This is a genomic window from Exiguobacterium sp. UBA7533 (assembly GCF_002479335.1).
Lineage (GTDB): Bacteria > Bacillota > Bacilli > Exiguobacteriales > Exiguobacteriaceae > Exiguobacterium_A.
In genome coordinates, this window is record NZ_DLMP01000013.1 from 1 (window position 1) to 54,245 (window position 54,245).

A 54,245-nucleotide genomic window follows, 5' to 3' on the forward strand; every position below is an offset into this window, starting at 1 on the left:
TTCAGTTTTCAAAGTCCAATATGTCATTTGACGACTTTTAAATCTTACAGTAAAGTAATATGTGATGTCAATTACTTTTTTGAAGTTTTTTTCGTCTGTGACGCTCGCGTTTGGCGTGTGCCTCAGCGACATGTATTAATATATCAACTCTTGTTTTTTTCGTCAACTGTTTTTCTAAAAAAACTTTAGAAAAAAGATAGACCCGCTTGAACCGGTAAAACACTACCCGTTCGCGGGTCTTTTTCATTACGCTTGTTTTTGCGATCGTCCTTGAGAAGCGGGCTTTTCTTGCAAGCGATGCAGCATTAGAATCTGATACGCATTACAGATTAAAAGTGTCGCAAGCGCCGCCCATAACATCCGCTTATCTTGTGTTGCCTGCAAAGCAGGTACCCATTCGATCAACGTGATGACCGTCATGAGGAACAATGTCGGAATGAACGCTGTAAAGTTCGTTTCCCGTGCTTTCGTCCGCGCGACTAAGAATGCAATTAAAAGCAAGACGACCATCTCACCAATATAAAGGCTCGTCTTATCAAAGCCGTATGCTAATCCGCGTAGATAGACACCATCAAATAGTGCAAATGCGATCAAGACGATTTGGACACGGTTCCAAAGCTTTGCGCCGCGGAATAAATCGAGTCCGACGCGATGTAAGATCAAGTACGAGAAGAATCCCATCAAACTGATGGCAGTCCACGTACTACTGTAGGAGAGAGCCGTCACATATCCGCTAATCGATTGATTTCGGATATATCCAGGTTCCGCTACCAAGTTAAACACGAAGCCGGCGAGCGTTCCGATTAGGAGCGTCATCCAAAACAGCTTCAAAAATCCTTTAATCTTCATTTTTATCCCTCTACTTTTTCGATGACACGCGTGGCGAGTTCATTATAGTACGTCTCAAATGGATGTTCATCGCGATAGATCGATGGGGCGAAGTCCGCATCATTCGCATATGGTTGTCCAAGTGGAATCTTAGCTAGAATATCGGTTTTTAACGCTTCTGACAACCTCTCTCCGCCACCACTACCGAAGACATACTCTTTTTCGCCTGTCACTTTGCTTTCAAAGTATGCCATGTTCTCGACGATACCGAGTAGACGGTGGTTCGTTTTGATTGCCATTGCCCCTGCTCGTGCTGCAACGAAAGCGGCTGTTGCGTGAGGTGTCGTGACGATGACTTCTTGACAACTCGGGAGCATCGAATGAATATCGAGTGCAACATCTCCTGTACCCGGTGGAAGATCAAGCAACAAGTAATCGAGATCACCCCATTCGACGTCTGCGAAGAAGTTGTTGAGCATCTTCCCGAGCATTGGTCCCCGCCAGATGACTGGTGCATTATCTTCGACGAAGAAGCCCATTGAGATGACCTTGACGCCAAAGCGTTCTGGTGGAACGATTCGGTCGTTCACGACAGTCGGACGTGTTTCGATTCCCATCATGTCTGGAACACTAAAGCCGTAGATATCGGCATCAATCAAACCGACCTTCTTCCCTGCTCGTGCGAGGGCGACTGCTAAGTTAACGGAAACCGTCGATTTCCCGACGCCCCCTTTACCGGAGGCGATCGCGATGAACGTCGTACCGGATTCTGGTTTAAGGATCGACGGTGTCGTCGCTGCTTGGATCCCGTGATCACCGAGTGCCTCAAAACGGAGTCCCACCGTCTTGAATCCTTTTTCTTTCAGTTCCTTGACGATTTGCTGTTGGAGCACGAGTTGCTCCCCAGAACCGGATTGTGCTAAAGCGATTTTCAGACTGACATAATCACCTTTAATCCGGACGTCACGAATGCCGTTCGTATCTGCAAGCGGGCGGTCAATCGTCGGATCGACGAGCGTTCCGACTACCTCGCGAATTTCTTGTTCATTCAACATAGTGCCTTCCCCCTGAAAACGTTCGATTTAATCCTTATTAGTATAACAAAAATAAGAGAGCGCTTGCACATTTCGACACCGGAAAGGATGACTTTTCCATGTCCAGTGTCAGTTTTCATCATTTTACTCGATCATTCGCTCGTTTTAGAACATTCGGTTCCATGTACGAGGACCCACGACACCATCAACGTCAAGTCCTTGACGTGTTTGATAGGCACGCACCTTCTGAGCCGTCTCTGCATCAAAGCGCCGAGTCACGGTTGCTTTGACTGCACGCTGAATTCGTTCGATATCCCGTGGATTCATATTGGCTGCCCCTTGATACAACGGACGACCTGGATACGGAACGATCGCACGAGAGCGATTCGGCGTTTCTTCAGACACTCCTAGTAATTCAAAGTGTGGATAATCCTTAAAGCTCGTCCAGTCCCCACCCCAAGAAAAGCCACGTCGTTTCATCGCAGCAACAATCTTTTGAAAGCTTTGGTCATTTCGAAATAGCGCTTGTGTACCGTCTTGGGAATATTGAAAGAGGTCGACGGCAATTCCACGGTTATGATTCGATTGTCCCCCGCGTGCATTCGTTACGATTGGTCCCGGTAGTGTCCGTCCCTGTGCGTACAACCGATTCTGTTCTGCGATCGATCGGTACCCTTGGGCGACACCGACATAAATCCCTTGTGCATGCATCTCCCGGATGACCTCTTGCGTCCGTTTGGCGACTTCTCGTGACAGTCCCGAAGCATTCAACTTCCGATTCGCTCGCTCGAGTAACCAGCTGATCGATAATGCCATCTATGCTCACTCCCTTTGTCTCCTGTTCCCGAAAACAAAATCCGCTATACTTACGGAATGCAGAATGATTTTAACTCATATCAAAAGGAGCATCATATGAAAAAACGCATCATTTGGACACTTGGCGTCACCTGTCTCTTACATCTTAGCTTCGTCCTGTATCTGACGCTGCAACCGACCGTAGCTACCAAGACGGAGTTACCGGACAATGCAACCGTCTTGAGTGAAGAAACCTCTTTTACGGGACATGTCGGTCAAGCGACGACACATACACCTATCGCATTCATACAATCTGTCTTTGTTTGGAGCATCCCGCTGACGATCGTCATCCTCTATATTCTTCTGACGATATTGCACCGATTACGCTCCACTCCGTCGTCTTGACTTTAATCGCTGTTCTGACACTTCGTCAGGAGAGCGGTTTTTTAGTGCACAAAAAAAACCTCCCACCACAAGGGTGAGAGGGATTCGAAAAGAATTAACGTTTCGAGAATTGTGGTGCACGACGAGCTGCTTTAAGACCGTATTTTTTACGCTCTTTCATACGAGCATCACGAGTCAAGAAGCCTTTCGCTTTGAGTGCGCCGCGGAATTCTGGATCCGCTTGAAGAAGAGCACGTGAGATACCGTGACGGATAGCGCCTGCTTGACCAGTGAAGCCGCCGCCTTTGACCGTTACGATTACATCGTACTTGCCTTCTGTTTCTGTGATTACGAGTGGTTCTTTTGCAGTCATGATCAATGTCTCATAACCGAAGTATTCGCTGATATCGCGACCGTTAACTGTGACTTTACCGTCTCCAGCAACGAGGAAAACGCGCGCTGCCGCGTGTTTCCGGCGACCAGTGCCGTAGTAACGTACATCTGCCATCGTGTAGTTCCTCCTAAATTCGTATTAACCGCGAAGTTCGTAAACTTCTGGTTGTTGTGCTTCGTGCTTGTGTGCAGCTCCAGCGTAGACGTGGAGTTTGTTGAACATTTGACGACCGAGGCTACCTTTTGGAAGCATCCCTTTGATCGCGAGTTCAAGCATGCGCTCAGGTTTGTTAGCAAGCATATCGCGTGCAACAGTCTGCTTTAAGCCGCCTGGATGACCAGAGTGACGGTAGTAGACTTTTTTGTCGAGTTTGTTACCAGTTAAAACGATTTTCTCAACGTTGATGAGGATAACGTTATCCCCACAGTCAACGTGTGGTGTGAACGTAGGCTTGTGCTTACCACGGAGAAGTGATGAAACTTCGCTCGCAAGGCGACCGAGTGTTTTACCTTCAGCGTCGATAAGGAGCCATTTGCGTTCTACATCAGTAGCTTTCGCCATGAAAGTTGTGCGCATGTAAAATACCTCCTAAGGAATTAAAAGTTCTGTTTTTGATTTTTCATTTATTCACTAGGTGAATCTATCATAATCTTAGGTGTACGGGGCTAAGATTGTGGTTTCATAATAAATGAAATGCCAATAAACATTGTATGTTTTTTAATAGCCAATGTCAATTGCCTTTTTTCACTCCGGATAGAAAACTTCCCATAGATAGAGTCCATGAGGAGGCGCCGTCACGCCTGCAACGTTCCGGTCCTTTGCCAGCAACATTTTTTTAATGTCCTCTGGTGCAAAACGACCGCGTCCGACGTCAAGTAACGTCCCGACCATGATCCGGATTTGATTATAGAGAAAACCACTGCCCTGGAACCGAAAGACGAGTTCGTCACCGATCGTCATCAACTCTGCCTCGTAAATCGTCCGGACCCGGTTATCCGTTTCCGTCTTCGCGACACAGAACGAACTGAAGTCGTGCGTCCCGACGAGATGCGCCATCCCTTGGCGTATCCGCTCAAGATCAATCGGATACGGAACATGAACCGACAGATTCCGACGAAACGCATTTTCTTCTCTACGGACGAAATAGCGGTATTCCTTCCCTACGACATCGTAACGTGCTTCAAAGGTCGATTCGACCTCTTCACAGCTCCGGACACGAATATCCGCTGGTAAGAGCGTATTAAGTGCCTTAACGACGTTCTCCGGGGGAATCGCTAGTTCCGTATCAAAGTGAATGACTTGTCCGTAGGCATGGACTCTCGCATCCGTCCGTCCCGAGCCGATGATCTTGACGGGATGTTTGTGCATCCGCGCAAGCGTCGTTTCAATCACTTCTTGAATCGTCAATCCGTTTGGTTGCACCTGATACCCGGCGTAGCCGGTTCCATCATATTGAATCGTACATTTTAAACGACGCATTACCCGATCCCTCGCAATCCTACTAAACTGATCGTCAGGAGGACGAGCAAGATCATCAGACCCGTATCCCGCATCGTCCACTTGGACTCCCGTAGACGTGTCCGTCCCTCTCCTCCACGGTACCCCCGCGCTTCCATCGCTGTCGCAAGATCCTCTGCCCGCTTAAAGGCGGAGATGAACAAGGGAATCAATAACGGAATGATCGCCCGTAAACGTTCCTTAATCGGTCCTGCTGACAAATCGACACCACGTGCTTGCTGTGCCTTCATGATTTTCTCCGTCTCTTCCGCTAAGGTTGGTAAGAACCGAAGCGAGATCGACAACATTAAGGCAATCTCATGCGTCGGGACACGGACGACCTTGAACGGTTTCAATAACAATTCAATCGCATCCGTCAATTCGATCGGTGAAGTCGTCAACGTGACGAGTGTCGTGATCGAGACGAGATAGAAGAAACGTAATGAGACGATGATCGCGAGTCGCAGTCCTTCTTCATAGATTCGAAGCCAGCCAAACTCAAAGAGGACAGCCCCTTCGCGCGTAAAGAACAGTTGGATGACGAACGTAAAGACGATCAGGAATAGAATCGGTCGCAGTCCCTTTAGAACATAACGAAGCGGTAAGCGACTACTCATGAGTGCTAAGAACGTAAAAATGAGTAAAAAGATGTTCGTTGCTGCATTGTTCGCGAGAAAGACGAGCGGAATGAAGCAGAAAGCAAAGATGATCTTAGCGAGTGCTGACGAGCGATGCAAGTACGACTGACCGGGAATATGTTGTCCAACGATCATTCGCTCACCCCCTTCGTCATCAACCAGTCGATCAATTCGGTTTCCGTCCGGATGTCCGGACGTTCCAGCCCACGCTGATCGGCGACTTGCCAGGCAAGCGATAAGACGTGCGGGAGATCGAGATGGAATTGCTCGAGCAAAGTCTCTTCTTTAAACAGATCAAGCGGTAGTCCGTCAAACGCCACCTGTGCATCTTCCATGACGATCACGCGCTCGGCATACTCAAGCACCTGATCCATGTCGTGCGTGATTAGGAGCAACGTCATACCGGTTTCTGCATGGAGCCGGGCAAACAGACTCAGCATATGCTTGCGTCCTTGCGGATCGAGTCCTGCCGTCGGCTCATCGACGATCAACACGTCTGGTTGACTAGCGAGTACGCCGGCAATTGCAACACGCCTCATTTGCCCACCAGACAGGTCAAACGGCGAACGACTCCAAAAGACTTCATCGAGTCCGACAGTCCGTAATGCCTCTTTTGCTAATTGCTCAGCCGTCGCACCATCATGACCGAAGTTCATCGGACCGAACATGACATCTTTTAAAACCGTCTCTTCGAACAATTGATATTCCGGATATTGAAAAACAAGCCCGACGCGACGTCTTAATGGCTTGAGGTCCTGTTTTTTCTTCGGTTCGACGATGATGTCATCGACTTGTACCTTCCCCGCTGTCGGCTTGAGCAATCCATTGATGTGCTGCACGAGCGTCGATTTTCCGGATCCGGTGTGCCCTACAAACGCAACAAGCGCCCCTGACGGAATCTCAAGATTCACATCACGTAGCGCGACTCGTTCGAACGGACTATTGAGTTGATACGTATAATTTAATTCCTGGATTAAGATTGGCATAAACGGTTCACCAATTCTCTTTCATCTAGTATCGTCTCCTCGAGTGAGAGACCTTGCGCCCGTAAACGTTCTTGTACCCGAACAACGAATGGAACATCGAGTCCGATGTCTTCTAAGAACGATGCATGACGAAAGACTTCCTGAGGGGATCCTTCTAATACGATTTTCCCGGCATCCATAACGATGACACGACTAGCTCGTAATACTTCGTCTAATTCGTGTGTAATCGCGATGACCGCCATTGGGTGAGTCGCATGGAGTTCTTGAACGGTCGACATGACCTCTTGTCGTGCTAATGGATCAAGCATCGATGTAGCTTCATCGAGCACGAGAACATCAGGGCGCATCGCAAGCGCCGAAGCGATTGCGACACGCTGCTTCTGTCCGCCGGATAATTGATGGGGTTCCCGATCAACAAAATCCGTAAGGCCAACGCGCGCTAGACTGTCGTCGATACGACGAACCATTTCCTCGCGTGGCACACCCCAGTTTTCTAGAGCAAATGCCACGTCGTCGCGCACGGTCGTGCCAACGAATTGATTATCTGGATTTTGGAAGACGATGCCGATCGCTCGGCGCATCTCCCACAGTTGCTCCGGATTTGCACTTGAAAAGCGCTCAGCAACCGTAACGGTCCCTGTCTCCGGTAACAACAATCCATTAAACAATTTCGTCAGCGTTGATTTTCCAGAGCCGTTGTGACCAACGATAGCAACCCATTCACCTGAACGAATCGTCAGAGAGACCTCGTGTAAGGCTGCTTGTTCCTGTTCCGGATACCGATAGGTGACCTGTTCCAGTTCAATCAGCTTGTCCATGATCTCTCCTCCTTCATCAAATCAATACTTTCATTTTGTAGCAAAAGGGCAGAAGCGGGATACGCACTGCCCTTTTATGGCGAATCATTTAATGAGGATTAAACGAGTTCGATGATGACCATTTCTGCGCCGTCACCACGACGTGGTCCCATTTTCATGATGCGTGTGTAACCACCTTGACGCTCAGCAAAACGTGGAGCCACATCAGCGAATAATTTTTGGATCGCGTCTTGTGCTTTGCCCTCTGCGTTTTGACCAGCAGCTTCACGGCGAACGAACGATGCAACTTGACGACGAGCGTGGAGATCACCGCGTTTACCTAAAGTGATGAGTTTCTCTACGACTGGACGAAGTTCCTTCGCTTTTTGTTCTGTAGTTTGGATACGCTCATTGATGATGAGATCAGTCGCAAGGTCACGCAAAAGTGCCTTACGTTGTGAGCTTGTACGGCCTAATTTCGAGTATGCCATGGATGGATTCCCTCCTTCGTGCAATTAATAGTATTAGTCTTCTTTGCGCAAGCCTAGTCCGAGTTCGTCGAGTTTCGCTTGAACTTCCTCGAGTGATTTACGTCCGAGGTTACGGACTTTCATCATCTCGTCTTCGCTCTTGTTCGCGAGTTCTTGAACCGTGTTGATACCAGCGCGTTTCAAACAGTTGTACGAACGAACTGAGAGATCGAGTTCTTCGATCGTCATTTCGAGTACTTTTTCTTTTTGATCTTCTTCCTTTTCGACCATGATTTCAGCATGGAGCGCTTCGTCTGTAAGACCAACAAAGATGTTTAAGTGTTCTGTCATGATTTTCGCACCGAGTGACACTGCTTCTTCAGGGCGGATTGAACCGTCCGTCCAAACATCAAGCGTCAATTTATCGAAGCTCGCATCTTGACCAACACGTGTTTTTTCAACTTGATAATTTACACGTTGAATTGGCGTGTAAATTGAGTCGATTGGGATGACACCAATTGGCATATCGTCCCGTTTGTTATCTTCAGCCTGAACATACCCACGACCACGGCGTGCTGTAAGACGCATATGAAGTGATGCACCTTCTGCAAGCGTTGCGATGTGAAGTTCTGGGTTGAGGATTTCGACGTCGCTGTCATGCGTAATGTTCGCAGCAGTGACAACACCAGCGCCTTGAATATCGATCTCAAGCGTTTTCTCTTCTTCCGAGTACACTTTGAGGGCGAGTTTCTTAAGGTTCAAGATGATTTGGGTAACGTCTTCTACAACGCCATCAATCGTCGAGAACTCATGAAGAACGCCATCGATTTGGACTGCAGTGACTGCAGCACCCGGAAGTGAAGACAATAGGATACGACGCAATGAGTTACCAAGCGTTGTACCGAATCCACGTTCAAGCGGCTCAACTACGAATTTACCAAACGTAGCGTTCTCGCTTAACTCGATCGTTTCAATCTTCGGTTTTTCGATTTCGATCATCTGAACCCCTCCTTGAATATCGTCATGTTGGCCATCGCGTTCAATCGCCAACCGCCTTGTGTACGTTTCTACTGCCTTGCTTGGTCAAACGATCAACAAAAGTCTACTCGAATCCCCGCTCTGCAGTACAAGACGGGTTACACGCGACGACGTTTTGGAGGGCGGCAACCGTTGTGTGGTACTGGAGTAACGTCACGGATTGCAGTGACTTCGAGACCGATTGCTTGAAGAGCACGGATAGCTGCTTCACGACCTGCACCAGGACCTTTAACGTTAACTTCTACAGTACGCATACCGTTATCCATTGCTGTTTTAGCAGCTGTTTCAGATGCCATTTGTGCAGCGAAAGGAGTCGATTTACGTGAGCCTTTGAAGCCCATGTTACCTGCAGTTGCCCAAGAGATTGCATTCCCTTGCATATCAGTGATCGTAACGATCGTGTTGTTGAATGTTGAACGGATATGCACGATACCAGATTCAATATTCTTTTTGACTTTACGTTTACTACGAACGTTCTGTTTGCGTTTTGCCATCTTAGTTTACCCTCCCTTACTTCTTCTTGTTCGCTACTGTACGGCGTGGGCCTTTACGAGTACGCGAGTTGTTTTTAGTGTTTTGACCACGAACTGGAAGACCACGACGGTGACGAACACCACGGTAGCAACCGATTTCGATCAAACGTTTGATGTTGAGTGAGATTTCACGACGAAGGTCACCCTCAACTTTGATTTTGTCTAAACCATCACGAAGTTGGTTCAATTGTTCCTCAGTCAAGTCGCGAGTACGAGTATCTTCAGAGATACCAGTTTCTTTCAAGACTTTTTGAGCAGTCGTTTTACCAACACCATAGATGTAAGTGAGTGAGATGACGATGCGTTTCTCACGTGGAATATCTACACCAGCAATACGTGCCATGTGTGCACCTCCTTGTTTAATTACCCTTGTTTTTGTTTATGCTTAGGGTTTTCGCAAATAACCATTACTTTGCCTTTACGGCGGATAACTTTACATTTTTCACAGATCGGTTTAACCGAAGGTCTTACTTTCATTGTGAATACCTCCTCCTGAAAAAATCGGAGTTTTTATTTGAAACGGTATGTGATCCGTCCGCGAGTCAAGTCGTATGGTGACAACTCAACCGTTACTTTATCTCCTGGCAAGATCCGAATGAAGTGCATCCGAATTTTTCCTGAGACGTGCGCGAGGACCGTGTGGCCGTTTTCTAACTCCACCTTAAACATCGCGTTTGGAAGCGGCTCGATAACCGTACCTTCCACTTCGATTACATCTTGTTTCGCCATCAATTATACCCCTTTCTCTATAAAGTTGATTGGGAGCCCAGACGATTTGTAGCGCTAGGGGCTTTCTACAAGAGCCATTGAGAGATCATCGGTCACAAACACGAGTGGATACTGGCTTATAGAAAGGTGACACCAATAACGCGCACAGCTCACTCTGCATCGACCGTTAAGATCTCGTAGCCGTCGTCTGTGATGGCGATGGTGTGCTCAAAGTGGGCGCACATGCTACCGTCCACCGTCACTACCGTCCAATTGTCGGATAGTGTGCGAACATAGCGTTTCCCGACGTTGACCATTGGCTCAATTGCCAGTGTCATGCCGGTTTTCAGGCGCGGCCCTTTCCCCGGTGGTCCATAATGTGGAATTTGCGGATCTTCATGCAAATTTTGTCCCACGCCGTGGCCCACATATTCGCGGACTACAGAAAAATTCGCTGCTTCAACATGTGACTGAATCGCATGCGAAATATCTGTCAGGTGCACGCCAGCTTTGGCGCGCTCCAATCCTTTATACAGAGATTCTTCAGTTACGTCAAGTAACCGCTTCGTCTCTTCAGAGATTGTACCTACCGGATATGTCCAGGCTGAATCTCCGTGATACCCATTGTACTCTGCTCCGATGTCAATCGAGATGATGTCACCGTCCTGAAGTACACGATCTCCCGGAATACCATGGACAAGCTCTTCGTTCACGGAAGCACAGATGCTACCCGTGAAACCATTATACCCTTTAAACGATGGTGTTGCCCCTTGACTTCGAATATAGCGTTCAGCGATCGCGTCGAGTTGCCCCGTCGTGATACCTGGGCGAATATGAGCTTGAAGCTCCTTATGCGTCCGGGCGACGATTTGTCCTGCTTTACGCATGATGTCGATTTCACGCGGCGCTTTCGTGATGATCATTACTGATCACCAAGGAGTGCCTGAACATCGGAATATACATCGTTGATTGGACGATCACCGTCCAAATTACGAAGATACCCTTTTTCTGCGTAAAAGTCAATCAAAGGTTGCGCTTGAGCGACGTTGACTTCCAAGCGACGACGTACTGTCTCCTCTTGGTCATCTTCACGTTGTACAAGTGCTGATCCGTCGATATCACAGATCCCCTCCACTTTTGGTGGGTTGTAGAGAACATGATACGTTGCTCCGCAAGTTGGGCAAATCCGGCGACCTGTCAAACGAGGGACAAGTTTCTCCGGGTCTACACCGATGTGGATGACGTGATCAATTTGTTTGCCCAGATCTTCAAGTAATGCTTCAAGAGCATCTGCTTGTTTCACTGTGCGTGGGAAACCGTCAAGGAGAAAACCATTTGCACAGTCTTCTTTGGCGAGACGCTCACGTACGATGCCGATTGTGACTTCGTCCGGAACGAGTTCCCCTTTATCCATGTATGATTTCGCTTCTTGTCCGAGTGGCGTTGAATCTTTGATCGCCGCGCGGAACATGTCGCCTGTCGAGATGTGGGGGATCGCATAGTCTTCGATGATTTTCGCAGCCTGCGTTCCTTTACCAGCACCCGGCAAACCCATCAATACTAGATTCATGTCGGTAGCCTCCACTTCTATAGCTCTATAGACACAACAGAAAGGAAAGGGATGGTCCCCTTCCTCCCGCCTTATCGGATAAAGCCTTTGTAGTGTCGTTTAACCAATTGACTTTCAATCTGTTTCATCGTCTCTAGTCCTACACCGATGACGATCAACAAGCTCGTTCCACCAATCTGCACCGAGTTCGGTAAGCCAGCAAACTTAATGAAGAATGTCGGCGTCACCGCGATGACAGCGAGGAAGAGTGAACCGAAGAATGTCAGACGGTATAGAATCTTCGTGATGTACTGCTCCGTTTGCTTACCAGGACGAATACCAGGAATGTATCCGCCTTGTTTTTGAAGGTTCTCTGCCATTTGTTCCGGGTTAACCTGAACGAATGTGTAGAAGTACGAGAACGCGATGATCAGTGCCACATAGATCGACATACCGATTGGACTCGTATAGTCGAAGATGTCACGGATCTTCGTTGCCGTCTCCGGACTTGCAAAGAAACTCGCAATCGTTGGTGGCGTCACCATGAACGACACCGCGAAGATGACTGGAATAACACCGGCAGCGTTCAATTTGATCGGCAAGTGTGCCGATTGACCGCCAACTGGTGTCCGGTTCACCGTACGCTTAGCGTACTGAATCGGAATCTTACGTGCAGCTTGCTGGACGTAGATGACTCCGACGATGACCGCGATGATGATTAAAAGCAAGAGTACGATATAAAGCACGTTTACAAACAAAGCATCCCCTGCATTTTGGAGCTTCGTTTCGTAAATCTGGCGGAATGCATTCGGGAAGCCCGCGACGATCCCAGCGAAGATGATCATTGATATCCCGTTACCAATGCCCTTCTCCGTGATGAGTTCACCGATGAACATCAAGAATGCTGTTCCCGCTGTCAATACGAGTGCAATCATAACGTATGTCCAGGTGCCGAACTGTTCGTCGACAAGACCTGGGTAGATACGGTTAAATCCAAGCGCGATTCCAAACGCTTGGACTAAGCCGAGTACGATCGTTCCATAGCGCGTTACCGTTGCTAACTTCTTACGGCCCGCCTCTCCTTGTTTTGCCCATTCGGCAAACTTTGGAACAACGTCCATCTGTAAGAGTTGGACAACGATCGAGGCCGTGATATACGGCATGATTCCCATCGCAAAGAGTGAGAAATTCTGCAAAGCATTCCCACCGAACGAGTTCAAGAAACCAAGAATACCATTCTGGTCGATCTTGAACACTTCCGTGTTTACCATCGGCACCGGGATATGTGCTCCGATACGGAACACGATGACCAAGGCCAAGGTAAAGAGAATGCGCCGACGAATGTCAGCTACGCGCCACATATTGGAGATCGCTTGAAACATTAGATCACCTCAACCGTACCGCCGGCAGCTTCGATTGCTTGCTTCGCAGCGTCGGAGAACTTATGAGCTTTAACTGTTAGTTTCTTTTCGATCTTACCGTTAGAAAGAATTTTCACGCCGTCTTTCATGCCTTTGACTGCACGAGTCTCGACAAGAAGTTCTGGAGTGACTTCAGTTCCTTCTTCAAAACGGTTGAGTGTGTCAAGGTTAATGACCGCGAACTCTTTACGAGTTGGGTTGTTGAAGCCGCGTTTTGGTAAACGACGGTAAAGTGGGTTTTGTCCACCTTCGAAACCTGGACGAACACCACCGCCTGAACGAGCTTTTTGACCTTTGTGACCACGGCCAGAAGTCTTACCGTTACCAGAAGACATACCGCGACCTACACGGTTGCGTTCTGAACGTGAACCAGCAGCTGGTTTCAATTCATGGAGTTTCATAGTGGGGCACCTCCTCATAAAATTATATCGAACTATTACTCTTGAATTTCTTTTACTGTCACTAAGTGTGACACGTGGTTAATCATCCCACGCATAGCAGCGTTGTCAGGTACGACAACAGTCTGGTGCATCTTACGGAGACCAAGCGTACGAGTAGTAACGCGTTGGTTCTCCGGACGACCGATCATGCTGCGTGTGAGGGTAACTGCGAGTTTCGCCATCTGTTTTCCCTCCCTTTCTTAACCGCGAAGTTCTTCGACGGTTTTACCGCGGAGTTTCGCAACTTCTTCAGCACGTTTGAGTGATGTGAGACCTTCGACAGTCGCACGAACCATGTTGATTGGAGTGCTTGATCCAAGTGATTTTGAAAGAATGTCGTTGATTCCCGCTAATTCGAGAACCGCACGAACTGGACCACCAGCGATGACTCCAGTACCTTCAGAAGCAGGCTTCAAGAAGACGTGACCTGCACCGAATACACCGTTGACTTCGTGTGGAATTGTTGTGTTAACGATTGGAACGTTAACCATGTTTTTCTTAGCATCTTCGATTGCTTTACGGATCGCTTCAGGCACTTCCTGAGCTTTACCCGTACCGAAACCTACGTGACCATTCTTGTCACCAACGACGACGAGGGCAGCAAAACGGAAGCGACGGCCACCTTTTACTACTTTCGCGACGCGGTTTACGGTAACAACGCGTTCTTCGAGTTGATCCATGTTAATTTCTAACTGGCGCATGTAGAGGTTCCCTCCTTTTCTATTAGAATTTGAGACCAGCTTCACGAGCTGCTTCAGCTACAGCTTTGATACGTCCATGATAGAGATATCCTCCACGGTCGAAAACGACTGTTTCGATACCTTTTTCAAGAGCGCGCTCAGCTGCGAGCTTACCAACTGCTGCCGCAGCGTCAGTCGTGTTGCCTTTTTCAAGGTCGAGTGATGATGCAGATGCGAGTGTTGCATGTGTTGCATCGTCAATGACTTGTACGTAAATGTTCTTGTTCGAACGGAATACGTTCATACGTGGACGTGTTGCAGTCCCGATGATTGTACGACGGACACGACCATGACGTTTTTTACGCGTAGCGTTTTTATCTGCCTTTGAGATCATTTATGCCACTCCTTTCCGGTCAATTCGCATGTGCGAATTACTTACCTGTTTTACCTTCTTTACGACGAACGACTTCATCACTGTAACGAATACCTTTACCTTTGTACGGCTCAGGTTGACGGTACGAACGGATCAATGCAGCGACGTGACCAACACGTTCTTTGCTGATTCCGCGAACGATGAGTTGCGTATTCGTAGGAACTTCGACTTCGATGCCTTGTTCCGGAGTGTACTCGATTGGGTGTGAGTAACCGAGGTTGAGTACGATTTTGTTACCTTGCTTTTGTGCACGGTAACCAACACCTTGGATATCGAGTGTCTTAGCGAAACCGTTGCTTACACCTTCGACCATGTTCGCGATAAGCGCACGAGTCGTTCCGTGGATCGTACGGCTTGCTTTCTCGTCGTTCGGACGAGTGACAGTCAATTCATTACCTTCTACGTTGATCGCCATAGCTGGGCTGAACTCGCGTGAGAGTTCCCCTTTAGGACCTTTTACCGTAACCGTGTTGTTTTCAACTGTTACTGTAACGCCTGCTGGGATGACGACTGGCTTTTTACCAATACGTGACATTTAAGACACCTCCGTTCTTTTTATACGTGTATTACCAGATGTATGCGATCACTTCGCCGCCGACTTTTTGTTGGCGAGCTTCTTTGTCAGTCATTACACCTTTAGATGTTGAAACGATAGCGATTCCGAGACCACCGAGTACTTTCGGGATTTCATCAGCTTTCGCGTAAACGCGAAGACCTGGTTTCGAGATACGTTTGAGTCCAGTGATAACGCGCTCGTTGCTTGCGCCGTATTTAAGGAATACGCGGAGCGTACCTTGTTTGCTGTCCTCGAGATATTCAACATCGCGGATGAAACCTTCACGTTTGAGGATTTCAGCGACTTCACGTTTGATTGTAGAAGCTGGCATTTCCAACTTCTCATGGCGAACCATGTTTGCATTACGAATGCGTGTAAGCATATCTGCAATCGGATCTGTCATAACCATGCGATGTACCTCCTTTCACAACTTTAATGAATTACCAGCTTGCTTTTTTAACACCAGGGATTTGACCTTTATGAGCAAGATCACGGAACTTAATACGGCTGATACCGAATTTACCAATGTAACCGTGTGGACGGCCAGTGATACTACAACGGTTGTGTAAACGAACCGCTGAAGAGTTACGTGGGAGTTTGCTCAAGCCGATGTAGTCGCCTTGTGCTTTCAATTCTGCGCGTTTTTCAGCGTAGCGCTCAACGAGTGCTTGACGTTTTACTTCACGTGCGATCATTGATTTCTTAGCCATGTTGTCGACCTCCCTTATTTTTGGAATGGCATGCCGAGTGCTGTGAGAAGCTCACGTGACTCTTCATCCGTGTTAGCAGTAGTTACGATAACGATGTCCATACCACGGACTTTCGATACGCGATCGTAGTCGATCTCTGGGAAGATCAATTGTTCCTTCACGCCTAGCGTGTAGTTACCACGGCCATCGAAAGATTTTTTCGATACGCCACGGAAGTCACGTACACGTGGAAGTGACACGTTGATCAACTTGTCGAGGAATTCGTACATGCGCTCGCCACGAAGTGTAACCTTCGCACCGATTGGCATACCTTCACGAAGTTTGAAACCAGCGATTGATTTCTTAGCTTTCGTGATGAGTGGCTTCTGACCAGTGAGGAGCTGAAGCTCTTCGACTGCCATGTCAAGTGCCTTAGAGTTCGTAACAGCGTCACCAACACCCATGTTGATTACGATTTTATCGACTTTCGGCGCTTGCATTACAGAACTGTAGTTGAATTTCTCCATCATTACTTTGACGATTTCGTCTTGGTATTTCGCTTTTAAACGGTTCATCAGAAAGTGGACCTCCTTTCTTTAAATCTTCTTATTTATCTAAAGCTTCGCCCGATTTTTTAGCGATACGTACTTTCTTGCCGTCAACCACAGTGAAACCAACGCGTGTTGGGTTACCTGTCTTAGGGTCGATGAGCATAACGTTCGATACGTGAATCGGTGCTTCTTTCTCGACAATTCCGCCTTGCGGGTTGAGTTGAGAAGGCTTTGAGTGTTTTTTGATCATGTTAACGCCTTCGACGATTACGCGATCTTTTTTAGGCATAGCTGTAAGGACAACGCCTTGTTTGCCTTTGTCTTTACCAGTCATAACCTGAACTTTATCACCTTTTTTGACATGCATCGTTAGAGCACCTCCTTGTAGGAATTCTTTGGAATTAAAGTACTTCCGGTGCCAACGAGACGATCTTCATGAAGTCTTTTTCACGAAGTTCGCGTGCGACTGGTCCGAAGATACGTGTGCCACGTGGGCTTTTGTCATCTTTGATGATGACTGCTGCGTTTTCGTCAAAACGGATGTACGAACCGTCTTTACGACGAACGCCACGTTTAGTACGAACGACTACTGCGCGTACAACTTCACCTTTTTTGACAACGCCACCTGGTGTTGCTTGTTTTACTGTACAAACAATAACGTCACCGATGTTAGCAGTTTTACGACCAGAACCACCGAGGACTTTGATCGTCAAGACTTCACGAGCTCCTGAGTTGTCTGCTACTTTTAAGCGAGATTCTTGTTGAATCATACGATTGTACCTCCCTCCGGATGTTTATTCACCCGAACTAATTAGAGTTTAGATGATTACTGCTTCTTCAATGACTTCTACGAGACGGAAACGTTTGTCCTTAGATAATGGACGTGTTTCTTGAATGCGTACAACATCACCGATTTTAGCTGTGTTGTTTTCATCATGCGCTTTGTACTTTTTAGAGTAGTTTACGCGTTTGCCGTAAAGCTTGTGCTTTACTTTTGTTTCAACTGTAACTACGATCGTTTTGTCCATTTTGTCAGAAACGACGCGTCCAGTTAACACTTTGCGGTTGTTAGTGCGTTCCATTGAGTGTTCCTCCTCTCAGAATCCGAGTGAATTATGCGTTGTTGATGCCGAGTTCGCGTTCACGAAGAACGGTTTTCGCGCGTGCAATCGACTTGCGCACTTCACGGATACGAGCAGGGTTCTCAAGCTGACCAGTCGCGAGTTGGAAACGAAGGTTGAACAACTCTTCTTTCCACGAACCGACTTTACCGTTAAGCTCTTCAGTTGTTTGCTGACGGAGATCAGTTGCTTTCATTCGTATCACCACCATTTTCTTCACGTTTTACGAACTTACATTTTACTGGAAGTTTGTGTGATGCAAGACGGAGAGCTTCGCGTGCGATCTCTTCCGATACTCCTGCGATTTCGAACATTACTTTACCCGGTTTGACGACTGCTACCCAGCCCTCCGGAGCACCTTTACCTGAACCCATTCGGACTTCAAGAGGTTTTTTAGTGTATGGCTTGTGTGGGAAGATCTTGATCCACACTTTACCACCACGTTTCATATAACGAGTCATCGCGATACGCGCTGATTCGATTTGACGGCTAGTGATCCAGCTAGCTTCTTGAGCTTGGATACCGAACTCGCCGAAGTGTACTGTAGTACCACGTTTCGCTTTACCACGCATGTTGCCGCGGTGAACACGACGATATTTTACACGTTTTGGTAACAACATGTTGTGTTGCCTCCTTCCCTAGACGGATGTGGATTATTCTTCGTTTGCTGCTGCTTTTTTCGTAGGAAGCACTTCACCGTGGTGGAGCCATACTTTTACGCCAATTTTGCCGTAAGTTGTATCAGCTTCTGCAGTACCGTAATCGATGTCTGCACGGAGTGTATGAAGTGGAACTGTTCCTTCCGAATACTTCTCAGAACGAGCGATATCAGCGCCACCAAGACGACCAGAAACTTCAGTCTTGATTCCTTTGATACCAGAACGCATTGAGCGTTGGATTGATTGCTTCATAGCACGACGGAACGATACGCGACCTTCAAGTTGGCGAGCGATGTTCTCAGCGACGAGCTTAGCAACTGCATCCGGGTTTTTCACTTCAACGACGTTAACGTGAACGCGTTTGCCTTTTGCAAGGTTAGTGATGTCTTTACGAAGTGTTTCGATTTCAGAACCGCCTTTACCGATAACCATACCAGGCTTAGCAGTGTGAAGTGAGATGTTCAAGCGGTTAGCTGCGCGCTCGATTTCTACTTTAGAGACACTAGCGTCTTTAAGACGTTTTTCGATATATTCACGAACTACGTAGTCTTCATGAAGGAGATCAGCATAGTCTTTATCTGCGAACCAACGTGATTCCCAGTCTTTGATGATACCTACGCGAAGACCAGTTGGGTTAATCTTCTGACCCACGGTAATCCCTCCTTATTTTTCAGATACCACGATGTGAACGTGGCTCGTACGTTTGTTGATGCGGCTTGCGCGACCCATTGCACGTGGGCGGAAACGTTTGAGCGTTGGACCTTCGTTTACGTAAGCCTCAGTGACTACGAGGTTTTCGATGTTCATGTCGAAGTTGTGCTCAGCGTTCGCGATTGCCGATTTCAATACTTTCTCAACGATTGGCGTTGCTGCCTTGTTCGTGTAAGCAAGAATCGAAAGTGCTTCGCCGATTTGCTTCCCGCGGATTAAGTCTACTACGAGACGTGCCTTACGAGGAGCAATGCGAACCATATTAGCCGATGCTTTTGATTGCATAATGAGTACCTCCCCTCAGATTAACGTTTCGTTTTCTTATCGTTTCCAGCATGTCCTTTGTAAGAACGTGTTGGAGCGAATTCACCAAGTTTGTGACCGACCATATCTTCTGTCACGTAAACCGGTACGTGTTTACGACCATCGTAGACAGCGATCGTGTGACCGATGAACTCTGGGAAGATTGTCGAGCGGCGTGACCAAGTTTTGATGACATGTTTGTCACCAGCTTCGTTGGCTTTATCAACCTTAGCGAGCAGATGGTGATCTGCGAATGGACCTTTTTTCAAGCTGCGACCCATAGTTGTACCTCCCTTTGGCATGATTCAGGAACGGTTCCTACGAACCGTCCAGAAATCATGTAATTATTTTTTAGAACGACGGACGATATATTTATCGCTCGCTTTGTTTTTCTTACGAGTTTTGTATCCGAGTGCCGGTTTACCCCAAGGAGTAAGTGGGCCCGAACGACCGATTGGAGCACGTCCTTCACCACCACCGTGTGGGTGATCGACTGGGTTCATGACAGAACCACGAACTGTAGGACGTTTTCCGAGCCAGCGTGAACGACCAGCTTTACCGATATTGACGAGCTCGTGCTCTTCATTACCGACAGCGCCGACTGTTGCACGGCAAGTAGCAAGGATCATACGAGTTTCGCCTGATTGAAGACGAACGATCGCGTATTTACCATCTTTACCGAGAAGCTGAGCAGAAGTACCAGCTGCGCGAACGAGCTGACCACCTTTACCTGGCTTAAGTTCGATGTTGTGGATCAACGTACCGACTGGGATGTTTGAAAGTGGAAGAGCATTACCGACTTTAATGTCAGCTTCTGGTCCAGCCATGACTTGCATGTCTACTTTCAAGCCTTTCGGTGCGAGGATATAGCGTTTTTCACCATCGATGTAGTGGATCAATGCGATGTTAGCAGAGCGGTTTGGATCGTACTCAATTGTAGCGACACGACCAGCGATGCCATCCTTGTTCCGTTTGAAGTCGATGATACGATATTTACGTTTGTGTCCGCCACCTTGGTGACGTACTGTCAAGCGACCTTGGTTGTTACGTCCGCCCTTTTTCGAAAGCTTTTCAGTTAACGATTTTTCAGGACGTGAAGCCGTAATCTCAGCAAAGTCAAGTGCAGTCATATTACGACGACCGTTAGTGGTCGGTTTAAACTTTTTAATTCCCATCGAGAGTTCCCTCCTTTTCTACAGAGTTCCGATTAACCGAGGTAATCGAGTTCTTTGCTATCTGCAGTAAGCGTGACGACCGCTTTTTTGCGGCGTGCTGTGTAACCAGCGTGACGACCTACGCGTTTTGCTTTTGGTTTTGAGATCAATGTGTTGACTTTGTCAACTTTCACTCCGAAGATCGCTTCAACTGCATCTTTGATTTGAGTCTTAGATGCCTTCACGTCTACTTCGAATGTGTACTTTTTCTCAGCCATTTGGTTTACTGAACGTTCAGTAATGACAGGACGTTTGATAATGTCGTGTGTGTGTGCCATTATGCAAGCACCTCCTCTACTCTCGCAACAGCGTCCTTCGTAATGATGACTTTGTCATGAGCGACAAGATCAAGGACGTTTACACCTGCAGCGTCAACGACTGTGACACCCGGGATGTTGCGTGTTGAAAGAACGACTGACTCGTTGTAATCAGCAGTAACGACGAGAACTTTACGTTCGATTGAAAGAGCAGCGAATACTGCGATCATGTCCTTAGTTTTAGGAGCATCGATTGTCAATCCTTCAAGAACGATGAACTCGTTGTTAGCGACTTTCGAAGAAAGTGCTGAACGAAGTGCGAGACGACGAACCTTTTTAGGAAGTTTGTAAGCGTACGAACGTGGTGTTGGACCGAAGACTGTTCCACCGCCAACCCATTGTGGCGAACGGATCGAACCTTGGCGTGCACGACCAGTACCTTTTTGTTTCCATGGTTTACGGCCGCCACCGCGAACTTCCGAGCGACCTTTTGTATCATGTGTACCTTGGCGACGTGAAGCTTGTTGCATGACGATTGCATCGTATACGACTGCTTCATTTGGCTCGATTCCGAAAACGGCATCTGCGAGCTCGATGTCTCCAACTTGTGTACCTGTTTGGTTAAGCAAAGCTACTTTAGGCATTCGTTATTCCTCCTTTCCTTGCAAACGGATTAGTTGCCTTTAACCGCAGTTTTGATGACAACTTGGCTCTTACGTGCGCCTGGGATAGCACCCTTGACGAGGAGTAAGCCGCGTTCTGCATCAACTTTTACGATTTCAAGGTTTTGAACAGTGATTTGCTCTCCACCCATGCGTCCAGGGAGCAATTTCCCTTTGAATACACGGTTAGGAGCAACAGGACCCATTGAACCTGGGCGACGGTGGTAACGCGAACCGTGAGCCATTGGACCACGTGATTGGTTGTGACGCTTGATTGCACCAGCGAAACCTTTACCTTTCGACGTACCTGTTACATCAACCATTTCGCCTGCAGCGAAAGTATCTGCTTTAATCTCTTGACCGATTTCGAAATCTGCTACTGATGTACGGATTTCTTTAATGAAGCGCTTAGGTGTCGCGTTTGCTTTCGCAGCGTGACCTTTTTGCGGTTTGTTTTGACGACCTTCTTTGATATCACCAAAGCCGAGTTGAACTGCTTCGTAACCGTCAACTTCCGTTGTTTTCAATTGAAGAACAACGTTACCTTCGACTGAAACGACAGTAACAGGGACGACTTCGCCTGACTCGTTGAAGATTTGTGTCATACCGAGTTTAGTTCCTAAGATTCCTTTAGCCATGAGATACACCTCCTAATATTGAATGATTTTGATCTTCTGGCTAGTATCAACTATCTATAGAAGAAAAATTAAAGTTTGATTTCGATGTCAACGCCCGATGGAAGTTCGAGACGCATAAGCGCATCAACAGTTTTCGGTGTTGGGTTAACGATGTCGATCAAACGTTTGTGTGTACGCATTTCGAACTGCTCACGAGCATCTTTGTACTTGTGAACGGCACGAAGTACTGTGTAGACCGCTTTCTCCGTTGGGAGTGGGATCGGACCAGATACAGTAGCACCTGAACGTTTTGCTGTGTCGACAATCTTCTCAGCCGATTGATCAAGCACGCGGTGATCGTATGCTTTCAAACGGATCCGAATTTTTTCATTTGCCATGTTATTTCCCTCCTTTTCGCCTATTTCGTAAATAGACATTCTCCGCGGAAATTTCCACACTAGCCATGGCAATGCCGCCTGGTGTGTCATAACCTCCCGCTTCATCGCGTTGTGTTTGTGACCAACATATTCTATCATACTGAATCACCAGCAAGAATGCAAGCACTAATAAAAATAGAATATGTATTCAAGTCTCTCACCACTCGCACAAACACTTTCCTCAGTATATAAGATGTCAGACCATGTTGCAAGACTGTTTTCAAAGAAATGAAAAAAGGTCTTCCGCCACGGGAGACGGAAGACCTTTGTCTTAAAAATTACTCAACGATTTCTGTAACTGATCCAGCGCCTACTGTACGGCCACCTTCACGGATTGAGAAACGAGTTTCTTTTTCAAGAGCGATTGGTGCGATGAGTTCAACAGTCATTTCGATGTTGTCCCCAGGCATAACCATTTCAGTACCTTCTGGAAGTTGAACCATACCAGTTACGTCAGTTGTACGGAAGTAGAACTGCGGGCGGTAGTTCGCGAAGAATGGCGTGTGACGGCCACCCTCTTCTTTAGAAAGAACGTAAACTTGCGCTTTGAACTTTTTGTGTGGTGTGATTGTGTTTGGTTTCGCGAGAACTTGTCCACGCTCGATGTCGTCACGTGATACACCACGGAGAAGAGCACCGATGTTGTCGCCAGCTTCAGCATAGTCAAGAAGCTTACGGAACATCTCTACACCAGTACATACTGATTTTTTAGTTTCTTCGTGAAGACCAACGATTTCGATCTCGTCGTTGACTTTAAGAACTCCACGCTCAACGCGGCCAGTAGCAACTGTACCACGACCAGTGATTGAGAAGACATCCTCAACTGGCATCATGAAGTCTTTTTCAGTGTCACGAGTTGGTTCTGGGATGTACTCATCGACAGCTGCCATGAGTTCCATGATTTTTTCTTCCCATTTAGCTTCGCCGTTAAGCGCGCCAAGAGCAGAACCTTGGATAACTGGGAGGTCATCACCTGGGAAGTCATACTCAGAAAGAAGTTCACGGATTTCCATTTCGACGAGCTCAAGAAGCTCTTCGTCGTCAACCATGTCAACTTTGTTCATGAATACTACGATGAAAGGAACACCTACTTGACGTGAAAGCAAGATGTGCTCACGTGTTTGTGGCATTGGACCATCTGTTGCAGAAACAACGAGGATCGCGCCGTCCATTTGTGCAGCACCAGTGATCATGTTTTTAACATAGTCAGCGTGACCTGGGCAGTCAACGTGTGCATAGTGGCGTTTTTCTGTTTCGTACTCGATGTGAGCTGTTGCGATTGTGATACCGCGCTCGCGCTCTTCTGGAGCACCATCGATTTGGTCAAACTTAGTTGCAGCTTTACCTTGTGATTTTGCAAGTACAGCTGAGATAGCTGCTGTCAAAGTTGTTTTACCGTGGTCGACGTGGCCGATTGTACCAACGTTAACGTGCGGTTTAGAACGGTCGAATTTTTCCTTACCCATTCTGAATTCCTCCTCTATGTGTCTAATAATTTTTTATAACTAGGAAGGTGAGTCGTAAGATAACGTACACCTTCCTTAGCTTACACTAATCATAAAAGCGTGACAACCTGTGAAGGATTAGCCGTTTGCTTTTTTGATGATTTCTTCTGCAACTGATTTCGGTACTTCTTCGTAGTGATCGAAGTGCATCGAGTACGTTCCGCGACCTTGTGTGCGTGAACGAAGACCAGTAGCGTATCCGAACATTTCAGAAAGTGGAATCATTGAACGGACAACTTGAGCGTTACCGCGTGCTTCCATACCTTCTACGCGACCACGGCGTGATGTAACATCACCCATGATGTCTCCCATGTATTCGTCTGGGATGACGATTTCAACTTTCATCATTGGCTCAAGGATAACAGCTCCGCTCTTATCTTTAAGTTGTTTGACTGCCATTGAAGCCGCAACTTTAAATGCCATCTCGTTTGAGTCGACATCGTGGTACGATCCGAAGACGAGTGAAGCTTTTACGTCAACGACCGGGTAACCAGCAAGGATACCGTTTTGAAGTGCTTCTTCGATTCCGTTCTCAACCGCTGGGATGTATTCACGTGGAACAACACCACCGACGATTTTGTTGTTGAACTCGAAGCCAGCGCCTTCTTCGTTCGGCTCGAATTCTACGACGACGTGACCATACTGACCACGACCACCAGATTGACGAGCGAACTTCGAATCGATCTTCGCCGCTTGGCGGATCGTTTCACGGTAAGCTACTTGTGGAGCACCAACGTTTGCTTCGACTTTGAACTCGCGACGCATACGGTCAACGATGATGTCGAGGTGAAGCTCACCCATACCTGAGATGATCGTTTGACCAGTCTCTGGGTTTGTTTCAGTGCGGAACGTTGGATCCTCTTCAGCAAGCTTAGCGAGGGCTTGACCCATTTTATCTTGGTCAGCTTTCGTTTTTGGTTCGATAGCGACCGAGATAACTGGTTCTGGGAATGTCATTGATTCGAGAACGACGTTGTCTTTCTCTGCACAAAGCGTATCTCCAGTAGTTGTATCTTTCAAACCTACAGCTGCAGCGATGTCACCCGCGTATACCATCGGGATCTCTTCACGGCTGTTTGCGTGCATTTGAAGGATACGTCCAAGACGCTCACGTTTGCCTTTTGTTGAGTTTTTAACGTACGATCCTGCCGAAGCTGTACCAGAGTACACACGGAAGAATGTCAATTTACCGACGTAAGGGTCAGTCATGACTTTGAACGCGAGTGCAGAGAATGGTGCTTCGTCCGAAGACTCACGCACGATTTCTTCATCCGTATCCATGTCGATACCTGAGATCGCTTTTACGTCGATTGGTGATGGGAGGTAATCGAGAACTGCGTCAAGCATAAGCTGAACACCTTTGTTCTTGAATGCCGAACCTACGAGTACAGGATAGAAGTCAACTGTCAGAGTTGCTTTACGGATAGCCGCTTTCAACTCGTCGATTGTGATTTCTTCACCCTCGAGGTATTTCATCATCAATTCTTCTTCGTAATCCGCAACTGCTTCGATCAATGATCCACGGAGTTCTTCAGCTTGATCAGCGAGATCAGCTGGGAAACCGTCAGTCACTTCGATGTCAGTTCCAAGATCGTTACCGTACATGTATGTTTTCTGTTCGACGAGGTCGATGATTCCTTTGAATTCATCTTCCGCACCGATTGGAATTTGGATCGCGTGTGCGTTCGCTTGGAGGCGTTCGCGAAGCGTTCCGACCGAGTACAAGAAGTCTGCACCGATTTTATCCATTTTGTTAACGAAAACGATACGTGGTACGCCGTAAGTTGTAGCTTGGCGCCATACTGTCTCAGTTTGTGGCTCAACACCAGACTGAGCGTCAAGTACTGCTACCGCACCATCAAGTACGCGAAGTGAACGTTCAACCTCAACTGTGAAGTCTACGTGTCCAGGTGTATCGATGATGTTTACGCGGTTACCTTTCCATTGAGCAGTTGTTGCTGCCGATGTAATCGTGATCCCACGCTCTTGCTCTTGCTCCATCCAGTCCATTTGTGAAGCACCTTCGTGCGTTTCACCAATCTTGTGGATACGACCCGTGTAATACAGGATACGCTCAGTCGTTGTTGTTTTACCAGCATCGATGTGAGCCATGATCCCGATGTTACGAGTGTTCTTAAGGGAGAATTCTCTTGCCATCTTTAAACATTCTCCTTTCGCATTTTAGTTTAGTGGTCGTGTGTTGCCACACGTCATGACTATACCCGAAAGCCACCTCATAATTCCATTAAAAATGGCATGCATGAGGTGGTGATTTTCGGAATTACCAGCGGTAGTGAGCAAACGCTTTGTTCGCTTCCGCCATTTTGTGCATATCTTCGCGCTTCTTAACAGAAGCACCAGTGTTGTTTGCAGCGTCCATGATTTCGTTAGCAAGGCGCGCATCCATAGTTTTTTCGTTACGGAGACGTGAGTAGTTCACGAGGTAACGAAGTGCGAGTGTCGTACGACGCTCTGGGCGAACTTCGACAGGAACTTGATAGTTAGCTCCACCTACACGGCGTGCTTTAACTTCAAGAACTGGCATGATGTTGTTCATCGCTTCTTCAAAGACTTCCATTGCATCGCGACCTGAACGTTCAGCGATAGTTTCGAAAGCTTTGTATAAGATTTGTTGAGCAGTACCTTTTTTACCATCTAACATAAGACGGTTGATAAGGCGGGTAACGAGTTTAGAGTTGTAGATCGGATCAGCCATTACATCACGACGTTCTGCTTGACCTTTACGTGGCATTCCGAGTCCCTCCTTTCATATAGTGAGGTGATATCTTAAGATATCTAGATTATTTTTTAACTTTAGGACGTTTAGTACCGTATTTCGAACGACCTTGCATACGGCCGTCAACACCAGCTGTATCAAGTGCACCACGAACGATGTGGTAACGTACCCCTGGTAAGTCTTTTACACGGCCGCCGCGGATAAGAACAACACTGTGCTCTTGAAGGTTGTGGCCGATACCTGGGATGTAAGCTGTTACTTCCATTGTGTTCGTCAAACGTACACGTGCGTATTTACGAAGAGCCGAGTTCGGTTTCTTCGGAGTCATTGTACCTACACGAGTACAAACACCACGTTTTTGTGGTGAGCTGATGTCAGTACGAGCTTTAATGAAGCTGTTGTACCCTTTGTTCAGCGCTGGCGAATCTGATTTCACAACTTTTGATTGACGTCCTTTACGGACTAATTGGTTGATAGTAGGCATCTTTGAGATCCTCCCTTCCTGAATTCATGACAAATTTCAAAACCACCGAGCCGGGTGGTTCATCGAAAGTCATAATGAAACGTTTTGCGTGGCTCAGGCATTCCATCGCCACACAAAACGCATTATCAAACTTTCTTAATGGCAACAGCTGTTGCTGCGACATCGATTCCACAAGCTTTTCCAAGCTCTTGCTTAGAAGGAACATTCACGACTGGAACGTTAGCTTGTTTCGCCGCATCGAGCAATGCTTGTTTTACGTGTTCATCTGCGTCATCCGCAATGATCACTTCCGACGCCTTGCCAGATCGCAATGCTTTGAGCGTTTGCTTTTGACCGACAAACTTCAAATCTGCGCCGACTACTTTTTTGTAAGACATGAAGATATCCTCCAAAATAACACAGCCGGTTGGCAACACTATATCATAGTAGCACCGCCATACCGGCGTGTCAAGGCGTTTTATTCTACCGGAGAATCGGCTTCTACAGGTGCTTCGCCAGCTACTTCGAGATCGATCTGACGGTAACGTGACATCCCAGTACCAGCTGGAACCAACTTACCGATGATGACGTTCTCTTTCAAGCCGCGAAGGTAGTCGCTCTTCCCTTTAATCGCTGCATCCGTAAGGACACGAGTCGTTTCTTGGAACGACGCAGCCGATAGGAATGAATCTGTTTCAAGTGACGCTTTCGTGATACCGAGAAGAACTGGTTTCGCCGAAGCGAGAGCTTTCCCGTTACGGAGCGCTTCTTTACAAGCTTCCTTGAACGTGCTGATATCGACGAGCGAACCTGGTAAGAGTGAAGTCTCACCAGACTCGATGACACGTACGCGACGGATCATTTGGCGAACCATGACCTCGACGTGTTTGTCACCGATCTCAACCCCTTGCATCCGGTATACTTTTTGAACTTCTTGAAGCAAGTAGTTCTGAACGCCGGATACACCTTTAACGTTCAAGAGTTCTTTCGGATCGATCGAACCTTCCGTGAAGACTTGACCGGCTTTGACCTCGTCCCCAAGCTGAACACGTAGACGCGAACCGAATGGGATCGTGTATGTGCGTGTTTCGCTGAGTCCTTGGACCGTCAATTCACGTTTGTCACGCGATTCCGTGAAGTCGATGACTTGACCATCGATTTCCGAGATAACCGCTTGACCTTTCGGGTTACGCGCTTCGAACAACTCTTGGATACGCGGAAGACCTTGTGTGATATCGTCTCCGGCAACCCCACCTGTGTGGAAGGTACGCATCGTAAGCTGCGTTCCTGGCTCACCGATTGATTGTGCCGCGATGATACCGACAGCTTCGCCGACTTCGACGTCGTTGCCTGTTGCCAAGTTGCGTCCGTAACATTTCTTACAGACACCATGGCTTGTGTTACATGTGAAGGCAGTACGGATCTCGACGTTGTCGACACCAGCGTCAGTGATGACACGTGCGATGTCTTCATCGATGAGTTCGTTCGTCGAAACGAGGACTTCTCCTGTTTCGGGGTGAACGACGTTTTCGAATGCAGTACGGCCGACGAGGCGGTCGTAGAGGCTTTCGATCTCTTCCGTTCCTTCACGGAGTGCTGTGACGCGGATACCACGATCCGTTCCACAATCATCTTCACGGATGATGACGTCTTGAGCAACGTCAACGAGACGACGAGTCAGGTAACCCGAGTCAGCCGTTTTCAAGGCTGTATCGGCAAGACCTTTACGTGCACCGTGTGTCGAGATGAAGTATTCCTGTACCGTTAGACCCTCACGGAACGATGATTTGATCGGGAGCTCGATGATCCGTCCACTTGGAGCGGCCATGAGTCCACGCATACCAGCGAGCTGCGTGAAGTTCGACGCGTTACCACGGGCACCGGAGTCACTCATCATGAAGATCGGGTTGAGACGGTTGAGGGATTTCATCAGACGAGACTGAATTTCATCCTTCGCATCATTCCACGATTTAACGACGCGCTCATAGCGCTCGTCTTCTGTGATGAGACCACGACGGTACGATTTCATGACGCGGTCGACATTGTCCTGGGCTTCAACAAGAATCTCTTGTTTATCCGGAAGAACGATGATGTCCGCGATCCCTACCGTGATACCGGCACGAGTCGAGTGTTTGAATCCGAGGTTTTTCATGCGGTCGAGCATGCGGCTTGTTTCTGTCGTCTCAAACCGTTTGAAGACTTCCGCGATGACATTTCCAAGGAATCCTTTTTTGAACGGGTCGATGATCGGACGGTTCTTCAGTTCTGCCGCGACATCTGTTCCTTTTTCAAGGAAGTACTTGTCTGGCGTCGCTTCTTGAAGGTTCGTCATCGTTGGTTCGTTCAAGTAAGGGAACGTCGTTGGGAGGATCTCGTTGAAGATCAACTTACCGACTGTTGTAATCAATAATTTCTCGTTTTGCTCTTCCGTGAATGTCGGGTTCTTGAGAACGCCGGCTGGAATCGCAACACGTGTATGGAAGTGCGCATAACCGTTTTGATAAGCGATGAGCGCTTCATTCACTGTCGAGAAGATTTTACCTTCGCCGATCGCATTTTCGCGCTCGAGCGTGAGGTAGTAGTTACCGAGGACCATATCCTGCGATGGTGTAACAACAGGTTTACCGTCTTTCGGGTTCAAGATGTTTTGTGCAGCGAGCATGAGAAGACGCGCTTCTGCTTGTGCTTCTGCCGAAAGTGGTACGTGAACCGCCATTTGGTCACCATCGAAATCGGCGTTATATGCCGTACATACGAGTGGGTGAAGGCGAATCGCGCGTCCTTCGACGAGCGTTGGTTCGAACGCCTGGATACCGAGACGGTGAAGTGTCGGTGCACGGTTCAAGAGAACCGGATGCTCACGGATGACTTCTTCAAGAACATCCCAGATTTCAGGTTGAACGCGCTCGATTTTCCGTTTCGCACTCTTGATGTTCGGTGCGATGCCACGAGAGACAAGTTCTTTCATGACGAACGGTTTGAAGAGTTCAAGGGCCATTTCTTTTGGAAGACCACATTGATACATCTTCAGATTCGGACCAACGACGATAACCGAACGACCAGAATAGTCGACACGTTTACCGAGCAAGTTTTGACGGAAACGTCCTTGTTTCCCTTTCAACATGTGTGAAAGTGATTTAAGTGGACGGTTACCTGGTCCTGTGACTGGACGACCACGACGACCGTTATCGATCAAGGCATCGACTGCTTCTTGAAGCATCCGTTTTTCATTCTGAACGATGATGTTCGGAGCGCCAAGGTCAAGAAGACGCTTGAGACGGTTGTTACGGTTGATGACGCGGCGGTACAAGTCGTTCAAGTCAGACGTCGCGAAACGTCCGCCATCGAGTTGAACCATCGGACGAAGTTCCGGTGGGATGACTGGAAGTACTTCAAGCACCATCCATTCTGGATTGTTGCCTGAGTTACGGAAAGCATCGAGAACTTCAAGACGTTTGATCGCACGCGTACGACGTTGTCCTTGAATCATACGAAGTTCTTCACGTAATGCAGCGACTTCTTTATCGAGTTCCACGTCACGGAGCAATTTACGAACTGCTTCCGCACCCATTTCAGCAGTAAACGAACGACCGAACTTCTCACGATAGGCACGGTATTCTTTCTCTGAAAGGAGTTGTTTCTTCTCAAGTGTCGATTCGCCTGGATCTGTTACGACGTACGACGCGAAGTAGATGATCTCTTCTAACGCACGTGGTGACATGTCGAGGACGAGTCCCATACGGCTAGGAATTCCTTTGAAGTACCAGATGTGCGAAACCGGTGCTGCGAGCTCGATGTGACCCATGCGCTCCCGACGGACTTTCGACTTCGTGACTTCAACGCCACAGCGATCACAAATGATTCCTTTATAGCGGATCCGTTTGTATTTACCACAGTAACATTCCCAGTCTTTTGTTGGACCAAAAATACGTTCACAGAACAAACCATCTTTCTCCGGTTTGAGTGTACGATAGTTGATCGTCTCCGGCTTTTTCACTTCCCCGAAAGACCATGAACGGATCTTTTCGGGGGAAGCGAGGCCGATTTGCATATATTCAAATCTATTAACATCTACCAAGGGGTGGACCTCCCTTTCGCTTATTCCTCTTCAGTAACAACTGGTGCGACAGGCGCTTGAACTTCTTCGAGTGCTGGAGTCGCGTTCGGGATATTGTCCTCGTCTTCGTCACGCATTTCGATCTCTTCATCATCAGCAGACATCATCTTAACGTCCATACCGAGGGATTGAAGCTCTTTAATGAGGACTCGGAACGATTCCGGTACGCCCGGTTGTGGTACATTCTCACCTTTGACGATTGCTTCGTACGCTTTGACACGACCGATCGTATCATCCGACTTGATTGTAAGGATTTCTTGGAGCGTGTAGGCTGCGCCGTATGCTTCAAGTGCCCATACTTCCATCTCACCGAAACGCTGACCACCGAACTGGGCTTTACCACCAAGCGGTTGTTGTGTAACGAGTGAGTATGGTCCTGTCGAACGTGCGTGAAGTTTATCATCGACCATGTGAGCAAGTTTAATCATATACATGACACCGACAGAGATACGGTTATCGAACGCTTCACCCGAACGACCATCATAAAGGACAGTCTTCGCGTCGCGATCCATACCTGCTTCTTCAATCGTTGCCCAAACATCTTCCTCACGCGCACCATCGAATACTGGTGATGCGACTTTAATGCCGAGTTGACGTGCTGCCATCCCGAGGTGAAGCTCGAGCAACTGCCCGATGTTCATCCGTGATGGAACCCCAAGTGGGTTCAACATGATGTCAATTGGCGTACCGTCTGGCATGTACGGCATGTCTTCTTCTGGAAGGATACGTGAGATAACACCTTTGTTACCGTGACGACCCGCCATTTTATCACCCTCGTGAATCTTACGCTTCTGAACGATGTAAGCACGGATCAACTGGTTGACACCAGGTGAGAGCTCGTCCCCATTATCGCGGTCGAAGATTTTGACGTCGAGAATGATTCCATCACCACCGTGTGGAACACGGAGAGATGTATCACGGACTTCACGTGCTTTTTCACCGAAGATTGCATGAAGAAGACGTTCTTCCGCTGTCAATTCCGTTACACCCTTCGGCGTAACTTTACCGACGAGGATATCGCCGTCCTTGACTTCCGCACCGACGCGAATGATTCCGCGATCGTCGAGGTTTTTCAAGGCATCATCACCGACGTTCGGAATATCACGTGTGATTTCTTCCGGTCCGAGTTTCGTATCACGCGACTCACATTCGTATTCTTCGATGTGGATCGATGTGTAGACGTCGTCTTTGACAAGACGTTCACTCATGATGACAGCATCCTCATAGTTGTAACCATCCCATGTCATGAAACCGACGAGTACGTTACGACCAAGCGCAAGTTCCCCACCGTCCATCGATGGACCATCTGCAAGGATCTCGCCTTTATCGACTGGGTCGCCTGCTTTGATGATTGGTTTTTGGTTATAACACGTTCCTTGGTTAGAACGGATGAATTTTTGAATCTTGTAACGGTCGAGTTCACCTTCGACGATGTTGCCATCGACTTCCGTCGTACGACGGACAAGGATTTCACGCGCCGTAACGCGCTCAGCGATCCCTGCGTGCTTCGCAACAACAGCGGCTCCTGAGTCTTTTGCAGACACGTACTCCATACCTGTACCGACAATCGGAGATTCCGGGTTCAGAAGTGGGACGGCCTGACGTTGCATGTTCGCTCCCATGAGGGCACGGTTCGAGTCATCGTTCTCAAGGAACGGGATACAAGCCGTTGCGGCAGATACAACCTGCTTCGGTGAAACGTCCATATAATCGACACGTGCTGGTTCAACAGACAAGTTTTGTCCACGGAAACGTGAAAGGACGTGTGAATCTTGGAACGTCTTCTCTTCCGTCAACAACATGTTTGCCTGTGCGACGACGTAAAGATCCTCTTCGTCTGCAGTCATGTAATGGATTTCATCTGTGACGACGCCCGTTTCCGGATCGACACGACGATATGGTGCTTCGATGAAGCCGTACTCATTGACCTTCGCGTACGAAGACAACGAGTTGATCAAACCGATGTTTGGTCCCTCTGGCGTTTCGATCGGACACATACGGGAATAGTGCGAGTAGTGTACGTCACGAACTTCGAAACCAGCGCGCTCACGTGTCAAACCACCGGGTCCGAGTGCTGAAAGACGACGTTTGTGCGTCAATTCTGCAAGCGGGTTCGTTTGGTCCATGAACTGAGACAACTGCGAGCTACCGAAGAACTCTTTAATCGATGCGATAACTGGACGAATGTTGATCAATGCCTGTGGCGTGATCGCATTCTGATCCTGAATCGACATCCGTTCTTTAACGACACGTTCCATCCGCGAGAGACCGATCCGGAATTGATTCTGGAGCAGCTCACCGACTGAACGGAGACGACGGTTACCGAGGTGATCGATATCGTCTGTCGTACCGACTTCATGCAACAAGTTGAAGAAGTAGTTGATCGCAGCAATCATGTCAGCAGGCGTGATGTGCTTGATGTCACGATCGATGTTACCGTTACCGATGATATTGATGATGCGTTCACCTTCAGCATCGTCCGGTGCGAACACCTTGATTGACTGTAAGTTGAAAGCCTCACCCTGCGTCACGCCGCCTGTAGGCGTCGCTTCGATATAACCAACGGATCCTTCGAGGAATGGAAGGACTTTATCGAGCATACGACGATCAAGGACCGTTCCTGCTTCCGCGATGACTTCACCTGTCTCTGGGTCAACGAGCGTTTCCGCAAGTTTCTGACCGAAAAGACGGTTCTTAAGATGAAGCTTTTTATTGATTTTATAACGACCAACGTTTGCCAAATCATAACGTTTCGGGTCAAAGAAGCGCGACACGAGTAACGCTTTTGCGTTTTCGACTGTCGGCGGCTCTCCCGGACGTAGACGCTCATAAATCTCGATGAGGGCTTTTTCCGTTGATTCCGTATTATCTTTTTCAAGTGAATTCCGGAGGTACTCATCATCACCGAGAAGATCGATGATTTCCTGATCCGTACCGAAACCAAGAGCACGTAAAAGAACCGTTACTGGAATCTTACGCGTGCGATCAATGCGAACATAAACGATGTCTTTCGCGTCTGTCTCGAGCTCGAGCCATGCACCACGGTTTGGGATGACTGTCGCGGAGAACCCACGCTTACCGTTCTTATCTAACTTATTGTTGTAATAAACACTTGGCGAACGAACAAGCTGCGAAACGATTACGCGTTCCGCTCCATTGATGATGAATGTTCCCGACTCCGTCATAAGCGGGAAGTCACCCATGAAGACTTCTTGTTCTTTCAATTCACCCGTCTCTTTATTTTGAAGACGGACTTTAACGCGTAGTGGTGCCGAATAGGTCACGTCGCGCTCTTTCGATTCATCGATCGAATACTTCGGCTCTCCGAGCGAGTAGTCGATGAATTCTAATACGAGATTCCCTGTGAAATCGGAAATCGGCGAAATGTCATGAAACATTTCACGAAGACCTTCCCGCAGGAACCACTCATACGAATTCGTTTGAATCTCGATTAAGTTTGGAAGTTCCAATACTTCGCTGATACGTGCATAGCTTCTTCTCTGACGGTGACGACCGTACTGAACAAGTTGACCAGTCAACTGATTCACCTCTCAGACCCACTTCTTCTTATAGAGAAGGACGGGTGTAATATCGAACATTGAAGCCATTTTTTTGATTGATAAGCGCAAAAAAGCGACGTCTTGTCTACTCAATCATCTGTAGTCGAGAACGCCAGCTGCTTTCAAACATCTTATCCAAAAATCACTCCAATGGCATTTTATAATACTATCATAGACACAACATGAGGTCAACGACAAATCCTTCGATTTGTCAAGACCGAATTGATTTAAATATCGAGTACCCTTTATCCCGGGTAACTGTCTCACACATACCGAATACTTCTTCCATCAACTTCTTCGCAGATGGTCCACCTTGTTTCTTTTGAATGACGACCCAAAGTTCGCCGCCAACGATGAGATGATCATATGCTTCTCGGAGAATACGATGAACGACCGTTTTTCCTGCCCGAATCGGTGGATTCGTCACGATCGCTGCGAATGTCGATTCGCCTACCCCATCATACCCGTCACTCACACCGGTCGTCACGGAAACACCGTTCGCGCGCGCATTGTCTGCCGCTAGTTCGAGCGCCCGTTCATTGACATCGATCAAGTGTGCCGGACGTCCTGTCGACTTCGAGAGCGCAATGCCCATCGGTCCATATCCACAGCCGACATCTAAAATGTCTCCAGCTACAGCCGGTTCCGTGAATGCCTCAATCAACAGACGTGAACCAAAATCGATTCCGTTCTTTGAAAAGACACCGTGATCCGATGTAAAGCGGAGCGTTTGACCACGCAGGACATATTCCCACGTCTTCGGATCTCGTTTCGATGAAGGGTCATTCGTATAATAATGATCCGCCATGTTTCCTTCCCCTCTCATGTAAAAGATGAAAACAAAAGAAGCTCGCAATGCGAGCTTCTCTTGTTTCTACGGAAGAAGAAAATTACTTAACTTCTACAGTAGCGCCAGCTTCTTCAAGCTTAGCTTTCATTGCTTCAGCGTCTTCTTTCGAAACGCCTTCTTTAACTGGTGCTGGAGTTCCGTCTACGAGAGCTTTCGCTTCTTTAAGACCGAGGCCTGTCAATTCGCGAACTGCTTTGATGACGTTGATTTTACCAGATCCAGCGTTAGTAAGGATAACGTCGAATTCAGTTTGCTCTTCAGCTGCTGCGCCTGCGCCAGCACCTGCAACTGCTACTGGAGCTGCTGCTGATACGCCGAATTCTTCTTCGATTGTTTTTACGAGTTCGTTAAGTTCAAGAACAGTCATGCCCTTGAGGTCTTCGATAAATTGCTCTTTGTTGAAAGCCATTATGGTTTTCCTCCTTTGATTTAGCCCACGTTGGGGTGTGAAAATTGTGTTGGTTGCCTATCCCGCTAAGCAGAAATTAAGCAGATTGTTCTTCTTTTTGCTCTGCGATTGCGTTCGTTGCCACCGCGAGTCCACGGATTGGCGCTTGAAGCACGCTGAGGAGCATCGAAAGGAGACCTTCGCGTGATGGAAGTTCCGCAAGGGCTTTGACATCTTCTACTGAAGTGACTTTGCCTTCGATGATACCACCTTTAAGTTCGAGAGCCTTGTGCGTTTTAGCGAAGTCGTTCAAGATCTTAGCTGGCGCGATAACGTCTTCATTGCTGAAGGCGATCGCACTAGGACCTGTGAAGACTTCATCAAGACCTTCGAGGTTGCTTTGAACTGCCGCGCGGCGGAGGAGACCGTTTTTGTAAACTTTGAATTCAACGCCCGCTTCGCGGAGTTGTTTACGAAGTTCAGTGACTTCTTCTACTGTGAGACCACGGTAGTCGACGACAACTGTTCCTGCGCTCGCTTGGAGTTTCTCAGCGATCTCAGATACGAGATCCGCTTTGACAGCGATAACTTTTTCGTTTGCCATTTCTGTTGCACCTCCTGGTAGATGAAATGTACCGGTGCGAGGGGCTGCTCGATTTCAAATAAAAAGCCTCCGTCTGCAAAGCAGAGGAGGCGTAATCGTCAAAAAGGATACCTGAACAAACAGGCTCTCTGAGCAAGAACACCTCGGAAGGATTTATGCCCATGTGAGCACCTTCTGTCTACGGTATGTCGAAATATATCAACGTTTTATACTGTAACAGCGTTCTTAGAACGTTGTCAAGTTCGTTTTAGACGAAATTATTTCGCGAAGTCAGCTGAAGATACTTTTACACCAGGACCCATTGTAGAAGCGATCGCGATGTTCTTAAGGTATACACCTTTAGCAGTAGCAGGCTTAACTTTTACGAGAGTTTCGATAACTGTGTTGATGTTCTCAACGAGTTTCTCGTTATCGAATGATTTTTTACCGACAGGAACGTGGATGTTACCTGATTTGTCGACACGGTACTCAACTTTACCAGCTTTGATATCGTTGATTGCTTTTGTGACGTCAAATGTAACTGTACCTGTTTTCGGGTTTGGCATGAGGCCTTTTGGTCCGAGAACGCGACCAAGTTTACCAACTTCACCCATCATGTCTGGTGTCGCAACGATAACATCGAAGTCGAACCATCCTTGTTGGATTTTGTTGATGTACTCAGCATCACCAGCGTAATCTGCTCCAGCAGCTTCCGCTTCTTTAAGTTTCTCACCTTTCGCGAAGACGAGGACTTTTTGTGTTTTACCAGTACCGTGTGGCAATACGACTGCTCCACGGATTTGTTGGTCTGCTTTCTTCGGATCTACTCCGAGACGAACAGCCAATTCGATAGTCTCATCGAATTTCGCAGTTGCAGATTTTTTAGTCAAATCTACAGCTTCTGCGAGTTCGTATGAAACCGTACGATCGATAAGCTTAGCAGCTTCTTTGTACTTCTTACCCATTTTAGGTTCCTCCTTTGTGGTTGTGCGGAAAATCCTCCCACATAATGAAAGGGTAGCAGGCTTCAAGAAACTATCCGCCTGCGACCCTCATCGTTGTTCATGGTAATCAAAAAGACATTAGTCTTCGATTACGATACCCATAGAACGTGCAGTACCTTCAACCATCAACATTGCTGTTTCAACAGATGATGCGTTAAGGTCTGGCATTTTTGTTTCAGCGATTTCACGAACTTTGTCACGTTTGACAGTCGCTACTTTCTTACGGTTCGGTTCACCTGAACCACTCTCAATTCCAGCTGCTTTCTTCAAGAGAACTGCTGCTGGAGGAGTTTTAGTGATGAATGTGAATGAACGATCTTCAAAAACCGTGATGACTACAGGGATAATCAAGCCGGCTTGGTCTTGTGTACGAGCGTTGAACTCTTTACAGAAGCCCATGATGTTCACACCTGCTTGACCGAGTGCCGGTCCAACTGGTGGAGCTGGGTTTGCTTTGCCCGCAGGAATTTGAAGTTTTACGAGTTTCATAACCTTCTTCGCCACGAGACACACCTCCTTAATTCTTTAATGTGGTTTAATTGGACGTTGCGCGTCCTCCCACTCATTCTATTCGACGAGTTATTTATCGAAATAAGCACAACATCAAACACGAAAAATTGTATCATTAAAACAAAACATTCGCAATAGGAAACTTAATCGATTTTATCGACCTGTGCGAAATCAAGCTCGACCTTCGTTTCGCGACCGAACATATCAACAGAGACTTTCATTTTCTCAGCATCTGTATCAAGCTCCTCGATCGTACCTTCGAGATTTTCGAAAGCTCCTTCTTTGATTCGGACGATTTGTCCGAGTGAGAAGTCGTAACGGCTCTTCAGATCGACAAGACCCATTGATCCAAGGATATTTTCTGCTTCTTCCGGAAGAAGTGGGGTTGGTTTTGAACCGCCGCCGACTGATCCGAGGAAGCCCGTGACGTTCGGAGTATTCCGGACGACATACCAAGAATCATCCGTCATGACCATCTCAACGAGGACATACCCCGGGAAGATCTTGACTTCACGTTCCTTGATTTTCGTTTCTCCCTTTTTGTTCGTTACTTCTTCTTGTACCGTTTCAATCGGAACGAGTACACGGAAGATTTTTTCGTCCATGTTCATGGATTCAATCCGACGTTCAAGGTTCGCCTTGACGTTGTTTTCGAATCCGGAATACGTTTGGACGACAAACCATTGTTTCTCCATGGTAGGCCACCTCTTCTTTTTACTTAATCAACCAGCTCATCAATGCGCTAAGCCCTGAATCGACGCCGAAGATGAAGACACCCATGAAGATCACCATACCGATGACCGTCAATGTGTATTTCGTCAGCTCTTTCCGTTTGGGCCAGCTCGTCTTTTTCAATTCATTCCATACGTCACGCAAAAATTTCATCGTACTTTCCCTCCAGGATGTAATAAATCGGGACAGATGAAGCTTTATTTCGCTTCTTTATGAATCGTATGCGCGTTACAACGACGGCAGAATTTCTTCAATTCCAAGCGGACAGTGACGTCCTCTTTTTTCATCGTCGTATAGTCGCGGGCACCGCAATTATCACAAGCAAGGCCTACTTTCTTCGCCATCTCAAAGTCCTCCTTCTTTGCCACTCTTCTCTTCTGTTGAGGTACTTTCCTTCCGAAAAAGAGCGTAAAAAAAAACGCCTATGAGCGGCGTCTCGCTAGTAAGGCGCTAGTTATACAGTAGCATAGGAAGGGATTACGGTCAATCTACCTCTCTGTTAGACCGTCATCTTTCGTGCTTCGAGATAACGCTCAAGCTTGCGCTTGACGCGTTGCAAGGCATTGTCGATCGATTTGACATGACGATCGAGGTCGTCAGAGATTTCCTGATACGTCCGTCCGTCAAGATAGAGCGCGAGGACTTTGCGTTCAAGGTCGCTTAAAATTTCATCCATCTTCGATTCAATGTCTGCATATTCTTCCCGGTTGACGATCAAGATTTGTGGGTCAGAAGGTGCTGTCGACGTAATGATATCGAGTAACGTCCGCTCCGATTCATCGTCATAGATCGGTTTATCGAGTGAGATGTACGAGTTCAACGGGATATGTTTCTGACGTGTCGCCGTCTTGATCGCAGTGATCATCTGTCTCGTAATGCATAATTCGGCAAATCCTTTAAACGAGGCAAGCTTGTCCGTTCGGTAATCCCGTACTGCTTTATAGAGACCAATCATTCCTTCTTGAATGATATCTTCTCGGTCTGCCCCGATCAAAAAATAAGAACGGGCTTTGGCGCGCACGAAATTTCGATACCGCTCGATCAAAAATTCGAGCGCATCGCTGTTGTCGAACTCTTTCGCTTGTTCTACAAGCGCTTCATCGGTCATGCACCCAAACTGGTCGAACGAAACCAAACTCATCTTGTATCCCTCCAAGCATCATTGACGAATAGTTCAATTGTTTTTAATTATACAATAATTACCTGTCGCACGACAATGAAAATTGGCATGACCTCTTTTGTTGTATCCAAAATGTATCTTTTCATAAAAAAAACACCGTTCTTCCAAAGTAGGAAAAACGGTGATCTGCTCATGCGAATGGTTTATATCATGTATCTGAATTCTTTCGGCGACGGATCGCTTCTAAACGTGCGACGACGTCTTCTGGTAAATCAATCTTCGAGCGCGGTTGAGCCGTCGTCTTCGCAGACGTCGTCTGTTGTTTGATGACAGCGACTGCCGCTTTCCACTCTCGCCGGAGCTCTTGCGCCGATATGCGGAGTGCTCCGAGCGTGAAGATGACCCACTGCTCCGTATAATCATTCGTCGCTACCGTTAACTTGACTCGGATATCTTGTAGCCAATCAGCAGCTGTCTTTTCAATCCATTCATCTGCCGTTTCGTTCTCCCGTGTGTAGACGATATCAATCCCGCTTTTTTGCATCCGGGATTCACGTCCCGGTTGAAGATAGGCATCGAAGACGATCGTAACGCTGAGACCTGTGACAGCTTGGTATTCCGCCATCGCATGAATCAGCCGTTCCCGTGCCAATTCAAAATCTTGCTCCCGCAACGTCCGAAATTCTGGCCATGCGCCAATGATATTATAGCCATCTACGATGAGACGATCATATTTCATCGCGCATACGGCTTTCTAGTCCGGTAGACTTCATATAGTAATAACGAAGCAGCAACCGATGCGTTGAGCGATGTGACATGTCCCGCCATCGGGAGGTGGACGAGGAAATCACATTTCTCACGGACGAGCCGGCTCATTCCTTTTCCTTCACTTCCAATGACGATTCCGAGTGGCATCGTCCCATCAAGTGTCCGGTAGTCATCACTTTCGCGCGCATCCGTTCCGACGAACCAGATGCCTTGTTTCTTTAGATCCTCCATCGTCCGCGCAAGGTTCGTCACGCGAACGACAGGAATATGTTCGATCGCGCCTGTTGATGCTTTTGCGACGACTTGCGTCAATCCGACTGATCGACGCTTCGGAATGATGATCCCGTGTGCCCCGACAGCATCTGCTGTCCGCAAAATTGATCCGAGATTATGCGGATCCTCGAGTTCATCGAGTAGGATCAAGAGCGGTGTTTCGTCCTTTTGACGCGCGAGCTCAAAGATGTCTTCCATCTCGGCGTACTCATACGCCGCTACCGCTGCGACGACACCTTGGTGATTTTCCGTTCCGGCTAAACCCGTTAACCGTGAGCGAGGTACGAGCTGGATTTGAATCCCTGCTTCCTGCGCCATCGCGTGGATGACGGCAAGTGGTCCTTTTTGTTGTCCTTCCTGCAGAAACAGCTTGTTCATCTCTCGTCCGCTCCGTAATGCTTCTAGAACCGGATTTCGACCCGACAAGAAATCTTGTCCTTCTTCGAGCGGTTCGATCGCGACTGGCTGTTCCTTGACCGGAGCGGCTTTTCGTTTCTCTTGTGCTGGACGCTGTGCCTTCGTTTTTGGCTTCGCGCTTGTAGCCTTAGGATTCGTCTGTTTTTTCGGCTTCGAGTAATTCGAACGCTTGTCCGATGAGTTCTTCAAGGCGATCCCCTCCTTCTGAAAGATAAATATAACCGAGCAATGCTTCAAATGCTGTCGCGTAGCGATACGTGTGGACGTCCGTACTCTTCGGGATGGAACCGGATTTTGCGTTCTTCCCGCGCCGGACGACCGCCGCCTCTTCTTCCGTCAACGCATCCGTGTTCAACCAGTGCGTCACGACCGTCGCTTGTGCTTGTGCCCGAACGTACCGAACAGCTGCTTTGTGCAACTCGCCCGGCTTCACATAACCTTGTTCGAGCAATCGCTCGCGCACACGAATCTCATAGACGACGTCGCCCATGTACGCTAACGCGAGTGCATTCAGTTGTTTGTAGTTCTTCATCCGCGCTTCCACCGCATCCCTTGCGCTGTGTCTTCCAGCAAGATACCTTGATCACGTAGCTGATCGCGGATTGCGTCCGCTCGTGCGAAGTCACGATTTTGACGGGCTGTGCTCCGCTCTTCGATCAACTGTTCGACTTCTTCATCGAGTAAGCCTTTGTCGACTGTCAACGTCACACCAAGGACGCCTGATAATTCCGAGAAGAGTGCGAGGAACTGTTCGAGCACCTGTTTCGACACATGTGCTTCTCCGAGGTATAGATTGGCTTCTTTCGAGAGATCAAATAAATCCGTCACAGCGTTCGCTGTATTAAAATCATCATCCATCGATGTGATGAAGTGTTCCTTGATCGCCGCTAGACGATTCAACCACTTCTCGTCACCTGTTCCGAGATCAGCCGTCATGTCAAGACGATGTTCGATGTTTGCGACCGACTCCCGAATCCGTGCGAGACCATTCGCTGCTTGGTCGATCAGTTCACGACTGTAGTTGATCGGGTGACGATACTGAACCGATAACATGAAGAATCGTAACACCATCGGATCAACCGCTTGGATTGCTTCATGAACCGTCAAGAAGTTACCGAGCGACTTCGACATCTTCTCATTTTCGATGTTCAAGAACCCATTATGCATCCAGTAGTTTGCGAACTTCTGTGAGTTGCATGCTTCTGACTGGGCGATCTCATTCTCATGGTGTGGGAATTTCAAGTCTTGTCCACCAGCATGAATGTCAATCGTCTCTCCAAGGTATTTCTTTGCCATCGCCGAGCACTCGATGTGCCAGCCTGGTCGTCCTTCGCCCCACGGACTCGTCCATGCCGGCTCGCCTGGTTTTGCTGCTTTCCAGAGCACGAAATCAAGCGGATCTTCTTTTTTCTCTCCGACTTCAATTCGTGCGCCTGCGCGCAATTCATCGATCGACTGTTGGCTCAATTGACCATAATCCTTGAAACTACGCGTCCGGAAGTAGACATCCCCACTCGATGCGTAGGCATTGCCTTTTGTAACGAGTACTTCGATGAAGGCGATGATATCGTCCATCGTTTCCGTGACAAGTGGATGGATATCCGCTTTTTGGACATTCAAAGCACCCGTATCCGCGTGATACGCTTCAATGAAACGTTTCGTCAACGCATGATAATCTTCTCCCAGTTCGTTTGCTGTCCGGATGATCTTATCGTCGACGTCCGTGAAGTTCGAGACGTATTTGACCTCATATCCGCGGTATGTGAAGTAGCGACGGACCGTATCGAAGACGATCGCTGGACGTGCATTGCCGATATGAATGTAGTTGTACACAGTCGGGCCACAGACATACATCTTGACCTTTCCTTCTTCTAATGGTTTAAATGGTTCCTTTTTTCCGGTCATGCTGTTGTACAGTTGAATCATGACGTCGCCCTCCTTTAATCCGTTCAATTTCTTGTTTTAATACTTCTAGTTCCATTTCAATCCGCTCTTGGCATTCGCTGACCGGATCCGGGAAACGATGATCAAGTGGTGCTTCGACCTTCATCCCGTCTTGAATGACGACACGTCCCGGAATGCCGACGACGGTCGCATTTGGAGGAACGTGTTTTAAGACGACGGAACTGGCACCGATTTTTGAGTATGCCCCGATCGTGATATCACCTAGGACACGAGCACCGGCAGAGACAAGTACGCCGTCTTCAATCGTCGGATGACGCTTTCCTGTTTCTTTCCCCGTTCCGCCGAGTGTCACGCCTTGAAACAACGTGACGTCATCGCCAATGATCGTCGTCTCACCAATGACGACACCCATCCCATGGTCAATAAAGAATCGGCGTCCAATCGTCGCTCCTGGATGAATCTCGATGCCTGTCAAAAAGCGACTGAATTGCGAAATCAATCGACCAAGCAAGCGAAACTTCGCGTTCCAGAGCCGATGGGCCAGGCGATGCATCCAAATCGCATGTAAGCCCGGGTATGTCAAAATGACTTCTAACGTGCTGCGGGCAGCTGGATCTTGCTCAAACACATTGCGGATATCTTCTCGCATCCGTGTCATATACGTTCTCCTTTCCATAAGAAAAAGCGCCTCTATGCATTGCTGCACAGAGACGCTAACGAAGCGCGGTCCCACTCTGTTTGGACGATTGACTCGTCCCTCTCGACGTCCGTTAACGCCGGAGATACGTCTGCGCCTACTCTCACGGATTTCGGGCAGCACTCAGAGGGGCATTTCATGATTCGCTTCTTCAAGCCCTCGCACCATTCGAGCTTGTCTCTGGAGAAGAAGACGCATCGTTACTTTCCTCGTCTACGCTTTCGTTATTCTGCTTCAAGCCGTGCAAGCACACGGTCTTTTCCTAGTAATTGAATCGTGTTCGGGAGTTCTGGACCATGCGTCTGTCCTGTCGTCGCGACACGAATTGGCATGAACAAGTTTTTTCCTTTTTGACCAGTCGCTTTTTGCGTCGCTTTGATCGATGCTTTGATTGCTTCTGGTGTCCACTCTTCGAGAGCGCGTAACTGGTTCGCGAATTCTGCAAGTACAGTCGGAACCGTCTCGCCACTCAAGACAGTGTTTGCCTCTTCATCATACACCACTTCATCCTCAAAGAACATCTCTGAAAGCTTGACGATTTCCGCGCCATGCGTCATCTGTTCGCGGTATAGCGCGACAAGATCACGTGCCCAAGCGAGCTCTTCTTCTGAAGGTGACGCTTCGACGCGACCTGCTTCTTGTAGGAACGGAAGACTTGCTTCGAATACTTCTTCGAACGATTGATGTTTCATATACTGACTGTTGATCCAAGCCAATTTGTTTTGGTCAAAGACAGCCGGACTCTTCGAGAGACGATCCGCGTCAAAGATCTTGATTAACTCTTCTTTTGTGAAGATTTCCTCTTCGCCGACAGGTGACCAGCCGAGAAGCGTGATGAAGTTGAGTAATGCTTCCGGGAGATAACCGAGCTCTTTATACTGCTCGATGTACTGAATGATCGAGTGATCACGCTTCGAGAGTTTCTTGTGTGCTTCATTGACAATCAATGTCATGTGACCAAACGTCGGGTATTCCCAACCGAACGCATCATAGATCATCATCTGTTTCGGTGTGTTCGAAATATGATCATCTCCACGAAGAACGTGACTGATCGCCATCAAGTGATCGTCGATGACGACAGCAAAGTTATATGTCGGAATGCCGTCTTTTTTAACGATGACCCAATCACCGAAGTCTTTTGATTCGAACGAGACGTCGTCTTTGACGATATCATTCCATGTATACGTGACATCTTCCGGTACACGAATCCGAATCGATGGCGTGCGACCTTCTGAGCGGAACGCTTCTTCTTGTTCTGCTGTCAGGTTACGGTGTGCCCCTGAATAACGTGGTGCTTCTCCGCGTGCGATTTGCGCTTCGCGTTCTGCTTCGAGCTCTTCCGATGTCATGTAGCAACGGTAAGCGAGTCCCTTTTTAAGTAACTCATCCGTATACTTTTGATAGATATCAAGACGCTCCATTTGTGAATAAGGACCGTACTCACCACCGCGACCTGGACCTTCGTCCCAATCGACACCGAGCCACTCGAGATTCTTCATTTGACTCTCGACCCCACCTGCGATGTTCCGCTTTTGGTCCGTATCCTCGATTCGTAATACCATCTTGCCGCCTAAATGGCGTGCAAACAGATAGTTAAATAATGCAGTCCGGGCATTCCCGATATGCAAGTGTCCTGTTGGACTTGGGGCATAACGTACTCGTACTTCTGCCATTGCCAATCACTCCTTCGACTAAAATTCGCTTATCTAGTATACCTTATTCTTCGATTCGTTTCAGTAGAATCACTGCTTGACAAGCGATTCCCTCTTCTCGTCCCGTAAAACCTAACCATTCCGTTGTCGTTGCCTTGACATTGATCTGTTCAATGTCCGCTTCGAGTAATTCTGCGATCCGAGCGCGCATCGTGTCGATGTACGGACGAAGCTTTGGTGCCTGTGCGATGACTGTCGCATCTAGGTTGCCAAGCTCATACCCTTGTTGTTTAACGAGCGCGTAGACATGCTGCAGTAATTTTGCTGAATCCGCATCCTTGAATTCCGGATCCGTATCCGGAAAATGTTTTCCGATATCCCCCGCTGCAATCGCACCAAGTGCTGCGTCGGCAATCGTATGTAACAAAACGTCTGCATCCGAATGACCGAGCAATCCTTTCGTATGCGGAATCTCAATGCCGCCTAAAATCAATTTCCGATCCTCTGCAAAGGCATGTACATCAAAACCTTGTCCAATTCGAATCATCGTCATTTCCCTCGTTTCATTAGAATTGCTTCACCGAACCATAGATCGTCCGGTGTCGTCATCTTGATATTTTCGTAGTGACCGTGGACGATCGTTACTTTTCCTCCGTCCCATTCTATCAAACTTGCATCATCGGTTCCTAGGTATTTTGTTGCCGCTTTTTCATGAACCGTGCGAATCGTTGCAAGATCAAATGCTTGTGGTGTCTGGGCTGCCATCAAGTGTTCTCGCGGAACGGTCTCACTGATGTGATTCGCTTCGATCCGTTTGACGGTGTCTTTGATCGGTACGGCGAGAATCGCTGCTTGATCCAACACTGCCGCCTGGACGACCGCATGAATCGCTTCTTGTGAAATGAACGGTCGAGCCCCATCATGAATCAGGACGATCCCTTCGCCTTCTAATGCCTCAAGACCACGGAGAACACTTTCTTGACGTTCGGCACCACCCGCAACCAGTTTGATGGCTGTCGCATAGGACGAAGTGACGTGCGTAAACCAGTCTTTCTCCATTGGATTGATCGCAAGAACGATTTCCGCACATGCCGGGTCCGCCTCGAAGACATCTAGTGTCCAAGCGATGATTGGACGGTCTCTTAGTTCAAGCATCAATTTATTACGATCTGCGCCCATCCGCTTACCGGCACCGGCAGCGGGGATGACGACGCGATATGTGGCTGTAGACATCTCATTCCCTCTTTTCTATCTCACTGATCATCGTGATCCATTCCATCACACCGAAAACGGACTCGATCATGAAATCGAATCCGTTGCGGGTCTATCTGAATGCCTCTCGATATCTCTCTAGGCATAGTGTCTCATTTTTCCTGTGGTTTCGCAAAAATCATTCGTCCAGCTGACGTCTGTAAGACACTCGTGACGACGACGCCAATCGTTTTCGAGATCAGGTGTTTTCCACCTTCGACGACGACCATCGTTCCATCTTCGAGATAGGCGATCCCTTGCTTTTGTTCTTTCCCTTCCTTGATGACAAGGACGGTCATTTCTTCTCCTGGAATGACCACTTGTTTGACCGCATTCGCCAGGTCATTGATGTTAAGGACAGGAACATGTCGGACTTCACAGACTTTGTTTAAGTTATAGTCGTTCGTGACGACGATTCCTTTAACGAGTTCCGCAAGTTTGATCAATTTGATGTCGACTTCCGGTACATCCTCGAAGTCGCCATCATAAATTTCGACCTCGACTCCAGGGATCTCTTGTAATTCTTTTAAGACATCGAGCCCGCGGCGTCCACGGTTTCGTTTCAACGTATCAGAAGAATCCGCGATGTACTGCAACTCACCGATGACGAATTGCGGAACGATCAGTTTCCCTTCGACGAAGCCTGTTTTCGTGATATCTGTGATTCGTCCGTCGATGATGACGCTCGTATCGAGCACTTTACTATTCGACTTTGCTGGAACGACGACTTCAGGTGCCGTCTTTTTTTCACTTTGGTTGCTACGTAAGAAGATTTTCGTCAATTCATGACGTTTTCGATACCCGACCGTAAAGCCGAGATATCCGAATAACGCGGTCACGAAGATCGTTAAGACATTACTGAGGACAGGAATCCCAACTAAGTCGATTAACGTACTGACGAGAAATGCTAATACTAATCCGATCAACAAACCAAACGTACCAAAAAAGAGATCTGCTACTGGGGCTTTGACGAGTCGTTCTTCTAAAAATCGGAGAAGTCGAATTACCGAATCCGTAATGAATAATCCAATTAATAAGAATATGAGTGCACCAATCGTTCCAGTTACGTATTCGCTCATCAACCATGCCGGGAAAGTCGTACTTGTCGCTGTTTCAATCAATTGGAAAAACTGAGGAAGCAACAAAATCCCAAGGGCAAGTCCGAGTAATGCAAAAAATACCCGTATGACGATTTTCAATCTTCTCACCTCCTTTGCCTATTTTAAGTTCATTGTAACATGTACTGAATTGAACTACCTACGCCGGAAGGAGGGGAAACTGTTTACATATCCATTACAGTTCCCCCATTTTTTACGTCATTCCAGCTTAAAACGGAATTGTTTCGCGTAATGCTTCGTCCACGCTCTCGACACCGACGACCGTAATCCCGTCCGGATACGTCCAGCCTCCTAAGTTATTTTTCGGAATGATCGCTCGTGTAAAACCAAGTTTGGCTGCTTCTGCTACACGTTGCTCAATGCGCGATACACGACGAACTTCTCCCGTCAACCCGACCTCACCAATCACGACATCCGTCGGACGCGTCGGTTTGTCACGGAAACTAGAGGCAATGGCAACACAGACGGCTAAGTCGATCGCTGGTTCATCGAGCTTCACACCACCCGCTGCCTTGAGATAGGCATCTTGTGTTTGTAAGAGAAGACCCGATCGTTTCTCAAGAACGGCCATCAATAACGCTACTTTATTTTGATCGATTCCGGTCGCCATCCGTCTAGGATTCCCAAATGACGTCGGTGAAATCAATGCTTGCAGTTCGACGAGGACGGTTCGTGTCCCTTCCATTGAAGCAACGATCGTTGAACCGGATACGCCGGATGTCCGCTCTTCGAGGAAAATTTCTGACGGATTTAAGACCTCTTCAAGACCAGACTCCCGCATCTCAAAAATTCCGATCTCATTCGTTGAACCAAATCGATTTTTAACAGCACGCAGAATTCGAAACGTATGGTGACGTTCGCCTTCGAAATACAAGACAGCATCCACCATGTGCTCAAGTAAACGTGGTCCAGCAATCGAACCCTGTTTTGTAACGTGACCAACGATGAAGATCGCAATACCACGACTCTTTGCAATTTTCATCAGCATCGCCGTACATTCACGTACCTGTGTCACACTCCCGGGTGCGGACTGGATGTCATCAATGTAGACGGTTTGAATCGAGTCGATGATTAAAAACCGTGGCTGTTCTTCATCAACGACACGTTCAATCATGTTCATGTCCGTTTCACTGAGGACGAACAAATCCTGTGTCGGCAATCCAAGCCGTTCCGCGCGCAATTTGGTTTGTTTAAGCGATTCTTCCCCTGAGATGTAGAGCACTTTTTCACCACGTTGGGCAAGCCGTGCACTCGTCTGCAGTAAGATCGTCGACTTCCCGATCCCCGGGTCTCCTCCAACAAGCACCATCGAACCTGGAACGATGCCGCCTCCGAGGACACGGTCGAATTCACCACTTCCGGTAAAGACACGACTCTCTTCTTGCGAGACGATATTCGCGAGGCGTTCAGGCTTTAATTGTTTTGTCGTCGTATGAACAAAAGCGGCACCGCGCCGTCCTTTTTTCTCTTCGACGACTTCTTCGACCATCGTGTTCCATTCTCCGCATCCAGAACAACGTCCCATCCATTTCGGTGATTCAGTTCCACAGCTTTGGCAAACGAATTTTGTTTTTAACTTAGCCAATCGATTCATCCTTTCTGTTTCAAAAAAAGACCAGCTTCGCTCAGAAAGTGCGAAAGCTGGCCCTGTGCTCAGTGCTTATTCCGTTGCGGCAGAACTCACGTGATTCCGGCGAACGATGAATTCGTTCTCTTCGACATCAAGCGCAACATGCTCTCCTTTTTGGATATCACCTGCGAGCAATGCTTCTGACAACCGGTCTTCCGCTTCCCGTTGAAGGGCACGACGGATTGGACGTGCGCCGTACTCTGGATCGTATCCGATATCGGCGATCTTCGAGAGGGCAGCTGGTGTCAATTCGAAATGAATTTCCTGTTCAGCCAAACGTTTTTCAAGGGTTTTCGCCATCAACTTCACGATCTCTTCGATATGTTGTTTCTCGAGTGAATGGAAGACGATCGTTTCATCAATCCGGTTCAAGAACTCTGGACGGAAGGCCCGTTTGAGTTCTTCCATGACTTTATCTTTCATGTCTTTGTATTCGCGATCCGTATCTTCAGAAACAGCGAAGCCGACATATTTATTACGTTTAAGGGCACTTGCACCGACGTTCGACGTCATGACGATAATCGTGTTACGGAAATCAACCGTGCGACCTTTCGAGTCTGTTAGGCGCCCATCATCGAGTACCTGCAAGAGAATGTTGAAGACTTCTGGGTGCGCCTTCTCGATTTCATCAAGTAAGATGACTGAGTATGGTTTCCGGCGAACTTTTTCAGTCAATTGACCGCCCTCTTCGTAACCGACATATCCTGGAGGTGAACCAACGAGACGACTCGTTGCATGTTTCTCCATGTACTCTGACATGTCGATCCGGATGATTGCATCCTCATCACCGAACATTGCTTCGGCAACCGCACGTGCGAGTTCTGTCTTACCAACCCCAGTAGGACCGAGGAAAATGAACGAACCGATCGGACGTTTTGGATCTTTCAGTCCAGCACGTGCGCGACGAATCGCTTTTGAAATCGATTTAACGGCTTCATTTTGACCGATGACACGATCGTGAAGGATTTCTTCGAGACGAAGGAGACGATCCGTCTCTTCTTCCGCGATCTTCGTAACCGGTACACCTGTCCAGTTGGCAACGACTTGTGCGATGTCATCTTTTGTGACTTCAAGTTTTTCGTTGCCTTGTTTATTCTGCCATTCCTCTTTCAAACGCTCAAGCTCATCGCGTAATTTTTGTTCTGTGTCACGAAGACTTGCTGCTTTTTCGAACTCTTGGCTTTGGACAGCTTCATCCTTGTCCTTGCGGATGCCTTCAAGTTTCGCTTCGACTTCTTTTAAGTTCGGTGGTGCTGTGTATGAACGCAACCGAACTTTCGATGCCGCTTCATCAATCAAATCGATCGCTTTATCCGGAAGGAAACGATCCGAAATGTATCGATCCGACAATGTGACGGCTTCTTGAATCGCTTCGTCTGTGATCGTCACACGGTGGTGTGCTTCATAACGATCGCGAAGACCAAATAGGATTTGTGTTGCTTCATCCGTTGTTGGCTCTGCGACTTGAATCGGTTGGAAACGACGTTCGAGTGCCGCATCTTTTTCGATGTATTTCCGGTACTCATCAAGAGTCGTTGCTCCGATACACTGGAGTTCACCTCGTGCGAGCGATGGTTTAAGGATGTTCGATGCATCGATCGCACCTTCTGCTCCACCCGCTCCAATCAATGTATGCAACTCATCGATGAAGAGAATGATGTTCCCCGCTTGACGAATCTCATCCATGACCTTTTTCAAACGATCTTCGAATTCACCACGGTATTTCGTACCGGCAACGAGTGTTCCCATGTCGAGTACCATGACGCGTTTATTGCGTAACGTCTCCGGTACTTCATTGTTGATGATTTGTTGAGCGAGACCTTCGACGACAGCCGTTTTACCGACCCCTGGTTCCCCGATCAAGACTGGGTTATTTTTCGTCCGGCGGCTCAAGACTTCGATGACGCGTTGAATTTCTTTCGCACGACCGATAACTGGATCAAGACGTGTTTCACGCGCTTGTTGTGTCAAATCACGAGCAAGACCATCAAGTGTTGGTGTTGCGACACCTGAACCTGCTTGCGACGCGTTTGCTGTTGTTTCGCTGTTCCCAAGCAACTGGAGTACTTGCTGACGAGCTTTTGAAAGACTGATGCCTAAGTTATTTAAGACACGAGCAGCAACCCCTTCTCCTTCTCGAATCAATCCGAGCAAGAGGTGTTCTGTTCCGACGTAAGAGTGACCGAGTTTACGTGCCTCATCCATTGATAACTCGATGACTTTTTTCGCACGTGGTGTATAGTGAATCGTCGTTGCACCATCTTGTCCGCGACCGATCAATGCTTCGACTTCCATCTGAATTTTATCTGAACTGAGACCGAGTGCTGTTAAGGCTTTCGCAGCGATTCCGTCTCCTTCACGTACAAGTCCGAGTAAAATGTGTTCTGTTCCGATATTGTGGTGCCCCAACCGTACTGCTTCTTCTTGAGCAAGTGCCAATACACGTTGTGCACGTTCTGTAAATCGTCCAAACATCATTATGCAAAACCTCCTTGTGTGTGATCCCTGTTTGTCTGTTCGGTTAACATCGTCCGAATTCGTTTCGCCCGTTCGATGTCCCGTTCTCTAGATGTTAATTGTTTCCCGAAATGCTTTTGTAGAAAACCTGTTTGTAATGAAACGAGCAGTTGATGAAAAAGATTTGGAGGAAGATTGACTTCTAGTCCCAGACTGTCTGCTAAGCGGACATCCGATAGCCGTTCCGTTGCTTCCCGCGCTGTAATCAGTCGAGCTGATGTCAGGATGCCATAGGAACGATATAGTCTGTCCTCTAGTTCTTCTTGATACATCTCCAATAATCCTTTTCGTGCTGCCTGTTCTGCTTCAATTAATGCTTCGACCGCAAATTGATAGTCCGTGATCAGCATATCCTCGCTTGCCCCAAGCGTCCGTTGGTTCGAAAGTTGGAACATGCGACCAGAAGCATCGCTTCCCTCACCGTAACGCCCACGAATCGCGAATCCTAACTGTCGTAAGTGTTTGATATAGCCTTGAATCTGATTCGTCAGGACTAGTCCCGGTAAGTGCAACATCACGGAAGCACGAAGACCTGTTCCGACGTTACTCGGACAAGTCGTTAAATAACCAAGCGTGTCATCAAAAGCAATTTTAAATCGTTCACTGATCAAGCGATCGACTTGTTTTGCGATCCGAAACGCTTCTTCAAGCTGTAGCCCAGGTAATAACGTCTGAATTCGAAAATGATCCTCTTCGTTTACCATGACACTGATCTGCTCATCTTCACTAATGAAGAGTCCTGTCCGTGGATGACTCGCTAACGCCGGACTAATTAGATGCTTTTCTACTAAAGCGGTTCGGGTCAGGACATCCGCCTGATCGACACGACCAAATCGGAACCCTTTCATCCCATTTAGTTGGCGTTCCGTCTCTTCAATGAGTGCATTGGCTTGTGCTTCTGACAACATCGTTGAGAACGGATAACGTGTCGTATTGCGCGCCAAACGGACTCGTGTCGAAACGACGATGTCGTCAAAGGGAGAAGATTGATTCATCGATTCGCTTAAAGGGTGTTGAAGCAACTCTTCAAACATGACGCAAATCCTCCTCGACACTCTCAATCTGTTGTTTTATGACTTCTGCTTCTTCATAATCTTCTGCTAAGATTTTGCGGTTGAGTTGTTCTTTGAGTCGACTAAGCTGCTGGTTTAATCGTTTTTCCACGGATTCCTCATCAGGGCGTGAACCATAATGTTGCGTATGACCGTGTTGGAACTGACGAACCATGCCGTCGACTTCGTCTTTGAAAAATGAATAACAAGTCGGGCAACCGACTTTACGAAGATGAAGCAATTGTTGACGGGTCATACCACAAGACGGACATGCCGTCCCTTGATATTCACGTGCTAACTCCCGTACACAAACCGAGCATAAGAACTTCTCATCGGTTTCTGACTCTTGTGGGAGTTTGACACGGACGATTGCTTCTCGTTCGCCACATCGTTGACAACGCATAGTGCATTCCTCCAATGTCCGACGACTAGAGTCGCTTCATGGTTTGAAGAAGCGTCCGCATCAAGTGGGCACGCATCCGGTGTTGATCTTCGACCGCCATTGGCAAACTCTCTTTTTGCAACAGCGATTGAATCAAAATAGCTTCCCGCCGCGTCAGTAATTGTTCGTTCATCAAACGAATCAAATAATCTTCTGCAGCTTGTTCCGTCAAATGATCACCGATCCATGAACTGACTTCGTCTAATAGATCGTGACTATCGAGCACAACGATTTTTTGAATCCGAATGTATCCACCGCCGCCCCGCTTACTTTCAACAAAATAACCCTTTTCGACCGTAAAACGAGTATTAATGACGTAATTGATTTGTGATGGAACACAGTCAAAACGTTGTGCAATTTCTTGACGTTTGATTTCAATCGTCTTTTCGTCGTGTAAAATTTGCTTTAAATAGGCTTCGATGATATCTGTGATGTTTTGCATTGGCACCACCTCTCTGACCATCTTTGACTATTGTTTGATTTAATAGTAATCATCTAAAAAAAGAAATGCAACTGATAAGGCTTTTTAGAAAACACAAAAAGACCGACCTG

70 protein-coding genes and 2 other annotated features are annotated in these 54,245 nt (G+C 47.7%); of the genes, 1 reads left to right on the forward strand and 69 read right to left on the reverse strand.

Features of this window, described 5'->3' with window-relative positions; translation table 11 throughout:
- Nucleotides 1–246: 246 nt before the first annotated feature.
- From B2U10_RS12655 to B2U10_RS12665, 3 genes are all read right to left on the reverse strand, one after another.
- Nucleotides 247–849 (reverse strand): KinB-signaling pathway activation protein, encoded by a 603-nt coding sequence (locus B2U10_RS12655; protein ID WP_056064876.1) that lies wholly within the window; start codon nt 847–849, stop codon nt 247–249.
- A 2-nt stretch (nt 850–851) separates the two neighbouring features.
- Nucleotides 852–1,883 (reverse strand): Mrp/NBP35 family ATP-binding protein, encoded by a 1,032-nt coding sequence (locus B2U10_RS12660; RefSeq protein ID WP_023466657.1) that lies wholly within the window; start codon nt 1,881–1,883, stop codon nt 852–854.
- A gap of 144 nt (nt 1,884–2,027) precedes the next feature.
- Nucleotides 2,028–2,678 (reverse strand): M15 family metallopeptidase, encoded by a 651-nt coding sequence (locus tag B2U10_RS12665; protein ID WP_058705165.1) that lies wholly within the window; start codon nt 2,676–2,678, stop codon nt 2,028–2,030.
- A gap of 96 nt (nt 2,679–2,774) precedes the next feature.
- On the opposite strand from B2U10_RS12665, the gene B2U10_RS12670 reads away from it, so the two are divergent.
- On the forward strand, nt 2,775–3,062 hold the full coding sequence (locus B2U10_RS12670) for a hypothetical protein (protein ID WP_056064884.1): 288 nt from the start codon (nt 2,775–2,777) through the stop codon (nt 3,060–3,062).
- Nucleotides 3,063–3,156: 94 nt separating this feature from the next.
- Here B2U10_RS12670 and rpsI read toward each other — a convergent pair whose 3' ends face one another.
- The 66 genes from rpsI to B2U10_RS13000 all read right to left on the reverse strand — a co-directional run bounded on the left by rpsI (nt 3,157) and on the right by B2U10_RS13000 (nt 54,135).
- A complete protein-coding gene (rpsI, locus tag B2U10_RS12675) occupies nt 3,157–3,549 on the reverse strand; it encodes a 30S ribosomal protein S9 (protein ID WP_023466655.1) in 393 nt (130 codons plus the stop codon).
- Between the two features lie 24 nt (nt 3,550–3,573).
- Complete coding sequence (rplM, locus tag B2U10_RS12680; RefSeq protein ID WP_023466654.1) at nt 3,574–4,011, reverse strand: 50S ribosomal protein L13; 438 nt, start codon at nt 4,009–4,011, stop codon at nt 3,574–3,576.
- 168 nt (nt 4,012–4,179) lie between these two features.
- Nucleotides 4,180–4,914, reverse strand: a complete 735-nt coding sequence (gene truA, locus B2U10_RS12685; RefSeq protein ID WP_290788141.1) for a tRNA pseudouridine(38-40) synthase TruA — start codon at nt 4,912–4,914, stop codon at nt 4,180–4,182.
- Entirely contained in the window at nt 4,914–5,705 is a 792-nt protein-coding gene (locus B2U10_RS12690; RefSeq protein WP_029343097.1) for an energy-coupling factor transporter transmembrane component T family protein, read from the reverse strand. Before B2U10_RS12690 ends, truA begins: the two co-directional genes overlap by 1 nt.
- A complete protein-coding gene (locus B2U10_RS12695; RefSeq protein ID WP_290754294.1) occupies nt 5,702–6,556 on the reverse strand; it encodes an energy-coupling factor transporter ATPase in 855 nt (284 codons plus the stop codon). Before B2U10_RS12695 ends, B2U10_RS12690 begins: the two co-directional genes overlap by 4 nt.
- The gene (locus B2U10_RS12700) at nt 6,544–7,374 is read right to left on the reverse strand and encodes an energy-coupling factor ABC transporter ATP-binding protein (RefSeq protein ID WP_029343095.1); all 831 of its coding nucleotides are present in this window, start codon (nt 7,372–7,374) and stop codon (nt 6,544–6,546) included. The genes B2U10_RS12695 and B2U10_RS12700 overlap by 13 nt, the downstream gene beginning before the upstream one ends.
- 98 nt (nt 7,375–7,472) lie before the next feature.
- Nucleotides 7,473–7,844, reverse strand: a complete 372-nt coding sequence (gene rplQ / locus B2U10_RS12705) for a 50S ribosomal protein L17 (protein ID WP_023466649.1) — start codon at nt 7,842–7,844, stop codon at nt 7,473–7,475.
- Between the two features lie 33 nt (nt 7,845–7,877).
- Entirely contained in the window at nt 7,878–8,822 is a 945-nt protein-coding gene (locus B2U10_RS12710; protein WP_023466648.1) for a DNA-directed RNA polymerase subunit alpha, read from the reverse strand.
- Between the two features lie 137 nt (nt 8,823–8,959).
- Complete coding sequence (gene rpsK, locus B2U10_RS12715) at nt 8,960–9,355, reverse strand: 30S ribosomal protein S11 (RefSeq protein ID WP_023466647.1); 396 nt, start codon at nt 9,353–9,355, stop codon at nt 8,960–8,962.
- Between the two features lie 16 nt (nt 9,356–9,371).
- Nucleotides 9,372–9,737, reverse strand: coding sequence for a 30S ribosomal protein S13 (gene rpsM, locus B2U10_RS12720; protein ID WP_023466646.1), 366 nt, complete (start codon nt 9,735–9,737; stop codon nt 9,372–9,374).
- 20 nt (nt 9,738–9,757) lie between these two features.
- Nucleotides 9,758–9,871 (reverse strand): 50S ribosomal protein L36, encoded by a 114-nt coding sequence (rpmJ, locus tag B2U10_RS12725; protein ID WP_003156543.1) that lies wholly within the window; start codon nt 9,869–9,871, stop codon nt 9,758–9,760.
- A gap of 33 nt (nt 9,872–9,904) precedes the next feature.
- Nucleotides 9,905–10,123: a translation initiation factor IF-1 gene (infA, locus tag B2U10_RS12730; protein ID WP_012369032.1), complete on the reverse strand. Its 219-nt coding sequence runs from the start codon at nt 10,121–10,123 to the stop codon at nt 9,905–9,907.
- A 149-nt stretch (nt 10,124–10,272) separates the two neighbouring features.
- Nucleotides 10,273–11,025: a type I methionyl aminopeptidase gene (map, locus tag B2U10_RS12735; protein ID WP_023466644.1), complete on the reverse strand. Its 753-nt coding sequence runs from the start codon at nt 11,023–11,025 to the stop codon at nt 10,273–10,275.
- Nucleotides 11,025–11,672 carry an adenylate kinase gene (locus tag B2U10_RS12740; protein ID WP_023466643.1) on the reverse strand — a complete coding sequence of 216 codons (648 nt, stop codon included), beginning with the start codon at nt 11,670–11,672 and terminating at the stop codon, nt 11,025–11,027. The genes map and B2U10_RS12740 overlap by 1 nt, the downstream gene beginning before the upstream one ends.
- 71 nt (nt 11,673–11,743) lie before the next feature.
- A complete protein-coding gene (secY, locus tag B2U10_RS12745) occupies nt 11,744–13,033 on the reverse strand; it encodes a preprotein translocase subunit SecY (RefSeq protein ID WP_023466642.1) in 1,290 nt (429 codons plus the stop codon).
- Nucleotides 13,033–13,473 carry a 50S ribosomal protein L15 gene (gene rplO, locus B2U10_RS12750; protein WP_035399353.1) on the reverse strand — a complete coding sequence of 147 codons (441 nt, stop codon included), beginning with the start codon at nt 13,471–13,473 and terminating at the stop codon, nt 13,033–13,035. The genes secY and rplO overlap by 1 nt, the downstream gene beginning before the upstream one ends.
- Before the next feature lie 35 nt (nt 13,474–13,508).
- Entirely contained in the window at nt 13,509–13,694 is a 186-nt protein-coding gene (rpmD, locus tag B2U10_RS12755; protein ID WP_023466640.1) for a 50S ribosomal protein L30, read from the reverse strand.
- Nucleotides 13,695–13,712: 18 nt separating this feature from the next.
- The gene (rpsE, locus tag B2U10_RS12760) at nt 13,713–14,213 is read right to left on the reverse strand and encodes a 30S ribosomal protein S5 (protein WP_023466639.1); all 501 of its coding nucleotides are present in this window, start codon (nt 14,211–14,213) and stop codon (nt 13,713–13,715) included.
- A 22-nt stretch (nt 14,214–14,235) separates the two neighbouring features.
- Nucleotides 14,236–14,586, reverse strand: coding sequence for a 50S ribosomal protein L18 (gene rplR / locus B2U10_RS12765; protein WP_023466638.1), 351 nt, complete (start codon nt 14,584–14,586; stop codon nt 14,236–14,238).
- 37 nt (nt 14,587–14,623) lie between these two features.
- On the reverse strand, nt 14,624–15,160 hold the full coding sequence (gene rplF / locus B2U10_RS12770; RefSeq protein WP_023466637.1) for a 50S ribosomal protein L6: 537 nt from the start codon (nt 15,158–15,160) through the stop codon (nt 14,624–14,626).
- A 31-nt stretch (nt 15,161–15,191) separates the two neighbouring features.
- Nucleotides 15,192–15,590 carry a 30S ribosomal protein S8 gene (gene rpsH, locus B2U10_RS12775; protein WP_012369023.1) on the reverse strand — a complete coding sequence of 133 codons (399 nt, stop codon included), beginning with the start codon at nt 15,588–15,590 and terminating at the stop codon, nt 15,192–15,194.
- A 31-nt stretch (nt 15,591–15,621) separates the two neighbouring features.
- Nucleotides 15,622–15,891 carry a 30S ribosomal protein S14 gene (gene rpsN / locus B2U10_RS12780; RefSeq protein ID WP_023466636.1) on the reverse strand — a complete coding sequence of 90 codons (270 nt, stop codon included), beginning with the start codon at nt 15,889–15,891 and terminating at the stop codon, nt 15,622–15,624.
- A gap of 14 nt (nt 15,892–15,905) precedes the next feature.
- The gene (gene rplE / locus B2U10_RS12785) at nt 15,906–16,445 is read right to left on the reverse strand and encodes a 50S ribosomal protein L5 (RefSeq protein WP_023466635.1); all 540 of its coding nucleotides are present in this window, start codon (nt 16,443–16,445) and stop codon (nt 15,906–15,908) included.
- Nucleotides 16,446–16,476: 31 nt separating this feature from the next.
- A complete protein-coding gene (rplX, locus tag B2U10_RS12790; RefSeq protein WP_012369020.1) occupies nt 16,477–16,788 on the reverse strand; it encodes a 50S ribosomal protein L24 in 312 nt (103 codons plus the stop codon).
- A 34-nt stretch (nt 16,789–16,822) separates the two neighbouring features.
- Complete coding sequence (rplN, locus tag B2U10_RS12795; RefSeq protein WP_012369019.1) at nt 16,823–17,191, reverse strand: 50S ribosomal protein L14; 369 nt, start codon at nt 17,189–17,191, stop codon at nt 16,823–16,825.
- Between the two features lie 48 nt (nt 17,192–17,239).
- Nucleotides 17,240–17,503, reverse strand: coding sequence for a 30S ribosomal protein S17 (rpsQ, locus tag B2U10_RS12800; RefSeq protein ID WP_023466634.1), 264 nt, complete (start codon nt 17,501–17,503; stop codon nt 17,240–17,242).
- 31 nt (nt 17,504–17,534) lie between these two features.
- Nucleotides 17,535–17,738, reverse strand: coding sequence for a 50S ribosomal protein L29 (gene rpmC / locus B2U10_RS12805; protein ID WP_012369017.1), 204 nt, complete (start codon nt 17,736–17,738; stop codon nt 17,535–17,537).
- On the reverse strand, nt 17,725–18,162 hold the full coding sequence (gene rplP / locus B2U10_RS12810) for a 50S ribosomal protein L16 (RefSeq protein ID WP_012369016.1): 438 nt from the start codon (nt 18,160–18,162) through the stop codon (nt 17,725–17,727). The genes rpmC and rplP overlap by 14 nt, the downstream gene beginning before the upstream one ends.
- 33 nt (nt 18,163–18,195) lie before the next feature.
- Nucleotides 18,196–18,852 (reverse strand): 30S ribosomal protein S3, encoded by a 657-nt coding sequence (gene rpsC / locus B2U10_RS12815; RefSeq protein ID WP_023466633.1) that lies wholly within the window; start codon nt 18,850–18,852, stop codon nt 18,196–18,198.
- A 12-nt stretch (nt 18,853–18,864) separates the two neighbouring features.
- Nucleotides 18,865–19,197, reverse strand: coding sequence for a 50S ribosomal protein L22 (gene rplV / locus B2U10_RS12820; RefSeq protein WP_012369014.1), 333 nt, complete (start codon nt 19,195–19,197; stop codon nt 18,865–18,867).
- Between the two features lie 20 nt (nt 19,198–19,217).
- Nucleotides 19,218–19,496, reverse strand: a complete 279-nt coding sequence (rpsS, locus tag B2U10_RS12825; RefSeq protein ID WP_012369013.1) for a 30S ribosomal protein S19 — start codon at nt 19,494–19,496, stop codon at nt 19,218–19,220.
- Nucleotides 19,497–19,559: 63 nt separating this feature from the next.
- The gene (rplB, locus tag B2U10_RS12830) at nt 19,560–20,390 is read right to left on the reverse strand and encodes a 50S ribosomal protein L2 (protein WP_023466632.1); all 831 of its coding nucleotides are present in this window, start codon (nt 20,388–20,390) and stop codon (nt 19,560–19,562) included.
- 32 nt (nt 20,391–20,422) lie between these two features.
- Nucleotides 20,423–20,707, reverse strand: coding sequence for a 50S ribosomal protein L23 (rplW, locus tag B2U10_RS12835; RefSeq protein ID WP_023466631.1), 285 nt, complete (start codon nt 20,705–20,707; stop codon nt 20,423–20,425).
- Nucleotides 20,707–21,330, reverse strand: coding sequence for a 50S ribosomal protein L4 (gene rplD, locus B2U10_RS12840; RefSeq protein ID WP_023466630.1), 624 nt, complete (start codon nt 21,328–21,330; stop codon nt 20,707–20,709). Before rplD ends, rplW begins: the two co-directional genes overlap by 1 nt.
- A gap of 29 nt (nt 21,331–21,359) precedes the next feature.
- On the reverse strand, nt 21,360–21,986 hold the full coding sequence (rplC, locus tag B2U10_RS12845) for a 50S ribosomal protein L3 (RefSeq protein ID WP_023466629.1): 627 nt from the start codon (nt 21,984–21,986) through the stop codon (nt 21,360–21,362).
- A 68-nt stretch (nt 21,987–22,054) separates the two neighbouring features.
- Nucleotides 22,055–22,363, reverse strand: coding sequence for a 30S ribosomal protein S10 (gene rpsJ / locus B2U10_RS12850; RefSeq protein WP_029343090.1), 309 nt, complete (start codon nt 22,361–22,363; stop codon nt 22,055–22,057).
- A gap of 317 nt (nt 22,364–22,680) precedes the next feature.
- The gene (gene tuf, locus B2U10_RS12855; protein WP_035413159.1) at nt 22,681–23,868 is read right to left on the reverse strand and encodes an elongation factor Tu; all 1,188 of its coding nucleotides are present in this window, start codon (nt 23,866–23,868) and stop codon (nt 22,681–22,683) included.
- Between the two features lie 117 nt (nt 23,869–23,985).
- Nucleotides 23,986–26,064 (reverse strand): elongation factor G, encoded by a 2,079-nt coding sequence (fusA, locus tag B2U10_RS12860; protein WP_035413156.1) that lies wholly within the window; start codon nt 26,062–26,064, stop codon nt 23,986–23,988.
- Nucleotides 26,065–26,188: 124 nt separating this feature from the next.
- Nucleotides 26,189–26,659, reverse strand: a complete 471-nt coding sequence (gene rpsG / locus B2U10_RS12865) for a 30S ribosomal protein S7 (RefSeq protein WP_023466623.1) — start codon at nt 26,657–26,659, stop codon at nt 26,189–26,191.
- A 49-nt stretch (nt 26,660–26,708) separates the two neighbouring features.
- A complete protein-coding gene (gene rpsL / locus B2U10_RS12870) occupies nt 26,709–27,128 on the reverse strand; it encodes a 30S ribosomal protein S12 (protein WP_023466621.1) in 420 nt (139 codons plus the stop codon).
- Between the two features lie 125 nt (nt 27,129–27,253).
- The gene (locus B2U10_RS12875) at nt 27,254–27,505 is read right to left on the reverse strand and encodes a ribosomal L7Ae/L30e/S12e/Gadd45 family protein (protein WP_023466620.1); all 252 of its coding nucleotides are present in this window, start codon (nt 27,503–27,505) and stop codon (nt 27,254–27,256) included.
- 80 nt (nt 27,506–27,585) lie between these two features.
- Entirely contained in the window at nt 27,586–31,185 is a 3,600-nt protein-coding gene (rpoC, locus tag B2U10_RS12880; protein WP_035413153.1) for a DNA-directed RNA polymerase subunit beta', read from the reverse strand.
- 20 nt (nt 31,186–31,205) lie between these two features.
- Nucleotides 31,206–34,763, reverse strand: a complete 3,558-nt coding sequence (rpoB, locus tag B2U10_RS12885) for a DNA-directed RNA polymerase subunit beta (RefSeq protein WP_035399374.1) — start codon at nt 34,761–34,763, stop codon at nt 31,206–31,208.
- A gap of 232 nt (nt 34,764–34,995) precedes the next feature.
- A complete protein-coding gene (locus B2U10_RS12890) occupies nt 34,996–35,592 on the reverse strand; it encodes a class I SAM-dependent methyltransferase (protein WP_035413150.1) in 597 nt (198 codons plus the stop codon).
- 82 nt (nt 35,593–35,674) lie between these two features.
- Nucleotides 35,675–36,043, reverse strand: a complete 369-nt coding sequence (gene rplL, locus B2U10_RS12895) for a 50S ribosomal protein L7/L12 (RefSeq protein WP_023466613.1) — start codon at nt 36,041–36,043, stop codon at nt 35,675–35,677.
- Between the two features lie 76 nt (nt 36,044–36,119).
- Complete coding sequence (gene rplJ / locus B2U10_RS12900; RefSeq protein WP_023466611.1) at nt 36,120–36,626, reverse strand: 50S ribosomal protein L10; 507 nt, start codon at nt 36,624–36,626, stop codon at nt 36,120–36,122.
- Nucleotides 36,627–36,676: 50 nt separating this feature from the next.
- Nucleotides 36,677–36,828 (reverse strand) — a sequence feature (ribosomal protein L10 leader region).
- A gap of 55 nt (nt 36,829–36,883) precedes the next feature.
- Complete coding sequence (gene rplA / locus B2U10_RS12905; protein ID WP_023466610.1) at nt 36,884–37,570, reverse strand: 50S ribosomal protein L1; 687 nt, start codon at nt 37,568–37,570, stop codon at nt 36,884–36,886.
- Nucleotides 37,571–37,687: 117 nt separating this feature from the next.
- Entirely contained in the window at nt 37,688–38,113 is a 426-nt protein-coding gene (gene rplK, locus B2U10_RS12910) for a 50S ribosomal protein L11 (protein ID WP_023466609.1), read from the reverse strand.
- Between the two features lie 149 nt (nt 38,114–38,262).
- Entirely contained in the window at nt 38,263–38,814 is a 552-nt protein-coding gene (nusG, locus tag B2U10_RS12915) for a transcription termination/antitermination protein NusG (protein WP_023466607.1), read from the reverse strand.
- A gap of 19 nt (nt 38,815–38,833) precedes the next feature.
- Nucleotides 38,834–39,004, reverse strand: a complete 171-nt coding sequence (secE, locus tag B2U10_RS12920) for a preprotein translocase subunit SecE (protein ID WP_023466605.1) — start codon at nt 39,002–39,004, stop codon at nt 38,834–38,836.
- A 44-nt stretch (nt 39,005–39,048) separates the two neighbouring features.
- On the reverse strand, nt 39,049–39,195 hold the full coding sequence (gene rpmG, locus B2U10_RS12925; protein ID WP_023466603.1) for a 50S ribosomal protein L33: 147 nt from the start codon (nt 39,193–39,195) through the stop codon (nt 39,049–39,051).
- Nucleotides 39,196–39,350: 155 nt separating this feature from the next.
- Nucleotides 39,351–39,992: an RNA polymerase sporulation sigma factor SigH gene (sigH, locus tag B2U10_RS12930; protein ID WP_035413147.1), complete on the reverse strand. Its 642-nt coding sequence runs from the start codon at nt 39,990–39,992 to the stop codon at nt 39,351–39,353.
- A 187-nt stretch (nt 39,993–40,179) separates the two neighbouring features.
- The gene (locus tag B2U10_RS12935) at nt 40,180–40,710 is read right to left on the reverse strand and encodes an NYN domain-containing protein (protein ID WP_035413144.1); all 531 of its coding nucleotides are present in this window, start codon (nt 40,708–40,710) and stop codon (nt 40,180–40,182) included.
- Nucleotides 40,707–41,390 (reverse strand): 23S rRNA (guanosine(2251)-2'-O)-methyltransferase RlmB, encoded by a 684-nt coding sequence (rlmB, locus tag B2U10_RS12940; RefSeq protein ID WP_369792041.1) that lies wholly within the window; start codon nt 41,388–41,390, stop codon nt 40,707–40,709. The genes B2U10_RS12935 and rlmB overlap by 4 nt, the downstream gene beginning before the upstream one ends.
- A 166-nt stretch (nt 41,391–41,556) precedes the next feature.
- Nucleotides 41,557–41,961: a Mini-ribonuclease 3 gene (locus B2U10_RS12945; protein WP_035413140.1), complete on the reverse strand. Its 405-nt coding sequence runs from the start codon at nt 41,959–41,961 to the stop codon at nt 41,557–41,559.
- Nucleotides 41,958–43,355, reverse strand: coding sequence for a cysteine--tRNA ligase (cysS, locus tag B2U10_RS12950; protein ID WP_290788149.1), 1,398 nt, complete (start codon nt 43,353–43,355; stop codon nt 41,958–41,960). Before cysS ends, B2U10_RS12945 begins: the two co-directional genes overlap by 4 nt.
- A complete protein-coding gene (epsC, locus tag B2U10_RS12955) occupies nt 43,309–44,028 on the reverse strand; it encodes a serine O-acetyltransferase EpsC (protein ID WP_255344377.1) in 720 nt (239 codons plus the stop codon). Before epsC ends, cysS begins: the two co-directional genes overlap by 47 nt.
- Before the next feature lie 9 nt (nt 44,029–44,037).
- Nucleotides 44,038–44,256 (reverse strand) — a binding site (T-box leader).
- On the reverse strand, nt 44,256–45,704 hold the full coding sequence (gene gltX, locus B2U10_RS12960) for a glutamate--tRNA ligase (protein ID WP_290788152.1): 1,449 nt from the start codon (nt 45,702–45,704) through the stop codon (nt 44,256–44,258). It overlaps the preceding feature by 1 nt.
- Before the next feature lie 43 nt (nt 45,705–45,747).
- Nucleotides 45,748–46,230 carry a 2-C-methyl-D-erythritol 2,4-cyclodiphosphate synthase gene (gene ispF / locus B2U10_RS12965; protein ID WP_029343079.1) on the reverse strand — a complete coding sequence of 161 codons (483 nt, stop codon included), beginning with the start codon at nt 46,228–46,230 and terminating at the stop codon, nt 45,748–45,750.
- A gap of 2 nt (nt 46,231–46,232) precedes the next feature.
- The gene (gene ispD, locus B2U10_RS12970; RefSeq protein WP_035413128.1) at nt 46,233–46,916 is read right to left on the reverse strand and encodes a 2-C-methyl-D-erythritol 4-phosphate cytidylyltransferase; all 684 of its coding nucleotides are present in this window, start codon (nt 46,914–46,916) and stop codon (nt 46,233–46,235) included.
- Nucleotides 46,917–47,047: 131 nt separating this feature from the next.
- On the reverse strand, nt 47,048–48,133 hold the full coding sequence (locus B2U10_RS12975; RefSeq protein ID WP_290754263.1) for a PIN/TRAM domain-containing protein: 1,086 nt from the start codon (nt 48,131–48,133) through the stop codon (nt 47,048–47,050).
- A gap of 127 nt (nt 48,134–48,260) precedes the next feature.
- On the reverse strand, nt 48,261–49,637 hold the full coding sequence (gene radA / locus B2U10_RS12980) for a DNA repair protein RadA (protein WP_231496929.1): 1,377 nt from the start codon (nt 49,635–49,637) through the stop codon (nt 48,261–48,263).
- A gap of 75 nt (nt 49,638–49,712) precedes the next feature.
- On the reverse strand, nt 49,713–52,160 hold the full coding sequence (gene clpC, locus B2U10_RS12985) for an ATP-dependent protease ATP-binding subunit ClpC (RefSeq protein WP_035413120.1): 2,448 nt from the start codon (nt 52,158–52,160) through the stop codon (nt 49,713–49,715).
- Nucleotides 52,160–53,233, reverse strand: a complete 1,074-nt coding sequence (locus tag B2U10_RS12990; RefSeq protein ID WP_290754255.1) for a protein arginine kinase — start codon at nt 53,231–53,233, stop codon at nt 52,160–52,162. The genes clpC and B2U10_RS12990 overlap by 1 nt, the downstream gene beginning before the upstream one ends.
- Nucleotides 53,226–53,654 (reverse strand): hypothetical protein, encoded by a 429-nt coding sequence (locus tag B2U10_RS12995; protein ID WP_023466580.1) that lies wholly within the window; start codon nt 53,652–53,654, stop codon nt 53,226–53,228. Before B2U10_RS12995 ends, B2U10_RS12990 begins: the two co-directional genes overlap by 8 nt.
- A gap of 25 nt (nt 53,655–53,679) precedes the next feature.
- On the reverse strand, nt 53,680–54,135 hold the full coding sequence (locus B2U10_RS13000) for a CtsR family transcriptional regulator (protein ID WP_023466578.1): 456 nt from the start codon (nt 54,133–54,135) through the stop codon (nt 53,680–53,682).
- Nucleotides 54,136–54,245 lie beyond the last annotated feature (110 nt).

Excerpts from the sequence above, each read along its gene's own strand:
- rplA (WP_023466610.1), bottom strand. The coding sequence starts at position 37,570 with ATGGGTAAGAAGTACAAAGAAGCTGCTAAGCTTATCGATCGTACGGTT.
- rplC (WP_023466629.1), bottom strand. The coding sequence starts at position 21,986 with ATGGCTAAAGGAATCTTAGGAACTAAACTCGGTATGACACAAATCTTC.
- rpsE (WP_023466639.1), bottom strand. The coding sequence starts at position 14,213 with ATGCGCCAGTTAGAAATTAACATGGATCAACTCGAAGAACGCGTTGTT.
- B2U10_RS12700 (WP_029343095.1), bottom strand. The coding sequence starts at position 7,374 with ATGGACAAGCTGATTGAACTGGAACAGGTCACCTATCGGTATCCGGAA.
- rplP (WP_012369016.1), bottom strand. The coding sequence starts at position 18,162 with ATGTTGTTACCAAAACGTGTAAAATATCGTCGTGTTCACCGCGGCAAC.
- rpsS (WP_012369013.1), bottom strand. The coding sequence starts at position 19,496 with ATGGGTCGCAGCTTGAAAAAAGGTCCATTCGCAGATCACCATCTGCTC.
- rpsK (WP_023466647.1), bottom strand. The coding sequence starts at position 9,355 with ATGGCAAAACGCAAACAGAACGTTCGTAGTAAACGTAAAGTCAAAAAG.
- rpsJ (WP_029343090.1), bottom strand. The coding sequence starts at position 22,363 with ATGGCAAATGAAAAAATTCGGATCCGTTTGAAAGCATACGATCACCGC.
- B2U10_RS13000 (WP_023466578.1), bottom strand. The coding sequence starts at position 54,135 with ATGCAAAACATCACAGATATCATCGAAGCCTATTTAAAGCAAATTTTA.
- sigH (WP_035413147.1), bottom strand. The coding sequence starts at position 39,992 with ATGAGTTTGGTTTCGTTCGACCAGTTTGGGTGCATGACCGATGAAGCG.
- tuf (WP_035413159.1), bottom strand. The coding sequence starts at position 23,868 with ATGGGTAAGGAAAAATTCGACCGTTCTAAACCGCACGTTAACGTTGGT.
- rplF (WP_023466637.1), bottom strand. The coding sequence starts at position 15,160 with ATGTCACGTATTGGTAAAAAGCCAGTCGTCATCCCAGCAGGCGTTACA.
- rplX (WP_012369020.1), bottom strand. The coding sequence starts at position 16,788 with ATGCATGTCAAAAAAGGTGATAAAGTTCAGGTTATGACTGGTAAAGAC.
- rplV (WP_012369014.1), bottom strand. The coding sequence starts at position 19,197 with ATGCAATCAAAAGCATCGGCTAATATGGTTCGCATTGCTCCTCGTAAG.
- nusG (WP_023466607.1), bottom strand. The coding sequence starts at position 38,814 with ATGGAGAAACAATGGTTTGTCGTCCAAACGTATTCCGGATTCGAAAAC.
- rpmG (WP_023466603.1), bottom strand. The coding sequence starts at position 39,195 with ATGGCGAAGAAAGTAGGCCTTGCTTGTGATAATTGCGGTGCCCGCGAC.
- B2U10_RS12710 (WP_023466648.1), bottom strand. The coding sequence starts at position 8,822 with ATGATCGAAATCGAAAAACCGAAGATTGAAACGATCGAGTTAAGCGAG.
- rpsI (WP_023466655.1), bottom strand. The coding sequence starts at position 3,549 with ATGGCAGATGTACGTTACTACGGCACTGGTCGCCGGAAACACGCGGCA.
- rpsG (WP_023466623.1), bottom strand. The coding sequence starts at position 26,659 with ATGCCACGTAAAGGTCAAGCAGAACGTCGTGATGTAATGGCTGATCCG.
- map (WP_023466644.1), bottom strand. The coding sequence starts at position 11,025 with ATGATCATCACGAAAGCGCCGCGTGAAATCGACATCATGCGTAAAGCA.
- rplQ (WP_023466649.1), bottom strand. The coding sequence starts at position 7,844 with ATGGCATACTCGAAATTAGGCCGTACAAGCTCACAACGTAAGGCACTT.
- B2U10_RS12665 (WP_058705165.1), bottom strand. The coding sequence starts at position 2,678 with ATGGCATTATCGATCAGCTGGTTACTCGAGCGAGCGAATCGGAAGTTG.
- rplR (WP_023466638.1), bottom strand. The coding sequence starts at position 14,586 with ATGATCTCAAAGGCAGATAAAAACGCTACGCGTAAAAAACGTCATGGT.
- B2U10_RS12990 (WP_290754255.1), bottom strand. The coding sequence starts at position 53,233 with ATGTTTGAAGAGTTGCTTCAACACCCTTTAAGCGAATCGATGAATCAA.
- rpsH (WP_012369023.1), bottom strand. The coding sequence starts at position 15,590 with ATGGTTATGACAGATCCGATTGCAGATATGCTTACACGCATTCGTAAT.
- rpmD (WP_023466640.1), bottom strand. The coding sequence starts at position 13,694 with ATGGCGAAACTCGCAGTTACCCTCACACGCAGCATGATCGGTCGTCCG.
- rplN (WP_012369019.1), bottom strand. The coding sequence starts at position 17,191 with ATGATTCAACAAGAATCTCGCTTAAAAGTAGCAGACAACTCAGGAGCT.
- B2U10_RS12995 (WP_023466580.1), bottom strand. The coding sequence starts at position 53,654 with ATGCGTTGTCAACGATGTGGCGAACGAGAAGCAATCGTCCGTGTCAAA.
- B2U10_RS12945 (WP_035413140.1), bottom strand. The coding sequence starts at position 41,961 with ATGAAGAACTACAAACAACTGAATGCACTCGCGTTAGCGTACATGGGC.
- rpmJ (WP_003156543.1), bottom strand. The coding sequence starts at position 9,871 with ATGAAAGTAAGACCTTCGGTTAAACCGATCTGTGAAAAATGTAAAGTT.
- rplE (WP_023466635.1), bottom strand. The coding sequence starts at position 16,445 with ATGAACCGTTTAAAAGCGAAATACCAAGACGAAATCGTCAAAGTAATG.
- rpsQ (WP_023466634.1), bottom strand. The coding sequence starts at position 17,503 with ATGGAACGCACTAACAACCGCAAAGTGTTAACTGGACGCGTCGTTTCT.
- rpsL (WP_023466621.1), bottom strand. The coding sequence starts at position 27,128 with ATGCCTACTATCAACCAATTAGTCCGTAAAGGACGTCAATCAAAAGTT.
- B2U10_RS12655 (WP_056064876.1), bottom strand. The coding sequence starts at position 849 with ATGAAGATTAAAGGATTTTTGAAGCTGTTTTGGATGACGCTCCTAATC.
- B2U10_RS12670 (WP_056064884.1), top strand. The coding sequence starts at position 2,775 with ATGAAAAAACGCATCATTTGGACACTTGGCGTCACCTGTCTCTTACAT.
- truA (WP_290788141.1), bottom strand. The coding sequence starts at position 4,914 with ATGCGTCGTTTAAAATGTACGATTCAATATGATGGAACCGGCTACGCC.
- fusA (WP_035413156.1), bottom strand. The coding sequence starts at position 26,064 with ATGGCAAGAGAATTCTCCCTTAAGAACACTCGTAACATCGGGATCATG.
- ispD (WP_035413128.1), bottom strand. The coding sequence starts at position 46,916 with ATGTCTACAGCCACATATCGCGTCGTCATCCCCGCTGCCGGTGCCGGT.
- clpC (WP_035413120.1), bottom strand. The coding sequence starts at position 52,160 with ATGATGTTTGGACGATTTACAGAACGTGCACAACGTGTATTGGCACTT.
- rlmB (WP_369792041.1), bottom strand. The coding sequence starts at position 41,390 with ATGAACAAGCTGTTTCTGCAGGAAGGACAACAAAAAGGACCACTTGCC.
- rplW (WP_023466631.1), bottom strand. The coding sequence starts at position 20,707 with ATGGCACACACACACGACATTATCAAACGTCCTGTCATTACTGAACGT.
- B2U10_RS12690 (WP_029343097.1), bottom strand. The coding sequence starts at position 5,705 with ATGATCGTTGGACAACATATTCCCGGTCAGTCGTACTTGCATCGCTCG.
- secE (WP_023466605.1), bottom strand. The coding sequence starts at position 39,004 with ATGAAATTTTTGCGTGACGTATGGAATGAATTGAAAAAGACGAGCTGG.
- rplM (WP_023466654.1), bottom strand. The coding sequence starts at position 4,011 with ATGCGCACAACTTTCATGGCGAAAGCTACTGATGTAGAACGCAAATGG.
- rplJ (WP_023466611.1), bottom strand. The coding sequence starts at position 36,626 with ATGGCAAACGAAAAAGTTATCGCTGTCAAAGCGGATCTCGTATCTGAG.
- infA (WP_012369032.1), bottom strand. The coding sequence starts at position 10,123 with ATGGCGAAACAAGATGTAATCGAAGTGGAAGGTACGGTTATCGAGCCG.
- ispF (WP_029343079.1), bottom strand. The coding sequence starts at position 46,230 with ATGATTCGAATTGGACAAGGTTTTGATGTACATGCCTTTGCAGAGGAT.
- rplL (WP_023466613.1), bottom strand. The coding sequence starts at position 36,043 with ATGGCTTTCAACAAAGAGCAATTTATCGAAGACCTCAAGGGCATGACT.
- B2U10_RS12875 (WP_023466620.1), bottom strand. The coding sequence starts at position 27,505 with ATGTCTTACAAAAAAGTAGTCGGCGCAGATTTGAAGTTTGTCGGTCAA.
- B2U10_RS12935 (WP_035413144.1), bottom strand. The coding sequence starts at position 40,710 with ATGAAATATGATCGTCTCATCGTAGATGGCTATAATATCATTGGCGCA.
- rpsM (WP_023466646.1), bottom strand. The coding sequence starts at position 9,737 with ATGGCACGTATTGCTGGTGTAGATATTCCACGTGAGAAACGCATCGTC.
- rpsN (WP_023466636.1), bottom strand. The coding sequence starts at position 15,891 with ATGGCTAAGAAATCAATGATCGCACGTGAAGTAAAACGTCAAGCACTC.
- rplD (WP_023466630.1), bottom strand. The coding sequence starts at position 21,330 with ATGCCTAAAGTAGCTTTGCTTAACCAAACAGGTACACAAGTTGGAGAC.
- B2U10_RS12660 (WP_023466657.1), bottom strand. The coding sequence starts at position 1,883 with ATGTTGAATGAACAAGAAATTCGCGAGGTAGTCGGAACGCTCGTCGAT.
- rplB (WP_023466632.1), bottom strand. The coding sequence starts at position 20,390 with ATGGGAATTAAAAAGTTTAAACCGACCACTAACGGTCGTCGTAATATG.
- rplO (WP_035399353.1), bottom strand. The coding sequence starts at position 13,473 with ATGAAACTCCATGAATTGAAACCAGCTGCTGGTTCACGTTCAGAACGC.
- B2U10_RS12695 (WP_290754294.1), bottom strand. The coding sequence starts at position 6,556 with ATGCCAATCTTAATCCAGGAATTAAATTATACGTATCAACTCAATAGT.
- B2U10_RS12740 (WP_023466643.1), bottom strand. The coding sequence starts at position 11,672 with ATGAATCTAGTATTGATGGGTTTGCCGGGTGCTGGTAAAGGAACGCAG.
- rpmC (WP_012369017.1), bottom strand. The coding sequence starts at position 17,738 with ATGAAAGCAACTGATCTCCGTCAGCAAACAACTGAAGAGCTTAACGGT.
- B2U10_RS12890 (WP_035413150.1), bottom strand. The coding sequence starts at position 35,592 with ATGGCGGATCATTATTATACGAATGACCCTTCATCGAAACGAGATCCG.
- secY (WP_023466642.1), bottom strand. The coding sequence starts at position 13,033 with ATGTTTCAAGCGATCTCCAATATGTGGCGCGTAGCTGACATTCGTCGG.
- cysS (WP_290788149.1), bottom strand. The coding sequence starts at position 43,355 with ATGATTCAACTGTACAACAGCATGACCGGAAAAAAGGAACCATTTAAA.
- gltX (WP_290788152.1), bottom strand. The coding sequence starts at position 45,704 with ATGGCAGAAGTACGAGTACGTTATGCCCCAAGTCCAACAGGACACTTG.